The organism is Dactylosporangium sp. NPDC005572 (genome assembly GCF_040605515.1).
Classification (GTDB): Bacteria; Actinomycetota; Actinomycetes; order Mycobacteriales; family Micromonosporaceae; genus Dactylosporangium.
In genome coordinates this window covers 1-44,420 of record NZ_JBEXCY010000056.1, presented here as the reverse complement: position 1 = coordinate 44,420, position 44,420 = coordinate 1, and the positions used below count along the sequence as shown (strand labels likewise).

The following is a 44,420-nucleotide window of genomic DNA, read 5'->3' as shown; positions in this document are numbered from 1 at the left end:
GTTTGCCGTCGGGGCCGTCCGTCCGCTCACCGCCGGGTCCGTCGCGCCGTTTGCCGTCGGGGCCGTCCGTCCGCTCACCGCCGGGTCCGTCGCGCCGTTTGCCGCTGCGGCTGTCGCGACGCCTGCCGGGCATCGGCTCGTCCGTGTCGCCGCGGCCGTGCTGCTCGTCCTGTCCGCGCTCGCCGGGTGCGCGGGGGAGACCACCACCGTCGGCGACCCGCAGGCCGGGGGCGCCGGCGGGTGCGGGCCGGTCACCGCCACCCTCGCCACCAGCGACGTCACCCCGCTACCGGACCGGCCGCAGCCCGCGCTGCCCGTCACCGTCGACTCCGCCGACGGGCAGCGGGTCACGGTCGCGGACGCGAGCCGGATCCTGCCGGTCAACCTGTACGGGTCGATCGCCGAGATCGTGTTCAGCCTCGGCCTCGGCGACCGGGTCGTCGGGCGGGACACCTCGACCACGTTCCCGTCGGCGGCGCACCTGCCGCTGGTCACGCCGAGCGGGCACGACCTGTCGGCCGAGGGCATCCTGCGGCTCAACCCGACCGTCGTGATCACCGACCAGAGCATCGGGCCGGCCGAGGTCATCGCCCAGCTGCGCCGCTCCGGCATCCCGGTCGTGTTCGTCGACGACCAGCAGAGCCTGCCCGGCGTGTCCGCGCACGTCCGCCAGATCGCCGCCGCGCTCGGCGTGCCCGCCGCGGGGGAGCAGCTCGTCCGCCGGGTCGAGGCCGACATCGCGGCGGCCCGGGTCACGCCGTCCGGCAAGCCCCTGCGCGTCGCGTTCCTGTACGTGCGCGGCGCCGCGGGCGTGTACCTCATGGGCGGCAAGGGCGCAGGCTCCGACGCCATGATCGAGGCGATCGGCGCCGAGGACGCCGGCACCGCGATCGGGCTGTCCGGCTTCCGGCCGCTCACCAGCGAGGGTCTGATCAACGCCGCGCCCGACGTCATCCTGGTGATGACCGAGGGGCTGAAGTCGGTCGGCGGCGTCGACGGCCTGGTCCGGCTGCCCGGCGTCGCGCAGACCCCGGCCGGCGAGCGCCGCCGGATCGTGGACATGGCCGACGGCGTGCTGCTGAGCTTCGGCCCGCGCGCCGGCGAGGCCGTCCGCGCCCTCGCGCGCGCCGTCACGGCGACCTGCCGATGACGGCCGTCCGGGAGCGTCCGGCGGCACCGGCGGTACACCTGCCGCGAAAAACCGGCAGGAACACGCTCGTGGTCGCCGGACTGGCCGCCGCACTGCTGGTGCTGTGCCTGGTCGCGGCGGGAACCGGGCAGGTCCGGGTGCCGCCGGCAGAGGTGCTCGGGTCGCTGCTGCACCGCCTCGGCATCCCGGTCGGGCCGACACCGACCGCCGCGCAGGGGGACAACGCGCTGTGGTTCGTGCGGTTCCCGCGGGTCGCGCTGGGCGTGCTCGTCGGGATGGCGCTGGGCTGCGCCGGGGCGCTCATGCAGGGCCTGTCCGGCAACCCCCTGGCCGAGCCGGCGATCATCGGCGTCTCGTCCGGCGCCGCGGTCGGGGCGGGGGCGGCGATCGTCACCGGGCTGAGCCTGTTCGGCAACTGGACCGTCGCCGCGTGCGCGTTCGCGGGCGGGCTGCTGACGGCGCTGCTCGTGTACGGCCTGGCGCAGTCCGGCGGGCGCGCCGAGGTGGTGACGCTCGTGCTGACCGGCATCGCGGTCAACGCGGCCGCGGGCGCGGTGCTCGGCCTGCTGATGTTCCTCACCGACGACGACGGGGTGCGGGCGATCGCGTTCTGGAACCTCGGCAGCCTGGCCCAGGCCAGCTGGCCCGCGGTCGCGGTCGTCGCGCCGTGCGTGGCGGTGGGCCTGGCCGGCGCGTCGACCGCCGCGCGCCGCCTCGACCTGCTCGCCCTCGGCGAGGCCCCGGCCCGCCACCTCGGCGTCAACGTCGAACGGTTCCGCTTCGGCCTGATCGTCGTGACCGCACTGCTCACCGCGGGCGCGGTGGCGTTCACCGGCATCATCAGCTTCATCGGTCTGGTCGTGCCGCACCTGGTCCGGATGGTGACCGGCCCGGGCCACCGGGCGGTGCTGCCCGCGAGTGCGCTGGGCGGCGCGATCGTGCTGGTGGCGGGTGATCTGGCCGCCCGCACGGTGATCGACTACCAGGAGCTTCCGCTGGGCGTGCTCACGGCCCTGATCGGCGGCCCGTGCTTCTTCTGGCTCCTGCGCCGCACCCGGGCGCGGTCGGGCGGCTGGCAGTGACGGTCAGCCGGCGGCGAGGGCGTCGACCTCGACTCGGAACGCGGGATGGACGAGCCCGCTCACCTGGACCAGCGAGCTGGCCGGCGGTCTGGACGGGTCGACGAACTCGTCCCGCACGGCCCGGAAGACCGGCAGGTCCGCGAGGTCGGTGAGGTACACGGTGAGCTTGACGACCCGGTCGAGCCCGGAGCCGGCCGCGGTGAGCGCCGCGCCGAGGTTGACGAACACCTGCCGCACCTGCGCCTCGACGTCGCCGTCCCCGACGACCTGCCCGCTGCCGTCCAGCGGCACCTGCCCCGACACGGCGACGAGCGCACCGGAGAACCGCACCGCGTGGCTGTACCCGTTGACCGGCGGCAGCCCGTCCGGCCGCATGAAATGCTCCACGCGGCCCAATCGTAGAGCCCTACGCCGGATGGAGGTTGGTCCAGGAGCGGGTCTGCGGCTCCTCGGCCGTCCAGGCCTCCAGCAGGGCGCGGGCGTCTGCCTCCCCGGCGCCGAGGAACAGGCGCTGCTCGCCGTCGTACTCGGCGCGCTCCTGGCGGATCGAGGAGCGGCTGCAGCAGTCGCACAGGTCGACGCGGCTGGCGAGGATCTCGAAGCCCAGTTGGCGGCGGGCGAAGGACTCGGCCAGCGGATCCAGGTCGCCGGGGGCGGCCGTGACCAGGACCGACAGGGTGGCGATCGCGGACGGCTCGAACAGGGCCACCTCGTCGAAGACCGGCACCGTCATCTCACCTGCCGTGCGCTCGCCGCTCGGGGCGCCGTCGTGGACGACGACCTCGCCGAAGCGGCGGGACGGGTCGAACGGGACGTTGATGACGCGGGCCCGGGTCGGGCACAGGCGGATGGCCCACACGACCTCGCCGACGTCGGCGAGGCGGACGCAGGTCGGGCCCAGCTCGGCGTCGATCTGACCGGTGCCGGGGAACGGCGGCAGCCCGTACCCGGCCCAGCAGTCGCGGGCGGTGTCCCAGTCGCGCAGGACGGTCGCGGCGGTGCCGAGGTTCCAGAACGCGGGCTCCTCCCTGCCGCGCCGCACGTGGGTGACGGCGACCTTGCCGGTCTCGTAGGCGCGCGGCCAGTCGCGGGCGAACTTGTACGCGAGCGCGGCGTCGAACCAGGCCGCCTTCGCCTTCCTGCCGCTGAGCCGGGCCGCGGCGGCGGCGAGCCGGTCGCCGGCCCGTGGCCAGTCCTCCGCCTCGAACGCCTCGTAGCCCTCCGCGATGGCCCGCCCCGTCTCACGGTCCCCCGAAAACATGCGCGGACGATACCACCGGACGATCTTCACTGGCGGCGATGATTAGGGTAGCCTCACCTTACCTTTCGGAAGGGGTGCGGCACGTGGCGGAGGAACTGTTCTCGGCGGCAGTGCGTCGCAGTACCGAGGGGCGGCACCGCGACGCGGAGCAGGCCGTTTTCCTCGGGCAGCTGGTCACCGGCGCCCTGCCGCTGGCCGGCTACGCCGCCATGGTCGCGCAGCACCACCACATCTACAGCGTGCTCGAAGAGGCCGCCGCCGTGATGCGCGACGACCCGGTGGCCGGGCCGTTCGTCCACGACGGGCTGACGCGGCTGCCCGCCCTCGAAGCGGACCTGCGGGAGCTCGACGGCGCAGGGCTGCCGCCGAGCCCGGCGACCCAGCGGTACACCCAACGGCTGCGGGACGTCTGCTTCACCTGGCCCGGCGGGTTCGTCGCGCACCACTACACCCGCTACCTCGGCGACCTGTCCGGCGGGCAGTACATCGCCGCCGCCGTCCGCCGGCACTACACGACGAGCGCCACCAGCTTCTACGCCTTCGACGGCATCGGCAGCCCGGCCGCGTTCAAGGCGCGGTACCGCTCGGCCCTCGACGCCGCGCCGTGGGACCAGGAGGAGCGCCGCCGCATCGTCGACGAGGTCCTCGTCGCCTACCAGCTCAACATCGACGTGCTCACCGACCTCGGCCGCGAGCACGCCGCCGGGCAGGCCGCGTGAACCGTCGCCGGCCCAGGCCGCCCGTGCCCCGCACCCCGGGCACCGTGGCCGTCGCCGGCACGGGCCTGCACAAGACCCGCAGCGGCAGGACGGTCCTTGACGACGTCGGCGCATCGGTGCGGGCGGGCGAGGTGCTCGCCCTCGTCGGGCCGAACGGCGCCGGCAAGTCCACGCTGCTGTCGGTGCTGGCCGGCGACCTCACGCCCGACCGCGGCGAGGTGACGGTCGACGGCCGCCCGCTGGACGACTGGACGCCGGTCGAGCTCGCCATGCGCCGCGCGGTGCTGCCCCAGCACCACCTGCTGTCGTTCCCGTTCCCGGTCGCCGACGTGGTCCGGATGGGCCGCGCGCCGTGGCCCGACGCCGGCGACGACATCGTCGCCGACGCGATGGCGGCCACGGGCGTCGCGCACCTGGCCACCCGGTCGTTCCTGTCCCTGTCCGGCGGCGAGCGCGCCCGGGTGGCCCTGGCCCGCGTGCTGGCCCAGCGTGCGGGGGTACTGCTGCTCGACGAGCCGACCGCGGCGCTCGACCTGCACCATCAGGAGCTGGTCCTGCGCATCGCCAGGGAACGCGCCACTGCCGGCGATGCGATTCTGGTCGTACTGCATGATCTCGGTCTGGCGGCGGCGCACGCCGATCGCGTGATGGTCCTGTCCGGCGGCCGGGCGGTCGCCGACGGACCACCGGCCGAGGTGTTCACACCGGAGCTGCTGACCGAGGTGTACCGCCACGACATCGAGGTGCTCGCCCACCCGCGCACGGGCACGCCGTTGATCCTGCCGAGAAGGAGCTGAACATGGGCCAGCCGTTCACCGACGACGTCGTCGCGACCGTGCGCCGCCACATGAACGACGACCACGCCGACGACAGCCTGCTGATCTGCCGCTCTCTCGGCGGCCGCCCGGACGCGACGGCCGCGGCGATGACGGGGATGGACGGCGAGGGCATCGACTTCACCGCGTTCGTTGACGGCCACGACGTCACGGTGCGCGTCCCGTTCAGCCGCCCCCTCACCGAACGCGCCGAGGTCCGCCCCGAGGTGGTGCGCATGTACCGCGAGGCCTGCGCGGCGCTCGGCGTACCGGCCCGCTCCTGACGTTCTACGCTCCGTTCGCGAACGATCCGCTGTACCGGGACCCGATGACCACCGTGCCCCCGGCCCGGCCGGAGTACCCGACGCCCGTCGACAGGGATTCCACGACCGCGGAGTTGCCGTACCGGCAGTGCCAGGAGGCGGTGAGGCGCGGCTCCAGCGGCAACCGTGCGCCCGCTGCGTCCTACCGTTCGCCGCGCTCGGCCAGCCAGGCCGCGAACTCCTCGACGGTGCGCACGCCGTCGTCGAGCACGGCGGCGTAGATCTGGGTGCCGCCGACCTCGTCCGGGTAGGCCGGGAGGCGGTGCCACACGTCCTTGATCCGCAGGATCGCGGCGCGCTGCTCGGCGGTGATCGTCGCACGCAGCGACTCGTGCCACTCGGTGACGTTCGCGTGCAGGTCGTTGAGCCACAGCGTCAGGTCGACGCGCCACTCGCGGTCGCCGCGGGCCACGGCGACGACCACGTGGTAACGGTCGTCGCGGGCGGTGCCGGTCGGGGAGCGCTCGCCGCGCTCATCGCGGTAGTCGAACCCGACGACGCCGGGTCGGTCGACGAGCTGCTGGAGCAGCCCCAGCACGTCGGACGGGGTGAACCCGGCGCCGACGTGCACCATGACGTCCAGGTCGGGCCAGCTCATCAGCCCCGATACGTAGCTGCCGGTCGGCAGCACCGGCCCGGCGACCGCGGCGAGGTCGAGCTCGGCGAGCACCGCCTCCGCCTCGACCTGCAGCGCTACCTGCCGCTGCCACAACTCGTCGTCGGACGCCATGCGTGGAGGTTAGCGACTGCAGTCGAAGATGTCGTAGAGCGCAGGCGTGTGGAGAGGTCCGCTTTGCGGACGGCTGGTCGCCGGCGGCCGCCGGTTCAGCCGGCGCGCCAGGCGACGGCCGACGAAGTCCGGCGACGCGATCGAGGACATCGGCGACCACCATCGGCCACGGCGTGCGGCGGATGAGCAGTCCCGCCGCCGCATCACCAGGCGTCTACGTCAGGGACAGTTGGCGCAGGATCGTGCGGTCGGTGATCTTCTCGTCGGCGGCCAGGAGCATGGCCTTGGACAGGATGACCGAGAGGATGGCGTCGTCGTCGAACGGGAGGTGGACCGGGCCGGCCGGCACGCGGCCGGGGACGACGCACAGGTAGGCGTCGTTCGGCTCCATGAGGATGTTGCCCGAGCCCAGATGGATCTTGTACGTCCGCCGGGTGCCGTGCACCCGCAGGTACCGCTCCCGCAGTTCGCACCGCGCGCCGATGGTGAGCTTCGGCAGGATGCGGGCCAGCGCGTCGCGGCGGACCTCGGCGGAGGCGGTCAGGTCGCCGAAGCTCGCCGACGACCAGTACTCGTGGAAGCGGTCCTCGCCCCGGTCGGCCCACGTGGCGTCGGTGGCGATCGAGGTCACGCCGACGAACAGGTCGATGTCGCGCATCACCTCGCTGAGGACCCGCGGCGGGACCTCGGTCAGCGGCGCGACCTCCCAGAGCGCGCCGTCGCGGCGGGCGAACCGCACCTGGTCGGTGGCGCAGAACCGCGCCTCGTAGTGCGGGGCCTCCAGCTCGCCGGCGAGCTCGTGGAAGAACGACGCGCGCCAGGCGCCCCCGCCGAACAGCTTCGTCGCCTCGCTCGAACCGCCGCCGTCCCAGGAGCCGAGATACGTCGCGTGCCAGCCGCGGGCGCGCATCAGCGCGTTGGCCTGCCGGTAGCGCAGGATGTGCGCCGCGAAGCGGTTCGAATACGTCCGGGTCTGCTCCTCGGCCGGCGTCAGCCGGTACACCTCCCGGAACGCCTGCTTGAACGGCTGGCGCAGGCCGGACGCCGTCACGTGGTCGCGCCACGCGGTCACCTCGGCCGCGGCGGCGAGCGCCGGATGCCACAGCCGGATCCGGCTCGCGCTGCCGGCGCCGGGCAGGGTCCAGGCGCGGTCGCGCTGCTCGGGCAGCGCGGCGGTCCACGTCTCGCCGTCGGCCGACGCCTGCCAGATGAGCCGGCGGGCGAACAGGCCGGTGACCGGATGGTCCAGGTATCGTGTCACCCAGTCCGGTGCCGGCCAGACCCGGTCCTCGGACAGCAGCCCCTCGACGCGGGCCCGCTCCGCGGCGAGCGTCCTGCCGACCTGCTTGACGAGGTCGCGGGCCTGGGCCAGGCCCGGCGACTCCTTGACCGCCGCCGGCACGCCCTTGAGTGGCCGGCCGGCCCGCTCGAACCGCAGCCGGGCCTTGACCTCGCCGACCTCGACGATCGCCGTGTAGCCGTCGATCTCCCAGGTCCGCTGGCCATCGCCGTCGAGGCCGTGGTCGTCGACCGCCAGCTCCAGCACCTCGCCCGGCTGCCAGCCGCGCAGCGACCCGAGCCGATCGAGCGCCGCGTGGGTGCGGCTCAGCAGCGCCTTGTTCTTGACGCTGAGGGAGAGCCGGGTCAGCACCCGGACCGGCACGTCGCCGCCCCGGCGGGCCAGGACCTCCACCGCCGCGGCCGCCGTCTTCGGCGCGAACGGGAAGCCCGGGAACTCGGCGTCGGCCGCGCCCGCGGCCAGCGCGATGCTGCCGATCAGCTCGGTTGCCGGCTCGGACGGGTCGAGATCCAGCACGCAGGTGAGCCCGCGCAGCAGGTCGTCGGTGTCGGCCTTGACGTACTGGTCGAACGTCGTGTAGCGGGTGAGGATCGCGTGGGCGGCGTCGCCTGCCGCGGCGAGCAGCGGCCCGGCGGCGCGGCGCCATTTCGTGGTCGGCACCGGCCTGCGCAGCGACGCGCAGTGCAGGAGCAGTTTGGCGACACCCGGTCCCGCGAGGACACCGGCGAGCTCGAGGGTCGCCGCCGGTCCGAAGATCTCCCCGGCATGCAGCAGGTGCACCGGTATCTGGGCGGCGCCCGTCCGGGTGTGCGCGGCACTGACGAGCCCGACCAGCTCCTGGCGGATGGCCTCCGGAATCCGGCTGCTGCCCACGTCGTGCAGGAACTCCTGCAGCGCGGGCCCGAGACCCTCCAGCCATGCGCGGTCGAGGCGGGCGGCGGCGACCGCGGGCAGGCGCTGGCCCGAACCGTCGGCGGGCAGGACCCGGCCGGCGAGCATGTGCAGGCCCCACACGAGGTCGGTGCGCGTCCAGCGGACCCCGAGCTGGTCCAGGAGCGCGACCGCGTGGCCGGCGGTGCCGAACGCCGGATGGCCGGCCCGCACCGTGTCGGCGTGGATCCGCAGCGCGGCCAGGCGGCGCTGCTCGTCCGTCCAGCTCTTGATCTCGTCGTCGTCGCCGGACAGCGCCGCGGTGATCGCCGTGGCGGCCAGGTCGCCGGCTGTCGCGACCGCCTGCGCGTATGCCGAGCGCTCGGTGTCGGACAGTGGTGGCAGCAACGGTACGAACCTTGTCATGATCAGCCCCCGACCAGCGGAACGAGACGGATGAACGCGACGGTCGAGTCGCGCCGCAGGTCGACGACCTCGTCGAGGCGGTCGACCTGGCGGTCGCCGACGAGCATCACGAACCCGTTGCGCTCGAACGCGGCGCAGGCGGCGTCGGCCTGGGCCTCCCAGTCGAGGCGGCGGCCGCCGGGCACCACGAACCCGGCCTGCGTGGCGTCGGCGTCGACCGGCCGCACGAGCCCGTGGAACACCTCGCCGGCCCCCGCGTTGAACCTGGCGACCTCCTCCCGGACCCGCAGCCGCACCAGATCGCGGGCCGACAGCTCGTCCGGCAGGCCGAGAAGCACCCGCGACTCGATCGCCCGACCCGACATGGTCTCGTCACGCACGATCACCTCGGCCACCGCTGTTCTCCCTCCGCGAGCCGGCGAGAGCATGATGGCGGATGGGTACGACAATTTTGTCCGGCCGCCGGGCCGTATCGTCGCGGCATGAGGCTGGGGATCGTAGGTGCCGGGGAGGTGGCCTGGCGGCACGCCGCCGCGGCCGCCGACGTCGCCGGACTGACCCTCGTCGCGGTGACCGACCGTGACCCGCAGCGGGCGGCGAGCCTCGCGGACCGCTTCGGCGCGCAGTCCGTCGCGGGGTTCGACGAGCTGCTCGGCGCCGCCGACCTCATTGTGGTCTCGGTGCCTCATGTGTACCACGAGCAGCTCGCGCTGCGGGCGCTCGCCGCAGGCCGGCGGGTGCTGGTCGAGAAGCCGATGGCGACGACCGTCGAGGCGTGCGACCGGATGTTCGACGACCGCCTGCACGTCGGCCAGCAGGGCCGGTTCTTCGCCCAGGTCCGCGCGGCCCGCGAGGAGCTCGCCCGGCTCGGCGAGCCGCTGCTGTACACCGAGCGCCGCTCGACCGACTACTCCCGCCCGGACCGACCGGCGTGGTTCGCCGACCCGGAACTGGCCGGTGGTGGGATCGCGATGCTCGTCGGCGTGCACAGCATCGACCGGGCCTGCTGGCTGCTCGGCGCGCCGCCGCGGGCCGTCGCCGGCACGGTCGCGGTCCCGGCCGGCTGGTCCGTCGAGACGAGCGCGGCCGCCACCCTGTACCTCGCCAACGGTCGGCGGGCCCACCTGACGCTCGTCGACTCGCCCGCCTTCTTCCACGAGACGACGATCGTCTGCGAGCGGGGCACCCTTACGATCGACCCCGCCGGCCTCAGCGTCGACGGCCGGCGCGTGCTGACCGTCGACGGCGACCAGGAGTACACCGCCTCCTTCCGGCGGCAATATGCGGCGATCCTGCGCGGCGAGCCCGTCGCCACGCCCGAAGAGGGCCGCAGCGCCGTCGCCGCGGTGCACGCGCTGTACCGCTCCGCCGCGGCCGACGGCGAGCCGGTGCCGGTCGTCACCGCGGCGCGGGGCGGGTGAGCCACGCGTGGGGCAGCTGAGCCACGGCTGGGGCAGCTGAGCTGCGGGCAGGGCGGCTCAGCCACGCGGGCGGGGCGAGCCGGTGCCGGCCGAGCACCACGCCCAGTCCTCACCCCGCTCGAAGGACTGCACCAGCGAGTGCCATCCGAGTGGAAGTGGGCGGTGCCGGTCGTCACCACAGCGCGGGGCCGCCGGTGAGCTGCGGGCGGGGCGAGCCGGTGCCGGTCGTCACCGCGGCACAGGGCCGGTGAGCCGCGGGGCGGCCGCCGCGGCCCGGCCGGTGAGCAGCAGCAGGAGGGCGTCGATCGGCCCGTGCACCGCCTCGCCTTCTCCGGCGGTCCAGTCGGCGTCGGTGGCGACCAGCCGCAGGCCGCGCAGCCGGCGACGGGCCCAGAACGGCCAGCCCATCGTCCACGCGCGCATGGCGGCGGCGATCGCGGCCTCGCGCGGTACCGCGAAATCCAGGCCCAGCGGAATGGCGACGTCCTGCCCGTGCACCGCGACGTCCAGGACGATGTTGCGGTAGTTCGTCACGGCCGGCAGGCGGCGTGACGCCGCGTGTTCGCGCAGCTCCTCGACGAGGCGCGCGGGCGGCCGGGCGCCGGCGTGGCGCACGGCCAGGTCGTGGTTGAGCCGGTGGAAGCGGCCGCCGGCCCGGACGGCGTCGGCGAGCATGGTGCCGACGCCGGGCACCTGCGGCGCGAGCGCGACATGGGCCGCCACGTCCCGGACCCGCCAGCCCGCGCACAGCGACGCCGTCTCCCACTCCTGGTCGGTGAGCTGGTCGAGCAGGTCGGCCAGCCCGCGCCGCATGGTGGCGATCGCCTGCCAGCTGTCCTCGCGGTCCATCGCTTGTCCCGCCTTTGATATCGTCAGAGCCTCTTACCAAAGTAGTCAGAGACTCTGACGATCGTCAAGGAGGTCGGCGCGCGGTGAACCTGGGGCTGCTGCTGTTCATCCCGTACCGGTCGATGGAGGCGCGGGTCTTCGCCGGCCTGGCCGAGGCGGGGTACGACGACATCACCCCGGCCCAGGCGCGGGTCTTCCAGCGCATCGCCCCCGACGGGAGCCGCCTGACCGACCTCGCGGAGCAGGCGCAGATCACCAAGCAGTCGGCGGGGTTCCTGGTCGACCAGCTGGAGCGGGCCGGGTACGTCGAGCGCGTTCCGGACCCGACGGACGCCCGCGCCCGCCTGGTGCGCATCGCCCGGCGCGGCGCGGAGGCGATCCCGGTCGCGGCCGCGATCGTGGCCGAGGTGGAGGCCGAGTGGGCGGCGCACCTGGGCAAGCAGCGGATGGCGCAACTGCACCAGATCCTGGGCCGCCTGCGCGAGATCACCGACCCGTACCAGTAGGAGTCCCGGCTACGGGGTCGCGCAGATCGCGTAGGCCTCCAGGCCCCAGGTGCTCACGTCGCCGTCGTCGTCCTCGAAGGCGGTGATCGTGTACCGCCGATCGTCGTTGAAGAAGTCCTCGACGACCACCTGTCCGGACCCGTACTCGACGCCCCCGGCGCCGCCGATCAGGACCTTGCCGCGCGGGCACGACGCCGTCTGGGACTGGACGTAGCCGCTGTCGAGGGTGCTGCTGGTCGCGACGATCTCGAGCCCGGGCAGTGGCGGCGAGCAGATCGCGTACGCGGTCACCTCCCAGGAGCCGCTGTACTCGGTGTCGTCCTCCCACGCCAGCGCGTAGACCTGGTCGGTGTCGAAGATGCTGACCTTCTCGATGCCGACCTGTCCGTAGCCGCGGTCGATCCAGAAGCCGGTGCCGAGGACATGCTTGCCGGTCGGGCAGGTGGCCGACGCCGACCTCCACGGGGCGCCGGAGCTCGACACGGTCTCCGACTCGATCACCAGCCCGGGGTACGGGTTGGCGCAGACGGCGGAGACGTAGAGGTCCCACTCGGCGGAGGTGCCGTCCTCGTCCTCCATCGCGTACGCGAACACCTCGGTCAGCCGCGGGATGAGCTGGGTGATCCGGACCTCGCCGGCGGCGTTCACCATCCAGGCCGCCGTGCCGATGACGACCTTGCCGGTGCTGCATCGCGCGGTCGCCGGTTTGTCGTCGGACGTGCGCCCGGTGTTGTAGGTGATGACCTCACGCCCGACGACGGCCGCGGAGGCCGGGGTCGCCGCGACGGTGACGGCCACCGCCGCGACGGCGGTGACCACTGATCCTGTGCCGAGAAGACTGACGAACTTGCGTGCTGCACGCACGTGCGGCTCCCTCCGGTGGGTCGGTTGCCAACAGAGTCGGTGCGAACCGCGGCGGCGACCACGTCCTTGTACGTAGACGGCCGCGGGTCGACGGCGGAGACGGGAACACGACAGCACCAGTAGGGCTCCGCCTATGATTCGCGGCGTGGAGCAGCCGTGGGACGGGACGGCCACCCGGGTGACGCTGTGGAACCTGTAGACGGTGGCCGGTGCCCGGCGTGCGGAGGCCGGATCGAGCGGCTGGTGTCCGGCGGTGTCCACGACGGGCAGCTCGTGTGGTCGGTCGAGACCAGCTGCGGTGGCTGCGGCGCGCAGGCGGTCGCCTGTGGGTGGGGTGAAGTGCCGGGGGACGTTCGCGCCGCGATGATCGCGCAGTACGGGACGGCGCGGCTCCGGCTGGACCCGGCGGTGGCGCGTCCGCTCCGCGTCCGGCTGCTGGCCGCGCTGCGGCGCTCGGGTGGCGGCTCGCTCGCCGAGGTCGCCGGGCTGTTCGAGCGGCTGACCGGGGACGGTGTCACCGGGACGGAGGCCGAGATGCGCCTGCTCGCCAACCGCCTGGCCGCCGAAGGCGCGCGCGTCGACCTGCAGCCTCCGCCGCGTGCCGGCTGATGCGACGACCGTCCGACGACCGTCCGACGGGCGGACCTGCGCGGGCGGACCTGCGCGCGTGCTTCATCACCCAGTGCTGGGGACCGTCGCCTTCGACACCTCGCTGTGCTGGTGGCGGACGCGGTCGGCGGTGCCCCCTCGGTGACACCGACCAGGTGACGCTCAAGCCGGCGGGCTGGCCCGGGTCACGGCGTGTAGACGCTCGCCTCGCGGGACGTCTGCCGGATGCCGTTGGGGCCGTCGAAGACCCGCCGGCCCCACCAGGTCAGCGAACCGGCATTGAACCCGCGCACCATGTCGAGGTTGCTGACGTCGGCGCTGTTGCCGCTCCAGGACCAGGCGAGGTAGCCGATGCGCTGGGACTGCGCCTCGGACATGATCGCGTCCTCGTCGACGTCGCCGTCGTGGTGCGTGTACGCGAACTCGGTCACCGCGATCGGCAGCTTCGCCTGGATGTACCGGCCGAGGTAGTCGTGGACGTTCGTGGCGCGGAAGAAGGCGCCGTACATGTGGATCGAGAAGACGGTGTTGCGGTCCGGGTCGGCGGCGAAGACCTCCGCGGCGTGGTCCCGCATGGTGAAGGACACGTCCTGGCCCCAGTCGGGCGCGTCGACCATGAGCGTGTGCCGGATGCCGGCCGCGCGCAGGCGGCGGATCGAGTCCATCGTGTCGGTGGGCCAGGTGCGGACGTTGTCGAGGACGTACGGCTCGTTCGCCACGTGCACGATGACGTACTTCTCCTGGCCGATGAGCGCCTTGCGGATGCCGATCCAGTAGTCCACCGCCCGGGCCTGCGGGATCGCGCCCGGGCGGAAGCCCCAGCCGGTGGTGTCGTGCACCACCAGCACGCAGACGAGGCGGTTGCGGCGGCACAGCGAGATCACGTGCGCGACGTCGGCCGCGTCGCTCCGGTGCGCCACCGCGCCGGTCGACACCTCGACCCGGACCGTGTTCGCGCCCAACGCCTTGACGTCGCTGAGCATCCGGGCCGTCCGGTCCGGGAACGAGGCGTGGCTGTGACCCACGCCGCGCATGACGAACTCGCGGTTGCCGGCGTCGTACAGGCGCCCGTCGACCACGTGGAACCCGGGGTGCAGCGGTGCCCCCACCGAGTGCGGTGCCCCCACCGAGTGAGGACGTCCTCCCACGAGGATGACCGAGACGGCGGCGACGACGGCGATGAGCGACACACCCGCGATGGTGATGCGCATCCTCATGACGCACCTCGGACCGGATCGGATGGAGGTCAGCAGACTTCCCCGGCGCCGCCACACCAACCCTCAGTGCCGGCGGCGCACCATCTCGGTGATCCAGGTCGGCGCGAACGGCGACGTACAGTTCGGGGGCGTCGGATAGTCCTTGAGCACCTCCAGGCGCTCACCGATGTCGATCGCCCGGGCGCGGAGCGCGGCGTGCTCGATCCCGATCTGCGCCAGGCAGTGGTTCATCGCCCACTGCAGGCGATCCGGGGCGTCGCGCATCTCCGCCTCGATGACGTCGAGCAGCCCCGCGAGGTCGAGGCTCTCGGGCCTCTTCGCCACGCGCTCGGTGGTCAGCGCCCAGCCGGCGCTCGCGACCACCGGATCCGCGTCGGCGAGCCAGGCCACCCGCAGCGCCTCGGCCTGCGGGTGCTGCTTCACCACATAGCTCACCAGCCAGTCGTGCACCTTGGGGGTACGCGCCTCGCGCAGCATCACGTAGAGCTCGTCACGCTCGAACGCCTTCGGGCGGCAGATCAGGATCGCCAGCAGCTTCGCCGCGGTGTCGTCGGTCCGCCACAGCTCCCGCGCGAGCTCCTGCTGCGTCTTGAGCCGCTTCGCGACCGCACGCAGACTGCCGAGGTTCACACCGTGGTCGTCACCGTGCCGCTCGTTCACCGCGCGTGCCTTCGGGTCCTCCAGCGCGGCCAGCTCGGCCATGACCCCGGCCATAGTCGTCCCGGTCACCTCAGCCGCTCCCGTCCGTCGCGTGCCCCACCGAGCCTAGGCGGAGGACGCCATGGTGCGGCGACGCCTGGCCAGCGCCCAGCCGATCAGGACCGCCGACAGCACGCCCGGGCCGCAATGCACCAGTAGCACCCCCGCCAGGCTCGGGCCTCCCCAGTCCTTGCTATACGTCGCGGGGTCGTCGAAGTCGATGACGAACGGCTCGGCGATCGCCCGCACGATGAGATACAGACCGAACACCGTGCCGATCACGATCAGGGTCTTCTTCATGGCCACGACCCTAGGCACCCGCGGGCCGCGGCGCGTCCATCCCCGGTAGCATCCGCCTCTCGCTCCGCGGTATGACGTATTGACGTATCGAAAGGGTCAGCGCCGGGAAAGCCTGAGCTCGACCCACCGGCGCAGGTGCTCCTCGTCGCCCCGCCCGAGCCGTGCCATCAGCGAGAACGCGGCGAGCCACAGCGCGCCCACGGCGAGCCCGGCAGCGAGCCCAGCCGGGAACGCGCCGTGCACCGCGAACAGCACGACGAATCCGAGCACCCAGGCCGCCGCGAACGCCTGGAGCGGTGGCGGGACGGCGAACGAGCCGGTGAGCTCGCAGCCGTCCGCCCGCGGGGTGAACCGTGCCCGCAGCTGCGGGCGGAACAGGTTCTGGCGGCCCAGGCGGCGGGAGGTCAACGCCCCGCCGTCCTCGCTCACCCAGCCGGTGACGTGCCAGAGTCCAGCGCCGCGGCTCGACAGCCCGATCGCCGTGAGCGCCGTCGCCCGGTCGGCGTCGAGCGCGGTGACGGCGGCGTCCACGGTCAGCCGCGAGCGGACGGAGAACGGCCGCGCGCCCCAGAGCCATCGAACCACGCCACCATCATGCCGGGCCGGTGACACGAACCGGAAGACGGTCTGCAGGCCGGTCCCGCAGCCCCGCTGAGCGAACACCGCCGGCCGTCGCGGAAGACCGATCCGACCGAACCGAGCCCGATGTCGCGTGGACAAACCCCGCCGGCCGCCATATATTCATGCTCGCCTGGTTGTGGACCAATTGGTCCGCCTGGTGGACCGAAAGATCATGAACGTGCCGGGCGGTCGCAGCCCGCCGCGCGACCCGGCCCGAGCTCCAAGAGGGGAGCAAGGTTGAAGCATCAGCAAACCCGCCGGCAGGTGCTCAAGGGTGCGGCGGCGACCGCGATGGGTTCGGCGCTGGCCCAGGTGGCCACCACCACCGAGGCCGGGGCGAGCCACGTCCCGGCCGGCTGCACCTCGCCACCGGCCCGGGACTTTCCCAAGGTCGGCGGCAACTACGGCAACCAGAACTACTCCGCGCTCAACCGCATCCACCGCGGCAACCTGCGCCGGCTCGGCGCGGCGTGGGTCAACCGCATCGAGGGCGGCCTGACGACCGGCACCAACCAGAGCACCGCCGTCGCCGTCGACGGCGTGCTCTACATCGAGTCGGCCCTCGGCAACGTCCACGCCGTCGACGGCGCGACCGGCGTCACCAAGTGGGTCTACCGCCAGACCCGCGGCACGCTCACCCGCCGCGGCGTCGCCGTCGGGCAGGGCAAGGTCTTCACCCACGGCCGCGGCAACTGGCTCATCGCGCTCGACCAGCAGACCGGCGCGGTCGTCTGGGAGCGGCAGATCAGCGAGTACGGCAACATGGAGAAGGTCGCCGTCACCTACCACGACGGCCTGCTGCACGTCGGCACCCACGACGGCGACCGCGGTGCCGCCCTCGCGGTCAACGCCGCCGACGGCGAGCTCGTCTGGCACTTCTGGGGCGCCCCCGGCCCCGGCGAGCTCGGCAACGACACCTGGGAGGGCACCTCCTGGCAGACCGGCGGCGCCACCCCGTGGCTGCACCCGGCCCTCGACCCGGAGCTCGGCCTCGTCTACTGGACGTTCGGCAACGCGCGGGGCAGCCGCTCGTCGCAGGACGGCTCCCAGCGCGGCGGCACGAACCTGTTCTCCAGCTCGATCGTCGCGATGGAGCTCAAGACGGGGAAGTACCGCTGGCACTTCCAGTCCGTCCACCACGGCATCTGGGACATGGACAACTCCATGGCCCCGGTGCTGGCCGACGTGCGGATCCGCGGGCGGATGCGCAAGGTCGTCGTCTACGGCAGCAAGTCCGGCATGTACTTCATCCTCGACCGCACCGACGGCTCGGCGCCGCTCGGCATCGACGAGGTCCCGGTACCGCAGGACGAGCGGCAGAAGACGTGGCCGACCCAGCCGTTCCCGCGCCAGGGCCCGTGGACCGAGCACAAGGTCGTCGACCAGCCGCTCGGCACGTCGGTCCCGGGTGACCCGAACCGCGCCGTGCCGAACTACGTGCAGGGCAGCCTCTACGACCCGCACTGGGACGTCCCGGTGCTGTCGATCCCCGGCCACGGCGGCGGCGCCTGCTGGAACGCCCAGTCCTTCAGCCACAGCACCGGGCTGGTGTACACCGGGTTCGGCTATGTCGCGGCCGCGCACTCGCTCACCGAGTCGAGCAACGGCCTGCGCCCGCCGGGGGAGTACCAGACCGGCGGCGTGGTCGCGGTCGACGTGAGCACGAACAAGGTGCGGTGGAAGCGGCGCATGCCGTATTCCCTCGCGCACGGCAACGGCATCCTCACCACGGCCGCGAACCTGGCGTTCATCGGCCAGCCCGACGGCAACCTGCTGTGCCTCGACGCCGAGAACGGCCGCGAGCTGTGGCGGTTCCAGTGCGGTGCCGCGATCAGCAGCAGCCCGATCATGTACGAGGTCGACGGGGAGCAGTACCTCGCCGTGTACGCCGGCGGCACCGGCATCCCGTACGGCGACTCCGCGCCGCGCGGCGACTTCCTGTGGGCGTTCAAGCTCGGCGGCGACGTGCCGCCCGCGCCGGCGCCGGCCCCGCCGGTGGTGCGCCGCCCGGTGTCCGGCGGGCCGGTCGAGGGCAGCACGGTCGGCAACAAGGTCGTGCTCGCCCGCACGTACAACGCCACGACCGGCCAGGTCGGCGCCGTCGAGTCGACCGCGGTCAACGCCATGGCACCCACGCACCTGCGGGTCCCGGTCGGCACCACGGTGACGTTCGTGAACCCGGCGGACAACGTCAACGTGCACGGCGCCACCCAGTTCTTCGAGGGACTGTTCGACTTCCGCCTGGAGCCGGGCCAGTCCGCGACATACACGTTCCAGCATCGCGGCGAGTACTTCTTCAACGACTGCTTCAGCCCGCGGCCGACGGGGAAGATCGAGGTGTACTGACGGTGCGCTGAACGACGGCCGGCGCGCACGGGCGGCGAGGTATGCTGCCGCTCGTGCCGCCGCGCCATCAGCTGCTCCTGCTCAACGGGCCCAACCTGAACCTGCTCGGGGTCCGGGAGCCCGAGCGCTACGGCACCACCACGCTCGGCGAGATCGAGGACCTCGTCGCCAAGGCCGCCGCCGAGCACGGCATCGGCGTGCAGGCGGTGCAGAGCAACCACGAGGGCGTCCTCATCGACACCCTGCACGCGGCCCGCACCACGTGCGCCGGCGTGATCGTCAACCCCGGCGGGCTGGCCCACACGTCGGTGTCGCTGCGCGACGCGGTCGCCGCCGTCGCCCTGCCGACCGTCGAGGTCCACCTGACGAACATCCACCGCCGGGAGGAGTTCCGGCACCACTCGTACATCTCCGGCGTCGCCGACGCCGTGATCGCCGGCGCCGGCCCGATCGGCTACGTCCTCGCCGTGACCTACCTGGTCCAGCGGCTGGCCTGAGAAACGAGCCTTCCGCCGCCGCGCCGGTGCGGGTATAAGTAACTATCTAGTACGTTCAGAAGGGGCGCCCGCATGGGTTCCACCGACACCCCCGATCAACCCCGCTTCTGCATCGCCACCGTCTGCCTGTCCGGCACGCTCGAGGACAAGCTGGCGGCCGCCGCCGCGGCCCGGTTCCAGGGCGTGGAGCTGTTCGAGCACGACCTCGTCGCCTCGCCCTGGTCGCCGGCCCGGGTCCGCCAGGAGTGCGCGCGCCGCGGCCTGACCATCGACGTCTACCAGCCGTTCCGCGACGTCGAGGCGGTCCCGCCCGATGTGTTCGCGGCCAACCTGCGCCGGGCCGAGCGGGTCCTCGACGTGCTGGAGCAGCTCGGCGCCGCCACCCTGCTGGTCACCTCGACCGTCTCGCCCGACGCGGTCGACGACGACGACCTCGCCGCCGAGCAGCTCTCGGCGCTCGCCGACCGGGCCGAGCGGCGCGGCATCCGCGTCGCCTACGAGGCCCTCGCGTGGGGCCGGTTCGTCGACACCCACGCCCACGCCTGGCGGATCGTGCGCAAGGCCGGCCACTCCGCCCTCGGCCTGTGCGTGGACAGCTTCCACGTGCTGTCCCGCGGCGAGGACCCGGCCGCGCTGCGGGTGGTGCCCGGCGACCGGATCTTCCACCTCCAGCTGGCCGACGCGCCCCGGCTCACCATGGACGTCGTCGAGTGGAGCCGCCACCACCGGCTCTTCCCCGGCATGGGCTCGTTCGACCTGGCCGGACTGGCCGGGCACGTGCTGAGCACCGGCTACACCGGTCCGCTGTCGCTCGAGGTGTTCAACGACGTGTACCGCCAGGCCGAGCCCCGCTACGCCGCCATCGACGGCATGCGGTCGCTGCTGGCACTGCAGGAGGCGGTGGCGACCGGCGGCCCGCCGGCCGTGCGGGAGCGGCTGCGCCTGTCCGGCCTGCCGCAGGCGCCCCGGCTCGGCGGGCACGCGTTCACCGAGCTCGCCGTCGACGACGTCTCCGGGCCGGCGGTCGCCGCTACCCTGAACGCGCTCGGCTTCGTCCACGCCGCCCAGCACCGCTCCAAACCGGTCGAGCTGTGGCAGCACGGCACGGCCCGGGTCCTGCTGAACGCCGGCGCGCAGCGGACGGTCGCCCCCGGCACCGCCGCGATCTGCGCGCTGGGCATCGAGAGCGCCGACCCGGCCCGGGCGGCGCAGCGGGCCGAGACGCTGCTCGCGCCCGTGCTGCCCCGCCTGTACGCGCCGGGGGAGGCCGAGCTGACCTCGGTGGCCGCCCCCGACGGCACCGCCGTCTTCCTGGTGGAGCCGAACTGGCTCGACGACTTCGTGCCCACCGGGGTGTCCGTCCGCGACGACGGGCTCGTCACCGGCACCGACCACGTGTCGCTCACCGAGTCGCTCGACGACTACGACGAGGCCGCCGTCTTCTACCGCACCGTGCTCGGCCTGCACGCCGACGAGACGGCCGAGGTCGCCGCCCCCTTCGGCCTGATCCGCTCCCGCGTCGTCACCGACGCCGCCCGCCGGGTCCGCATCGCGCTGAACACCGCGCCGCTGCGCCGCGGCGACTGGGCGCCGGCCGTCCCCAGCCCGCAGCACATCGCGTTCGGCACCGGCGACATCATCGCCTGTGCGCGGGCCATGCGGGCGCTCGGCGCCGCGGTACTGCGGATCCCGGAGAACTACTACGCGGACCTCGGCGCCCGCCTCGACCTCGGCCCCGACCTGCTCGACACGCTGCGTGAGCACTCGATCCTCTACGACCGCGACGAGCGCGGCGAGTACCTGCACTTCTACACCGAGCTGCTCGGCTCCCGGGTCTTCTTCGCCGTCGTGCAGCGCACCGGCGCGTACACGGGCTACGGCGACCCCAACGGCGTGCCGGTGCGGATGGCCGCGCACCGCGAGCGGCGCCGGGTCACCCGGGTCAACCGCGGCGCCGAACGGCACGACTACTCCCTCGCCCACCTCACCGCGCTGAGCCTGTCACCGCCCGAGCTCGTCGAGGCCGCCGCCGACGCCGGCTACCGGTACGTCGGCGTGCGGCTGACCCGGGTCACGCCGCAGGAGCCGCACTACCCCCTGGCCACCGACCCGGCGCTGATGCGCAGCACCAAGGCCCGCCTCGCCGCCACCGGCGTCGAGGTCCTCGACATCGAGCTGGCCCGGATCAGCCCGGACCGGACACCCCGCGACTACCGGCAGTTCCTGGAGGCCGGCGCCGAGCTCGGCGCGCGGCACGTCATCACTCAGCTGCCCGACCCCGACCGGGCCCGCAAGATCGACCGGTACGCCGAGCTGTGCGAGCTGGCCCGCCCGTACGGGCTGACCGTCGACCTGGAGTTCCCGTCCTGGACAGAGACGCCCGACCTGCGCGAGGCGGTGCGGGTCCTGCGCGCCGCGGACCAGCCCAACGCGGGGATCCTGATCGACCTGCTGCACTTCGCCCGGTCCGGGTCGAGCATCGCCGACCTGCGCCAGCTGCCCGCGCACTGGTTCCACTTCGTGCACGTGTGCGACGCGCCGGCCGGCGTGCCGCCGACGAACGAGGGGCTCATCCACACCGCCCGGTTCGAGCGGCTGTTCCCCGGCGAGGGCGGCATCGACGTGCACGGCATCCTCGACGCGCTGCCGCCCGGGCTGCCCTACACGCTGGAGATCCCGCGGGCCACGCTGGTCGCCCAGGTGGGCGCCAAGGAGCACGCCCGCCGGGCGCTCAGCGCGAGCCGCGACTACCTCGACGCCCCGGCGGTCGCCGGGGCTCAGGGCCGGTAGGTGGGGCGGATGTCCGGCGGGATCGGACCCTTGATCCGCCGGCCGCCCTGCATCTCCTCCCAGGCGTGGGCCAGGATGCCGACGCTGCGGGCGACCACGAACAGGCCGCGGGCCAGCGGGGCCGGGAACCCGAGCTCGCCGTAGATGATGGCGGTGGCACCATCGATGTTCATCGGCACCGGGGCGATCGCCGCCTCGACGGCGAGCCCGGCGGCCAGGAAGTCGCCGGCGACGACACCGTCGGCGACCGCCCGCTCGACGAGCCCGACGAGCGGGTCGCGGCGCGGGTCACGCGGGTGGAAGCGGTGGCCGAACCCGGGCAGGTACTTGCTGCGGGCCCGCCACCGCCCGACCACCACGCGGGTCGCCTCGTCGAGGGCGGTGCCCGCCGCGGCCAGGTCGCGGATCTCGGTGTACAGCTCCACGCACTGCTGCCCGGCGCCGCCGTGCACGTCGCCCATCACGTTGACGCCGTTGGCGATCGCGTTGTTCAGCCCGATACCGCAGGTCGCCGACATCCGGGCGACGGCGATCGACGGGGCGTGCGGGCCGTGGTCGACCGAGCCGACGAGGGCCGCGTCGAGCAGCTCCGCCTGCCGCGGGGTGGGCAGGGTGCCGTGCAGCATCAGCCAGATCGCGTCGGTGAGCGAGGCGTTGCCGAGCAGTTCCTGGATCGGCCGCCCGCGCAGCTCGATGACCCCGGGCTCGATCCGTGAGACGGACGTGGCCCACCAGTCCGCGACCCGCTGGCGAGTGTCGTCGGTCATTCAGCCGCCCCTTCCGAGACGAGGCGAGCCGCGCGCCAGGACGCGAGCAGCTCGGGGACGGAGGTGTTGTGCTGACCGAGCAACGGCGGCGGGTCCCCGGGGGTGAGCGGCGCGCCGTCGAACAGCACCCCGCTGCTCACCACCCGCAGGGGCCGCCCGGATCCGTCGGGGAACGGCAGCTCCTGGATGAAGCCACGATGGTGCAGCTGCTCCAGCTCGACCGCCTGCGGCACGGTCAGGATCCGGGCCGCGGGCACGCCGGCCGCGGTGAGCAGCCGCTCCCACTCGGCGGCCGGGCGCGACCGCAGGGCCTGGTTCAGCTCGTCATTGAGCGCCTCGCGGTGCGCCTTGCGGCCCTCGCGCTCGGCGAACCGGACGTCGCTCATCAGGTCGGCGCGGCCGACGAGCCGGCACAGCGACTCGAACTGCTCCTGCCGGTTGGCCGCGATGTTCAGCGGACCGTCGGCGGCGTCGAACGTGCCGGAGGGGGCCGCGGTCGCGTTCTGGTCGCCGGTCGGCTCAGGCGGGACGCCGGCCACGAGGTAGTTGGACACGGTCCAGCCCATCGCGGAGATCGACGCCTCGAGCATCGACACGTCGAGGTGGCAGCCGGCGCCGGTGCGGTGCCGGGCGGCCACGGCGGCGGTGATCGCGAGGGCGGCGGCGAGCCCGCCGATCGAGTCGCAGACCGGGAAGCCGACCCGCAGCGGCGCGGTGTCCTGGGTACCGGTCACACTCATCATCCCGGACAGGCCCTGGATGATCTGGTCGTAGGCCGGCGCCTGGCTCATCGGCCCGGTCTGGCCGAAGCCGGTGATGGAGCACGCGATGAGCGCCGGGTTGAGCGCCTGCAGCCGCGGCCAGTCGTAGCCGAGCCGGGCCAGCACACCGGCCCGGAAGTTCTCCAGCAGCACGTCGGCCGCGCCGACCAGCTCCTCGAAGACCGCGCGGTCCGCCGCCTCCTTGAGGTCCAGCTCGACGGACTTCTTGCCGGCGTTCTGGGCCAGGAACGACGCGCCGATGCCGCGCCGGTTGAGGTCCGGGTCGGACCCCAGCTGGCGCGCCAGGTCACCGCGCCCCGGCACCTCGACCTTGACCACCTCGGCACCCAGCAGCATGAGCTGGTAGCTGCAGTACGGTCCGGCGAGGACGTTGGTCAGGTCGAGGACTCGGATACCGGCGAGCGGTCGCTCGTGCATGCGCGTGCTCCTTCGCGGGGAGGCCCTTCGCAGGGAGGGTCAGAGCGAGCTGCCCAGCGGGTGGTCGAAGCCGCGCTCCGACATGCGCTGGGCGACGTCCTTGAGGTCGGCGGCGAACTCGGTGATGCGTTCGTCGGTGAAGCGCAGCGTGGGCCCGCTGAGCGACAGCGCGGCCACGACCCCGCCGGAGCGGGAGAAGATCGGCACGGCGACCGCGGACAGGCCGTCCTCGCGCTCGCCGTGGCTGAAGGCGTACCCCTGGTGCGCCGCCTCGTCGATCCACTCCTGCAGCCGCTTGGTGTGCGGCTCCCCGTACGGCGAGCTCTTGGCGACGCGCAGCAGGCGGCCCGGCGTGGCGTTGCGCAGCAGCACCTTGGCCGACGCGCCCGCCCACAGCGGCAGCTCGTCGCCGATGTGCACGACGTGGCGCAGCGGCTGCGGGCTCTCCTGCTGGGCGACGCAGACCCGGTAGATGTCCCGGGCGACGTAGACGTTCACCGTCTCGCGGCGGCGGGCAGCCAGGTCGCGCATCATCCGCTGGGTCTCCGGCGGCAGCTCCCAGCTGCGGCGGGCCAGGTGGGCCCAGCGCCACAGCCCGGGGCCGGCCATGTAGCCCGCCGCGGTGCCCCACAGCAGGCCGCACTGCTCCAGCGTCTGGACCAGGCGGATGACGGTGGTCTTGGCCAGTCCGGTCTCCTCGACGATGTCGCGGATCGACACCAGCGGCCGGTCCTCCGTGAGCAGCGTGAGGATGTCCAGCGCCCGCTGCACACTGCGGACGCCCTGCGACTCCGCCTCGGCCTGCTCCGTCACTGCCTTCACCATGTGTCTCCATCACCCCTGTGCCTCGTGACTGCCTCTGGACGCCGATTGTCGCGCGCTCGTTCGGTTTCACGCGCTCGTAACTTTTGCGACTCGGACTCTTGCCAGCGGCGGTCAGCCGCCCGTACGTTACACCCAGTCCGCATAGCGGTCCAGATGTGCCGCCAAGCGGTATGGCTTCCAGGAGAGCGAACATGCTGAACGCGATCCTCGAATCGTCCGGGGACGAACCGGCGCCCGCCCCTGCATTGCTGGCAGGGCAGTGGCGCACGGACGGCCGGCAGGCCGATCGGATCGGTCCACACGTCCGGCGGGCGGTCAGCCGGGCCACCGTCGCCGACGACAAGATCGTCCACGGTGCGGTTCAATACGCCCACACCGGTGCCCGGACTGTGGCCGCGCTCGCCCCGGCCGCCCGCGCCGAGGTCCTCGAACGCGCCGCCGGGCTCGCGACACACCACCGCGACGCGATCGCCCGGCTCATCGCCCTGGAGCTCGGCAAGCCGGTCAAGGACGGCCGCGGCGAGCTCGACCGGGTCGCCGACACCTTCGCCGTCTGCGCCGCCGAGACCCGCCGCATCGGCGGCGACCTGCTGCCGGTCGCCGGGTGGGCCCGGGGCGTCGGCAACACCGCGCTGACCTACCGCGCACCGGCCGGCGTCGCGCTCGCCATCACGCCGTTCAACGCCCCGGCGAACCTCCTCGCGCACAAGCTCGGGGCCTCCTTCGCCGCGGGCAACACGACGATCGTGAAGGCGCCGCCGCAGGCGCCCGCCGTCTCCGCCGCCGTCGTCGCCCTCCTGCTGGAGGCCGGCGCCCCGGTCGAGGCGGTGCAGCTGCTGCACGGCGGCGGCGACGTCGGGGCCGCGCTGTGCGCCGCGCCCGAGATCAGCGTCATCAGCTTCACCGGCAGCGCCGAGACGGGCGCCGCCGTGGCCCGGGCCGCCGGCGCCAAGCGGCTCGTCCTGGAGCTCGGCGGCAACGCGGCGACGATCGTCTGCGAGGACGCGGACGTGGCGCAGGCGGCGACCGTCTGCGCGCGCACCGGCTACACCAACTCGGGGCAGAGCTGCATCTCGGTGCAGCGGGTGTACGTCCACCGCTCCCGTTTCGACGAGTTCGTCACGGCGTTCGGCAAGGAGGTCGCGGCGCTGCGGGTCGGCGACCCGCTCGACCCGGCCACCGACGTCGGCTCGATGGTCGACGACGAGGCCGCCGAACGGGTCGTCGCCTGGAGCGCCGAGGCCGCCGCCGGCGGCGCCCGGATCGCGCTCGGCGGCACCCGCGACGGCGCCACGGTCGCCCCGACGATCGTCGTCGACCCGCCCGCGGACGCGTCCGTGGTGACCCGCGAGGTGTTCGGCGCGCTCGTCGCAGTGCTGCCCTACGACGACTTCGACGCGGTGCTGGCCGCCTGCAACCGCAGCCGCTACGGCCTGCAGGCCGGGCTGTTCACCCACGACATCGGGCGGATCGTCACCGCCTGGCGGGAGCTGGAGGTCGGCGGGCTCGTCGTCAACGGCTCGTCGAACTTCCGGCTCGACCACGTGCCGTTCGGCGGCGTCAAGGACTCCGGCTTCGGCCGCGAGTCGCCCGCCTGCATGATCGAGGACTACACCGTCGTGAAGACCCTGCTGCTGCGCGGCCTGTCGATCTGGGGCACCCGCACGTGAGGGCCGCCGTCCTCACCGGGCCCGGCGCCGTCGAGGTCGCCGGCGACTGGCCCGAGCCCGAATGCGGCCCCGACGACGTCGTGGTCGCCGTCCGCGCCGTCGGCGTGTGCGGATCCGACCTCGCCGTCGTCGACGGCAAGCGCGCCGTGCCCGGCCTGCCCTGGGCGCTGGGCCACGAGGCGATCGGCGACATCGTGCGGGTCGGCGGCAACGTCGCGCCCGGCCGGCTCGGCGAGCGGGTCGCCGTCGAGCCCAACTTCCCGTGCCTGACCTGCCCCGCCTGCGCCGCCGGCCGGACCGCGGTCTGCCCCAATCGGCGCATCCTCGGCATCAACGAGCCCGGCGCGCTGCGCGAGCGGCTCACGGTACCGGCCCGGTTCGCCTGGACCGCCCCGCCCGGCCTCGCCGACGAGGACCTGGTCTGCGTCGAGCCGCTCGCCGTCGCCCTCGCCGCGGTGTCCCGCGCCGGCCTCACCGCCGGCGAGCGCTGCCTCGTCGTCGGCGCCGGGGCGCAGGGCCTGCTCGTCTGCCTGGCCGCCCGGGCGCTCGGCGCGGTCCCGTTCGTCGTCGACCCGCACGAGGGCCGGCTCGCCACCGCCGCCGAGCTCGGCGCCGCCGCCATGCCGCCCGGCGCGGACTTCCCGGTCGTGTTCGAGACGTCCGGCGTCCCGGTCGCGCTGGAGACGGCGGTCGAGCGGTGCGGGCCCGACGGCCGGATCGTGCTCATCGGACAGAGCGCCGTGCCGGCCCGGCTCTCGACGTTCGCCGTCGTGCAGCGGCGGCTGACCCTGCTCGGCTGCCTCATCTACGACCACCCGGCCGACTTCGCCGCCGCCGTGGCCCGGGCCGCCGAGCTGCGCCCCGGGCGCATCCTGCGGGGCCGGTTCCCGCTGGAGCGGGCCGGCGACGCGTTCGCGCAGGCCCGGAAGCTGCCGGGCAAGACCTGGATCACGTTGGAGGAACCGTCGCGATGAGTGACACCAAGACCGCGGCCGAGGCGCTCGTCGCGCAGCTGGAGGCGTACGGGGTCGAGTACGTCTTCGGCACCTGCGGGCACACGAACATCGCGCTGCTCGACGCGATCGGCCGCAGCGGCATCGAGTTCGTCATCGCCCGGCACGAGCAGGCCGCCGCGCACGCCGCCGACGGCTACGCCCGCGCCTCCGGCAAGGTCGGCGTGCTGCTGGTCCACGTCGGCCCCGGCATGATGAACGCCGTCACCGGCGTCGCCACCGCCGCGCTCGACTCGGTGCCGCTGGTCACCATCGCCGGCGACGTGCCGTCGTACATGTACGGCCGCCACCCCCACCAGGAGGTCAACCTCCACGCCGACGCCGACCAGACCGCGATCTACCGGCCGTTCGTGAAGCGGGCCTGGCACGTGCACCGCGTCGAGGACCTGCCCCGCTTCACCGAGCGGGCGTTCTGGACCGCGACCGCCGGCCGGCCCGGCACCGTGCTGCTCGACGTGCCGATGGACCTCTTCTCCCGCCCGCTGCCGGCCGACCGGGCCACCGCGTTCCCGCTGCCGGCGGCCACCACCACGCCGGCGCTGTCCGCCGCCGACGCCGAGCGGGCCGCCGAGCTGCTCATCCGGGCCGAGCGGCCGCTGGTGTACCTCGGCGGCGGCCTCGGCCCCGGCGACGGGCGCAAGGCGCTGCTGTCGCTCGTCGAGCACCTCGACATCCCGGTCGCGCACTCGCTGATGGCCAAGGGCGCGCTGCCCGACCAGCACCCCCTCGTCATGGGCATGACCGGGTTCTGGGGCCTCGAGGTCACCAACACCTACGCCCTCGAGGCCGACGTCGTCCTCGCGATCGGCACCCGGTTCGCCGAGACCGACGCCAGCTCCTGGAACCCCGCCTACACCTGGCGGGTGCCGCCGACCCGGCTGATCCAGATCGACATCGACCCGGCCGAGATCGGCCGCAACTACCCGGTCGAGCTCGGCATCGTCGCCGACGCCACGCACGCCGTGCGCGCCGTCGACGAGGCCGTGCGCCGGGCCGCCCCGCAGGCGGTCCGCCGCCCGGCGCTGCGCGACCAGATCCGCGCCGCCCGCACCGCGCTGTTCGAGGGCAGCACCGAACGCGGCCGCAGCGAGCAGTTCCCGCTGCGGCCCGAGCGGATCCTGCTCGACGTGCGCGAGACCCTGCCGCCCGACACGATCCTGGTCACCGACGTCGGCTGGAACAAGAACGGCGTCGCGCAGTGCTACCCGCTGCCGCCCGAGGGCCGGTTCATCACCCCCGGCGGCGCCTCCACCATGGGCTTCGGCCCGGCCGCCGCGCTCGGCGTCCAGCTGGCACTGCCCGAGCGGGTCGTCGTCGCCCTCGTCGGCGACGGCGGCATGAGCGCGCAGCTGCCGGCCGTGCCGATGGCCGTCGAACGCGGCCTGCCGGTGCTGTTCGTGGTCATGAACAACCGCGCCCACGGCACCATCGCCGACCTCCAGGCCGCCAACTACGGCCGCGAGTACGGCTGCACCTTCACCGACCCCGACGGCCGCCCCTACAGCCCCGACTTCGCCGCCTACGGCCGGGCCTGCGGCGCCGACGGGTACCTCATCGAGCGCGTCGAGGATCTTCGAGACGCGCTCCTGACCGCCCACCGTCGCCGCCGCCCGGCCGTGCTGGACGTCGCGATGGTCAACGAGCCTGTGCCGACCCCTGGGCACTGGAACATCAAGGACATCTACCACGGTGTCTTCGAGTGAACACCCCTTCCGGACGCTCCTTCCGAACCCCTCCGAGGTGATGCGCACATGTCCGCACTTCGCTTCAGACTCATGGCCGGCGCCGCCCTGCTGGCCCTTTCACTCACCGCCTGCAGCGCCCCCGGCGAAAACCAGACCGAGACCAAGAGCAGCGACGGCCCGATCAAGCTCGCCCTCGTCGACGCCCAGAGCGGCCAGCTCAGCTCGCTCGGCGCCTGGGAGCTCAAGGGCGCGAAGCTCGCCGTCGAGGAGTGGAACAAGGCCGGCGGCATCAGCGGCCGGCAGATCCAGCTCGACGTCTTCGACGACCAGGGCGACCCGACCGTCGGCACCAACCTGGCCCGCAAGATCGCCAGCGAGGGGTACATCGCGATGATCGGCACCGCCGAGAGCGCGGTCACCATCGCGATGGCGCCGATCCTCCAGCAGGCGCAGATCCCGAACATCACGTCGGGCCAGTCCACCGGCCTCGTCGGGGTCAAGAGCCCGTTCCTGTTCCTCAACGGCCCGACCAGCACCACCTACGACGAGACGCTCGCCAAGTACATCGTCGACACCAAGGGCATCAAGTCGATCGCGATGATCACGAACAACGGCTCGTACGGCAAGGGCGAGCACGACGCGTTCCTCAAGGCCCTGTCGAGCCGCGGCGTCACCCCCGTCGCTGACCAGGTCGTCACCACCGACCAGAAGGACTTCAGCGCCGCGCTCACCACGATCCGGCAGAAGTCGCCGCAGCTGATCTTCCTCGGCGCCGAGGAGGTCCAGTCGGGCCTCATCGTCAAGCAGGCCCGCGACCTCGGCATCACCGTGCCGTTCGCCGGCGCCGCGCCGCAGGGTACGCCGGTGTACCTCGACACCGCCGGCGCCGCCAAGGCCGAGGGCACGATCGTCAGCTCGCCGTACCTCAGCAACGAGGTCAGCGAGGCCGCGAAGAAGTTCGCCGCCGCCTACAAGGCCGCCTACAACGAGGAGGCCGAACTGCACGGCGCCAAGGCCTACGACGGCACCCAGATCGTGCTCACCGCGCTGAAGACCAGCAACGTCGCGACCGGCAAGGCGCTCGCCGACGCGATCCGGGCGACCAAGTACAAGGGCCTGCTCGGCGACTTCGCCTACGACGAGACCGGCGTCGGCATCTTCGCCACCTCCATCGGCGTCATCACCAACGGCAAGCTGCAGGCCGCCGGCTGAGCCTGTCCAAGCCTGCCCAACCCAACCGGGGCGTCGCCGTCGTTCGGCGGTGACGCCCCGCTCCGGCATCGGGAGAGCCATGCAAGTCACGTTGCAAACCTTGATCGGCGGACTGAGCCTCGGTGCCGTCTACGCCCTCGTCGCCATGGGATTCTCCCTCGTCTACCGCACGATGGGCCTGGTCAACTTCGCGCACGGCAACGTCGTGACGCTCGGCGCGTACGTCGCCTCCACCTTCTACATGTCCGTCAAGCTGCCGTTCGCGCTCGCCATGGTCGTGGCCATCGTGGTGACCGGACTCGTCGGCTTCGTCATCGAGTTCGTGCTGCGGCCGCTGGAGAACAAGGACTTCGACCTGATGCTGATCGGCACGATCGGCTTCGGCATCGTGCTCGACGCGCTCGCGATCATCATCTGGGGCGCCACCGGCCGGGCCGTCCCGTCGCCGGTGCCGGCCGCGCCGATCGACCTGTTCGGCCTGCGCATCCGCACCTACGACCTGGTCGTCCTCGCCATCGCGGCGGCGGCCATGGTACTGCTGATGCTGTTCCTGTCCCGCACCAAGCGCGGCACCGCGATGCAGGCCGTCGCGATGGACCACGAGGCCGCCACCGCGGTCGGCATCCACGTCGGGCGCAGCAACTCGATCGCGTTCGTCATCGGCGCCGGCCTCGCCGCCCTGGCCGGCGGGCTGGTCGGCCCGCTGCTCTACGTCAGCCCGACGATGGGCGGCGCGCTGGGCATCAAGGGCTTCGCCGGCGCGATCCTCGGCGGCTTCGGCAACATCCCCGGCGCGATCATCGGCGGCCTGGCCATCGGCGTGCTCGACGCGTTCGCCGCCGGGCACTTCCAGGGGTACAGCGAACTCGTCACCTTCCTGATCTTCACCGCCATCATCATGGTCCGCCCCACCGGCATCTTCGGCGAAAGGACGGTCAACCGGGCATGAAACGCCGTCTCGCCATCCTCGCAGTGGTCGCGGCCGCGCTGTGGATGCTGCCCTACGGCGTGGACTCCTACGCGATCCACGTCATCGACGTCACGCTCATCTTCGCCCTGCTCGCCATCGGCCTCGGCCTGGCGATGGGCATCGCCGGGCAGGTCAACCTGGCCCAGGTCGCGTTCTTCGGCGTCGGCGCCTACACGGTGGCGATCCTGACCACCAACGCCGGGTTCGGCTTCTGGAGCGCGGCGCTGCTCGCCCTGGTCGCCACGGCCGTCACCGGAGTGTTCGTCGGTACCCCGGCGCTGCGCGTCCAGTCGCACTACCTCGGCATCGTGACCCTGGGCCTGGCGCTCGCGTTCACCAACTGGGTCACCAACGCCGAGCTCAGCGGCGGCGCCGAGGGCATCAACGCCATCCCGGTGCCGGAACTGCCCGGCGTCGACCTCTCCAGCGAGTACCTCTTCTACTACGTCGAGCTCGTCGTGTTCGCGATCGCGCTCGCCTTCGGGCTGTTCGTGGTGCGCACGCCGCTCGGCCGGCGGATGCGGGCCATGCGCGACGACCCGCTCGCCGCCGGCTCGGTCGGCGTCGAGGTGCCGATGGTCCGGATGACCGCGTTCCTGCTCGCCAGCGTCTACGGCGGCACCGCGGGTGTGCTGTACGCGGGGCTCGTGCGGTATGTGGCGCCCGAGACGTTCAGCATCGCCAACATGTTCCTGCTGCTCGCCATGGTGATCATCGGCGGCCGGCAGAGCCTGCTCGGCTGCGTCGCCGGCGCGGTCATGCTGTCGCTGCTGCGGGAACTGCTCGTCGACTACCCCACCTACGCGCAGGTCGCCTACGGCAGCGTCGTCGTGCTGGTCGTCGTGTTCGCCCCGACCGGCCTGGCCGGGCTGCCGAAGCGGCTGCGGGAGCGCTTCGCCCGCGGCGGCGGCGGGGCCCGGCAGGAGCTGCGGCCGTTCGAGCCGTACCCGGCGGCCGACGCGGCGCAGCGCGACGGGCCGCTGCTGGAGATCGTCGCGGTCGGCAAGCAGTTCAAGGGCCTGCGGGCGCTCGACGACGTGTCGCTGTCGGTGCGGGCCGGGGAGATCCGCGGCATCGTCGGGCCCAACGGCTCCGGCAAGACGACGCTGTTCAACGTCGTCACCGGGCTGTACAAGGCCACGACGGGCCGGGTCGTGTTCGACGGGCGCACGGTGACCGGCGCCAGCCCGTACCGGCTGGCCCAGGCCGGGATGGCCCGCACGTTCCAGAACCTGCGGCTGTTCGGCGCGCTCAGCGTGCGGGAGAACGTCCTGGTCGCGCTCGACCAGACCCGCACCCGCTCGATCTGGCAGTACCTGCTGTGGCCGGTCGGCGTCTGGCGGCGCGACCGCGCGCTGCGCGGCGCCGGCGACGGGCTGCTGGCCCGCTTCGGCCTGGCCGACTTCGCCGACGCCCTGCCCGGGGCGCTGCCCTACGGCATCCAGCGGCGCGTCGAGATCGCCCGGGCCATGGCGCAGCGGCCGAAGCTGCTGCTGCTCGACGAGCCCGCCGCCGGGCTCAACGGCGAGGAGGTACGCCAGCTCAGCGAGATCGTGCGCTCCATCCGCGACAGCGGGGTCACCGTCGTGCTCATCGAGCACAACATGGGCCTGGTCATGTCGCTGTGCGAGCGGGTCACGGTCCTGGCCAGCGGGCGGATCATCGCCGACGGCACGCCGGCCGAGGTGGCCACCGCGCCGCAGGTCATCGAGGCGTACCTCGGCGACTCGATGTCCGACACCATCGCCGAGGTCCCGATCGAGGAGGCGAGCCGATGAGCGCACCGGCGCTGCAACCGGCCCTGCAACCGGCCCTGGAGGTCGAGGACCTCACCGTGCACTACGGCGGCGTCTGCGCCGTGCGCTCCGTCAGCTTCGCCGTGCCGGCCGGCGGGTGCCTCGGCATCATCGGCGCCAACGGCGCGGGCAAGACCTCGACGCTGAAGGCGGTGCTCGGGCTCGTCCCGCGCACCGTCGGCGCGCTGCGCCTCGACGGCAAGGACCTGTCCCGGGTGAAGGCCCGCGACATGGTCCGGCACGGCATCGGCTACGTGCCCGAGGGCCGGCACGTGTTCGCCGGGCTCTCGGTCGAGAAGAACCTGCTGCTGGGCGCCTACGCCCGGCCGTGGAACAGCGCGACCCGCCAGCAGCTCGACGAGGTCTTCACGCTGTTCCCGGTGCTGGGGGAGATGCGGGCCCGGCTCGCCGGCGCGCTGTCCGGCGGCCAGCAGCAGATGCTGGCGATCGGCCGCGCGCTCATGTCGCAGCCGAAGCTGCTGCTGCTCGACGAGCCGTCGATGGGCCTGTCGCCGAAGCTGGTCGAGGAGATCCTGGCCGCCCTGCAGCGGCTCAGCGCCGACGGGCTGAGCATGCTGCTGGTGGAGCAGAACGCGAAGCTGACGTTCGAGGCCACCGACCGCTGCCTGGTCGTGGAGAACGGGACGGTCGCGATGTCGGGCTCGTCGGAGGAACTGCGCCACGACGTGCGGGTGCGGCGCGTGTACCTCGGGCTGTGAGGTTCGCGGGGCTGTTCGCCTGCGGGGCGCTGTTCGGCCTGTCGTACGTCCTGGTGCGCGACGTCGTGCCGGCGACCGGGCCGGTCGGGGTCACCGTCGTGCGGACGCTCATCGGCGGCACCGCGCTGCTGCTCGCGGCGCGGGCCGCCGGTCAGCGCCCGCAGTGGCGGCGCTGGCGGGCCTACCTGGTGCTCGGCGCCCTGTCGGCGGCCCTGCCGTTCAGCCTGATCTCGCTGTCGATGCTCAGCCTCGACGCCGGCACGGCGGCGGTGCTCAACGCGTCGTCGCCGCTGTTCGCGCTGGCCTTCGCCGGTCGCCGCCCCACGGCGGGCCAGCTGGCGGGCCTGGCGCTGGCGATCGCCGGCGTGGCGGTGGCGATGGCCAGCCGCGGCCTGCACCTCGGCGACGGCGGCGCGCTCGGCGTGCCGGCCGGCCTGGCCGGTGCGGCGGTGTTCGCCTACGGCGGCTTCTACGCGGCCCGCCGATTCCCGGGCGAGGCACCCGTGGCGCTCGCCGCGGGCCAGCAGCTGGCCGCGTGCCTGCTGCTGGCCCCGGCGCTGCTGGTGCTGCCGGTCCGCGCCGAGCCGACCGGTGGCCTGGTGCTGCGCCTCGTGGTGCTCGGCCTGGCCGGCAGCGCCGTCGCGTACCTGCTGTTCTACCGCCTCGTGGCGACCGAGGGCCCGGCCCGCGCGGCCAACGTCAACCTGCTGGTGCCGCTCTTCGGCGTGCTGTGGGGCTGGCTGCTGCTGTCCGAGCCGGTCCCGCCGGTGAGCGTCGCCGGGATGGCGGCGACGGTGGCGGGGCTGTTCCTGGTGCTGCGGCAACGCCCGCCGGCCGGGTGAGGGTTCGGGCGCCGGCCGGGCCGCGGTGGGCGTTGTCGGGCGTGCCGGCGGCCACGTCGTCGAGCGTGACGCCCGCCGGCAGCCCCGACAGCCGCGCGACCGCGGTGTAGTAGGCGCCGCTGATGAACTGGCCGAACAGTGCCTGCTCGACCCCGTCGAGGTCGAAGCCGGCGAGGTTGCGCAGCAGTCGCGGGACTTGTGTGAATGTTTCGATGTCTGCGGGCCGCTGCGCCCTGATCGGCACGGCGAAGCGCCCCGCGGCCGGGTGGCGGCCGCGGGGCTTGTGCGGGACCGGGTCAGCGGCAGAACGGGGCGGCGCCCGCCGCGGACCTGATGCCGCCCACCAGCATCTGCTGGAACTGCAGGGCGCCCGGGAACGTCGTGCCGTCGCCGAAGATCTGGCCGTCGTGGCCCAGCGTGGTCAGCCAGGCCCGGCCGCCGTCGTAGTACTGGCACCAGGTGACCGGGTGGTCGTCGCCGTGGCCCGGGTGGCCCATCGAACCCTCGACGCCCTCGGCCAGGGTGTCCTCGTCGACCGTCGCCAGGACCCGGACCTTCGTGGGGGCCGGGACCAGGTTGTACCACTCGTCGCGCAGCTGCCACGTCGCCGGCAGGCCGGCGGTGGAGACGTCGCGGCGGTCCACGACGCGGACCGTGCCGGGCTGGGCCGGGCCGTGGTCGTAGTAGTTCGCGCCGCCGAGCAGACCCTCATACCACGGCCAGTTGTACTCGGTGCCGAAGGCGTTGTGCACGCCGACGAACCCGCCGCCGCCGCGGATGTACTGCCGCAGCGCGGTCTGCGCCGCGTCGTCGAGCGTGTCGCGGGAGGTGCTGAAGAAGATCACCGCGTTGTACCGGAACAGCTGGTTGGGGCTGCTCACCTGGGCGAGGTCCTCGGTCCAGTCGACGGCGAAGCCGTTCTTCTGCCCGAGCGCGACCACGCCGTTCTGCACCACGTTGTTCGCGGCGAGGGCCGGGTTCAGCCCGGTGCCGAGCGCCGGGCCCAGGTTGGCGTGCCGCGGGCCGGCGGTACGGGTGAACAGCAGCACCCGGTAGCCCTTCGCCGGGTCGAAGTTGCCCCAGTCGTGGTAGCAGCGCTCGTCGACGCCGCGGCACACCCCGTAGTCGGGGCTGCCCAGCTCGCGGGCGCCGGTGCGGTGCTCCTTGGGGTTCTGCGCCGCACTGGGCAGGACGGCGACGAGCCCGATCGCGGCCGTCGCGGCGGCGACGAGACCAGCGAGCAGGGCGGGACGTTTCCAATGCATGCCGGGGTTCTCCATTCACGGGGTGTCGGCGATCCGCGTGGTCCACCAGGCGGACCGATAGTACCGGCAGGAAGCTGGCTCAATATAGGCCCGCGCCGGATCGACGCACAAGGATCGGGCTTGTGGCGGGCATGCGCGGCGGACTATGGTTCGACCATTCAGCGGCTCTGATAAACCGTCTAGCGGACCGAGGAGCAACCATGTCCAGCACCGACCAGAGCACCGCCACCCCCGCCACCGCCACCCGCCGTCCATGGACCGCGCCCCGGGTCGAGTGCCTCGAGACGCGGCCCGAGGTCTCGGCCTACTCCGGCGCGGGTGACCCGTGGTTCCGGCAGTCCCGCTGACCGTGCTGACCCGGGACGCGTTCGCCGAGGCCCTGCGGGGCCTCGGCGCGCACTACTGGGACCGGCACCCGTTCCACCTGCGGCTGCACGCCGGGCGGTGCACCCCGGACGAGATCCGCTCCTGGGTGGCGAACCGCTGGTACTACCAGCGCTGCCTGGCCCAGAAGAACGCCGCCGTCGTCGCGAACTGCCCGCTGCCGGAGGTCCGCCGCGCGTGGCTGCCGCGGGTGACCTTCCACGACGGTACAAATGAAGGCACCGGAGGACTGGCCGACTGGCTCGCCCTCGCCGAGGCGGTCGGGCTGTCCCGCGACGAGGTCGTCGACGAGCGGCACGTGCTGCGCGGCGTGCGGTTCGCCGTCGACGGCTACCTGCACTTCTGCCTGACCCGGCCGTGGACGGAGAGCGTGGCCGCGGCCCTCACCGAGCTGTTCTCGCCCGACCTCATGACCGACCGCCTGCGGGCCTGGGAGCGGCACTACGACTGGATCAAGCCCGACGGCCTCGCCTACTTCGAGACCCGCATCCCGGTGGCCCGCAGCGACAGCGCCGACACCCTCGACCTGGTGCTCACCCACTGCACGACCGCACAGCAGCAGCGGTCCGCCCTCGCGGCGCTGCGCTTCAAGTGCGACGTGCTCGGCGCGATGCTCGACGCCGTCGACTACGCGGCGGCGGCCGCGTGACCCCGCCGGTGACCCCGCCCGCGCTGCGCCGCGGCGTCCGGCTCGCCTTCGACCCCGTCCGGAGCCAGGACGCCCTGCTGTACCCCGAGGGCGTCCTGCTGCTCGACCCGGTCGCCGCCGACGTGGTGCGGGCCTGCGACGGCCGGCGCGACCTCGCCGGCATCGTGGCCAGACTGGCCCGCGACTACGACGGCGTCCAGCCGGCCGACGTCGAGCGCCTCCTCGCCGACCTGCGGGAGCGCCGGCTGCTGGCCGCGGCGCCGCGGGTGGGCTCCGAACGTCCCGGCGGCGCCCTGGCGGGCGGCGCCGCCGGGGCAACCACCTGGACGGGCGGCCATCCCCGGCCCACCGGCCTGCTCGCCGAGGTCACGTACCGCTGCCCGCTGCGCTGCGCGTACTGCTCGAACCCGGTCGAACTGGCGGCGTACCGCGCCGAGCTCACCACCGCCGAGTGGACCGGCGTCCTCGACCAGGCCCGCGCCGCCGGGGTGCTGCAGGTGCACCTGTCCGGCGGCGAACCGCTGCTGCGCCCCGACCTGGCGGACCTCATCGGCCACGCGAGCGGCCTCGGGATGTACACCAACCTCGTCACCAGCGGCATCCCGCTCACCGCCGCCCGCCTCGCCGCGCTGCTCGCCGCCGGCCTCGACCACCTCCAACTGTCCATCCAGGACGCCGGGCCCGCCGCCGCCGACGCCATGGCCGGCGGCCGGTTCCACGTACGCAAGCTCGCCGCCGCCGCGCTCGTGCGCACGGCGGGCATCCCGCTCACCGTCAACGTGGTGCTGCACGCCGGCAACACCGGCCGCCTCACCGAGATCGCCGAGCTGGCCGTGTCGCTGGGCGCCGACCGGCTGGAGCTCGCCCACACCCAGTACTACGGCTGGGGCCTGCGCAACCGCGCCGCCCTCATGCCGACCCGCGAGCAGGTCGACGCGGCCGCGCTGGCCGCGGCCGAGGTGCACCGCCGCCACGGCGACCGGGTCGAGATCGTGTACGTCGAGCCCGACTACCACACCGGGCGCCCCAAGCCCTGCATGAACGGCTGGGGCAGCCGCCAGCTCGTCGTCGCGCCGAACGGCGACCTGCTGCCCTGCCTGGCCGCCGGAAGGTTGGGCCTGCCGGTCCCGTCGGCCCGGACCACCGACCTGGCGGGTGCCTGGCAGCACTCGGAGCTGTTCAACGCGTTCCGTGGTACCGCGTGGATGGCCGACCCGTGCCGCACCTGCGCGCTGCGTGAGGAGGACCTCGGCGGCTGCCGCTGCCAGGCGTTCCAGCTCACCGGCGACCCCGCGGCCACCGACCCGGCCTGCCGCCTGTCGCCCCACCACGACCGCGTCCGGGTGGCGGCCGCCCCGGCCGTCCGCCTGCCGGCGATCCCGCGGCGGTCGCGGTGAGGGTGCGCGTCCTCGGCTCCGCGGCCGGGGGCGGCATCCCCCAGTGGAACTGCGCCTGCACCGGCTGTGCCGCCGCCCGGCGCAGCGGGGCGCACCGCACCCAGGACGGCGTGGCGGTCACCGGGGACGGCACGGCGTGGTACCTGGTGAACGCCTCGCCCGACCTGCGCCTGCAGCTGCTGTCGGCCGGCGACCTCGACCCCGGCCCGGGCCGGCGGGACACCCCGATCCGCGGCGTGCTGCTCACCACCGCCGAAATCGACCACACGGCCGGCCTGCTCGGCCTCCGCGAGGCGGCCCGCCTCGACCTGTACGCCACCGGCACCGTGCTCGCCGCGCTCCCGTTCATCCCGATGCTGCGCCACTACACCGACGTGCGGGCGCACGAGCTGCGGGTGGGCGAACCGCTCGCGCTCGACGGCGGCCTCACGGTGCGGGCGTCGGTCGTCGGGTCCAAGGTGCCGCGCTACGCGCCGCGCGACGAGCCCGGCGCCTGGGTCACCGCGCTGCGGATCGCCGACGAACGGACCGGCCGGTCGTTCGTGTACGCCACCTGCCTGCCGGCGTGGACGGACACCTTCGACGCGTTCCTCGCCGGAGCCGACGCGGCGCTGCTCGACGGCACGTTCAGCACCGACGACGAGCCGGCCCTGGCGGCCGGGCTGACCCGCACCCCGCGCGAGATGGGCCACCTGCCGATCGCGGGCGCACTGCCGGCGCTGCGCCGCCACCCCGGCGTCCGCTTCCTGTTCGGCCACCTCAACAACACCAACCCGTACGCGGGCGGGCCGGCGCCGGTCGAGGTGGCCCGCGACGGGCAGGAGCTACTGCTCTGAGCCCCCGACGAGCAGGTGCGAGACGATCATGTCGCCGAGCAGCCGCCGGTAGTGGCCGCGCCGCGCCGGGTCGACCGGGTCACGCTCGAAGATGGCGGTCAGGGTGTACCGGTTGGCGATGCGGAAGAAGCAGTACGCGCTGATCGCCAGGTGCACGTCGAACGCGTCGACGTCGTCGCGGAACATGCCCTCGGCCCGGCCCCGCTTGAGGATCTGCTCGATCAGCTTGATCGCCGGGCTGTTGAGCGCGGCCAGGCTGTCCAGCTGCGCGATGTGCTCGCCGCGGTGGATGTTCTCGATGCAGACCAGCCGGATGAAGTCCGGGTTGGCCTCGTGGTGGTCGAACGTGATCTCGGCGAGCCGGCGGATCGCCTCGGCCGGCGGCAGGTGGTCGAGGTTCAGTTGGTGCTCGGCCGCGCGGATCCGGGCGTAGGCGCGCTCCAGCACCTCGACGTACAGCTGCCGCTTGCCGCCGAAGTAGTAGTAGATCATCCGCTTGGTCGTGCGGGTCCGCTCGGCGATCTCGTCCACCCGAGCACCGTCATACCCGCGGTCGGCGAACTCCCGCGTCGCGACGTCGAGGATCTCCCGGCGGGTCCGTTCGGCGTCGCGCCGGCGTTCGTCTCCCTGACCCATCGCGTCCCTTCGCGTACTCCTGCACCCAGTCTCCCACGGCGGCGGGTGACTACGGCCGCGGCGGGCCGTCGGCGAGGGCCGCGAGGACAAGCGCGACGCTGCCCTGGGCGTCGGTGACGCCGAGCACCGCGCCGGAGGCGGCCCGCACCTCGTACCGGCCGTGGCCGACCGGCGTCACGGACGGCAGTCGCCAGGCGCCGCCGCCGGGCTCGCGTGGGGCCGCGGCGCTGGGCTCGGGCGTGGCGGTGGGCTCGGCCGTGGCGGTGGGTTCGGCCATGGCGATCGGCTCGGCCGTGGCGCTGGGTTCGGGCGTCGCGGTGGGTTCGGCCGTGGCGATCGGCTCGGCCGTGGCGGTGGGCTCGGGCGTGGCGATCGGCTCGGGTTGGCGCTCGGCCGCGGCGGCGGGCCTCGGCGCGGGCCTGGTGAAGCCGAACACCCGCAGGTGGCTGGCGAAGGGGCGCAGCGCGCGCAGGCGCGGCTCGTGGAATGCGGCCGCGACGAACGGCCGCAGGCGCGGGTCGAGGCGGCGCAGGTGGTCCTCGTGGTACGACCGCCAGGCGTGCTCGGTCGTGTCGCCGCGCTCGCGGGCCGCCGCGAGGGCCACCGATCCGAGGAACGGGAACCGTGCGGCCAGCTCGGTCAGCCGCGGCCCCGCCTGCCAGGCGACGGCGACCGCCACGGCGGCGGCCAGGTCCGGGGGCGCGCCCGCCGCCATGACCTGCCCGCCGTGCCGGCACAGCACGATGAACTGCCCCTCGACCGGCGGCCACGGCCGGCCGGCCGGAACCACCCGGGTGTACCGCTCGCCGTCCCCGACGACGGCGGTGCGCTGCGGTTGCACCGCGCCGATCCAGGGGTACACCGGAAGCGTCGAACCACACCGCTCCAGCTCATGTCGCACCGCGGACGTGAGCGTCTGCGGCCCGTGCAGCGGACCGGGCCCGGCAGCAGCCATCGTTCCATGATGCCGCGCGGAATAGGGCGGCGGCGTCGGGTTGCGCGGCGCGCTGGTCGCCGCGGCGATCGTCCCGCTGGTCCTGCGCGTCCGTGCGAAGGCTCTGCTGATCGCGGCCTGTGGCCGGCTCGGCCCGTGGGTCGAGCCGGCCGCCCGGCTACTTGTTCGACTTCGGCAGGCCCGGCGGGTTGACCTCGGAGGTCTGCACGGCCTCGGTGTCGAGGTTGTACGCCGCCAGCCACTGCTTGTAGACGCCGCTCTGGATGAGGTAGTTGATCGCCTCGGCCAGCGCCTTCACCAGGCCGTTGTCCTTCTTCGTGGTGGCCGCGATGAGGCCCTGCAGGGTCTCGCCGGCGCCGGAGTAGACGCCCGCGTTGCGGACCGCGTCCGGGGTGCCCTGGGTCTTGCTGATCTGGAACGCGATGCCCGGGTTCGGCCCGAAGTACGCGTCGATCTGCCCCGAGACGATGGCCTTGAAGGTGCTGGGCGTGTCGGCGAAGTACTTGATGTCGAGCGTCTTGCCCTCGCTCTTGAGCTTCTCCTGCCAGGCGACCAGGATCTTCTCCTGGTTGGTGCCGGCGCCGACGGCGACCTTGAGGCCGGCGAGCTTCGTGTAGTCCTTGTCGAAGTTCCAGCTGTTGCCGGCCTTCACCGCGAAGCCCAGGTTGTCCTGGCGGTACGAGGCGAAGTCGTACTTCTCCTTGCGCTGCTCGGTGTCGGTGATGTTCGAGAAGCCGACCTCGTTCTTGCCGGAGTCGATGCCGACGAACAGGTTGTCCCAGGTGTCGTTGTTGAACTCGGGCGTGAGGCCGAACACCGCGGCGACGAGCCGGCCGAGGTCGGGCTCCGCGCCGGTGACGGTCTTGTCGTCGTCGCCGACGAAGGCGAGCGGCGGGAAGCCGGTCGGCAGCGCGCCGAGGCCGATGGTGAGCTTGCCGTCCTTCTTGACTGCTTCGGGCAGCAGGTCGGCGATGCGCTGCTGCTGCTCGACCTTGAGCTCGGTCGGCTTGGCGATGCCGTCGGCCTGGGCGCCGATGGTCACCGTGCCGTTGCTGGCCTCGGCTTGTGCCTCGTCGCCGTTGCCGCAGGCGGCGAGTCCCGCTACGAGCACGACGGCGGCCGCGAACGTCCTGACGGTACGCATGGATCTCCTTGGTTGTTCAGAGCACTTTCGAGAGGAATTCCCGGGTGCGGGCCTGTTGCGGGTGGTCGAGCACCTGGGACGGCGGGCCGTGTTCGACGATCACGCCGTCGTCGATGAAGACCACGGTGTCGGCGACCTCACGGGCGAAGCCGATCTCGTGGGTGACGATGACGAGGGTGGTGCCGCTGTCGGCGAGCCGGCGGATCACCGACAGCACCTCGCCGACGAGCTCCGGGTCGAGGGCGGAGGTCGGCTCGTCGAACAGCAGCAGGGTCGGCTCGAGCGCCAGCGCGCGAGCGATCGCGACGCGCTGCTGCTGGCCGCCGGAGAGCTGGCGCGGGTAGGCGTCGCCGCGGTCGCCGAGGCCGACCCGGGCCAGCAGCTCCACCGCCCGCTCGCGGGCCCTGTCCCGGCTCAGGCGCCTGTGGGCGACGAGCGGCTCGGCGACGTTGTCCTGCGCGGTGAGGTTGGGGAACAGGTTGAAGCTCTGGGCGACGAAGCCGATCCGGGTCCGCTGCCGGCGCACCGCCCGTTCGGGCAGCTCGTGCAGGTGCTGGCCGCGGACCTCGACGCCGATCAGCTCGCCGTGCACGGCGACGTAGCCGAGGTCGGGCCGCTCGAGGTGGTTGACGGTGCGCAGCAGGGTCGACTTGCCCGACCCCGACGGCCCGAGGACGGCCACGACGTCGCCGGGGCGGACGGTCAGGTCGACGCCCTTGAGCACCTCGCGCAGGCCGAAGGACTTGTGGACGTTGCGGATCTCCAGCGCGGCCGTCATCAGAAGCCCCTCCGGGTCAGCCGGCCCCACGACTCGACCGTGAGGCGTCGCAGCCGCTGGACCGGCGTCGGGGGCAGCGCGCGGACCGAGCCGCGGGCGAAGTACCGCTCGACGTAGAACTGCACGGTCGACAGCGCCGCAGTGATGATGAGGTACCAGGTCGCGCCCACGATGAGGATCGGCACGAGCGACTCGGGGTGGCGCGACTCCAGCACGAACACCGCGCCGAACAGGTCGAGCAGCGACACGTAGTAGACCAGCGAGCTGGCCTTTACGAGGCCGACGAGCTGGTTGCCGTACGCCGGGACGATCGAGCGCAGCGCCTGCGGCAGCACGATGCGGCGCAGCTGCCGGGCCTTGCTCAGGCCGAGCGCGTTGGCGGCCTCGATCTGCCCGTGCTCGACGGACAGGATGCCGCCGCGGATGACCTCGGCCGCGTACGCCGCCTCGTTGAGGCTCAGCGCGATGACGCCGATCGCCAGCGGCGTGAGGCTGCTCGTCTGGACCTCGGCGAACACCGGGCCCCAGGGGATGCCGACGCCGAGGCTCGGGTAGAAGTACGAGAAGTTGAACGTGATGATCAGCAGCAGCGGCAGCGGCAGCGCCCGGAAGAACCACACGTAGGCCCACGCGATGGCGCCGACCAGCGGGTTGCTCGACAGCCGCCCGAGCGCGACGACCACGCCGAGCAGCAGCCCGAAGAGCGCGCTCAGGCCGACGACCTGGAGCGTGACGACGACGCCGTCGAGGATCGACTCGCGCGTGAAGAACGCACCGAACTTGTGCCACTCGTAGTGCTCGTTGGTGAAGATCCCGGTGACGAACTGGGCGAGCACCACGAGCGTGGCCGCGCTGACGAACCAGCGCCAGGGGCGCAGCCGCGGCGTCACGCGCCGATGGGCGAGCTGTGAATCCGGTGGGCTCAGGACTGCTTGATCGATCATGCGAGGGCTCCATGCCTCTGGGGGCTTGTTGGGAAAGTAGGGAGCCCTGCGGTAAGTTGTCAATCCCTATCGGAAAACTAGCATTTGAGGCTGCCGTGCTCGACAACCCCGCCTGGTACTCGCTGACCGGCCCGCACGCGCACTTCGCGCAGGCCAACGGCTCGGCCCGCCGCTATGACCCCGACATATCGGTCTTCGTCGGTCTCCCCGACGACCGCGACGAGCAGGTCTGGGCCGACCTCGCCGACCTCGCCGGCCCCGGCGTCGAGCTCCCGATCACCGGGGCCGAGGTCGCGCCGCCGCCCGACTGGGAGCCGGTGGCCAAGGGCACGGGCGTGCAGATGGTCGACGACGGCATCGACGCCCGTCCCGACCCGGAGGCGGTCGTGCTCGGCGCCGCGGACGCCGACGAGATGGCCGCGCTGGTGGCGCGGACCAACCCCGGACCGTGGCGCCCGCGGACGTTCGAGCTCGGCACGTACCTCGGGATCCGCCGCAACGGCCGGCTCGTGGCGATGGCGGGCGAGCGGCTGCACCCGCCCGGCTGGACCGAGATCAGCGCGGTCTGCACCGACGCCGAGCACCGCGGCCAAGGGCTGGCCGGCCGGCTGGTGCGCGCCGTCGCCCACAACATCCGCTCCCGCGGCGACCAGGTGCTGCTGCACGCGGCGGCCAGCAACACCAACGCGATCCGCCTCTACCGCCAGCTCGGCTTCCGGCTGCGGCGCGAGACCACGTTCGCCGTCTACCGCACGCCGGCCTGATGCTCAGTCGTCGTGGGCGCGGTGGAACCACCACTTGCCGGTGATGTGCGTCCACCGCTCCTCGGGGAAGCGCATCTGCGGCGGCGTGTCGGTGGCGTAGAAGTACGCGTACTCGTAGTTGTACTGCCACGACGAGTCGGGCACCTGGACGTAGATGACGCCGGCGCTGGTGCGGATGCGCTCGATCGGGATCCGGGAGCGCTTGACGGCGTCCTCCACCCGGTCGAAGTCGGCCCGGGCCTGGGCGTCGAACGGTATGACGCCGGGCCCGCACTCCGGGGGTCCGTCGTAGAAGGTCCCGTGGGCGTACTCCAGGACCCGGCACTCCCCGTCCCGGAGCCAGTACCAGACCCGCAGCTCCTCGACCACCGGCCGGACCGTCCGGTCGAGCCGGTCCACGTCCCGCGGCCACTCGCTCGGCTGGGGCGGCGCGCCCGGGACGAGCCCGGCGACCACGGCCCGCAGCGTGCCGCCGCCGGGCAGGCTCACCGTGCCGCCGCCGGGCACCGGGATCGGGCCGGCGACCGCCAGCATGAGGTACGCGACCGAGGCGCCCGCCGCGGCGAACGCGGTGG

45 protein-coding genes are annotated in these 44,420 nt (G+C 73.3%); 24 read left to right on the top strand and 21 right to left on the bottom strand.

The features are described from left to right. Positions 1-157: 157 nt before the first annotated feature. Positions 158-1,150, top strand: coding sequence for an ABC transporter substrate-binding protein (locus ABZS66_RS25835; RefSeq protein WP_354761867.1), 993 nt, complete (start codon positions 158-160; stop codon positions 1,148-1,150). Next, on the top strand, positions 1,147-2,232 hold the full coding sequence (locus tag ABZS66_RS25830) for an iron ABC transporter permease (protein ID WP_354761830.1): 1,086 nt from the start codon (positions 1,147-1,149) through the stop codon (positions 2,230-2,232). Before ABZS66_RS25835 ends, ABZS66_RS25830 begins: the two co-directional genes overlap by 4 nt. Positions 2,233-2,235: 3 nt before the next feature. Here ABZS66_RS25830 and ABZS66_RS25825 read toward each other — a convergent pair whose 3' ends face one another. Then, on the bottom strand, positions 2,236-2,619 hold the full coding sequence (locus tag ABZS66_RS25825; RefSeq protein ID WP_354761828.1) for a RidA family protein: 384 nt from the start codon (positions 2,617-2,619) through the stop codon (positions 2,236-2,238). A gap of 19 nt (positions 2,620-2,638) precedes the next feature. Beyond that, the gene (locus ABZS66_RS25820) at positions 2,639-3,493 is read right to left on the bottom strand and encodes a hypothetical protein (protein WP_354761826.1); all 855 of its coding nucleotides are present in this window, start codon (positions 3,491-3,493) and stop codon (positions 2,639-2,641) included. 83 nt (positions 3,494-3,576) lie between these two features. On the opposite strand from ABZS66_RS25820, the gene ABZS66_RS25815 reads away from it, so the two are divergent. From ABZS66_RS25815 to ABZS66_RS25805, 3 genes are read left to right on the top strand one after another with little or no spacing between them, the layout of a single operon-like run. Beyond that, positions 3,577-4,212 (top strand): biliverdin-producing heme oxygenase, encoded by a 636-nt coding sequence (locus tag ABZS66_RS25815; protein ID WP_354761824.1) that lies wholly within the window; start codon positions 3,577-3,579, stop codon positions 4,210-4,212. Then, positions 4,209-5,009, top strand: a complete 801-nt coding sequence (locus ABZS66_RS25810) for a heme ABC transporter ATP-binding protein (protein WP_354761822.1) — start codon at positions 4,209-4,211, stop codon at positions 5,007-5,009. The genes ABZS66_RS25815 and ABZS66_RS25810 overlap by 4 nt, the downstream gene beginning before the upstream one ends. A gap of 2 nt (positions 5,010-5,011) precedes the next feature. Beyond that, the gene (locus ABZS66_RS25805) at positions 5,012-5,311 is read left to right on the top strand and encodes a DUF2470 domain-containing protein (RefSeq protein WP_354761820.1); all 300 of its coding nucleotides are present in this window, start codon (positions 5,012-5,014) and stop codon (positions 5,309-5,311) included. A 181-nt stretch (positions 5,312-5,492) separates the two neighbouring features. On the opposite strand, the gene ABZS66_RS25800 is transcribed toward ABZS66_RS25805, so the two are convergent. From ABZS66_RS25800 to ABZS66_RS25790, 3 genes are all read right to left on the bottom strand, one after another. Continuing rightward, positions 5,493-6,080, bottom strand: coding sequence for a hypothetical protein (locus tag ABZS66_RS25800; RefSeq protein WP_354761818.1), 588 nt, complete (start codon positions 6,078-6,080; stop codon positions 5,493-5,495). Positions 6,081-6,294: 214 nt separating this feature from the next. Then, positions 6,295-8,676, bottom strand: coding sequence for a DUF4132 domain-containing protein (locus tag ABZS66_RS25795; protein ID WP_354761817.1), 2,382 nt, complete (start codon positions 8,674-8,676; stop codon positions 6,295-6,297). A gap of 2 nt (positions 8,677-8,678) precedes the next feature. Beyond that, positions 8,679-9,071, bottom strand: coding sequence for a hypothetical protein (locus ABZS66_RS25790; RefSeq protein ID WP_354761815.1), 393 nt, complete (start codon positions 9,069-9,071; stop codon positions 8,679-8,681). Here ABZS66_RS25790 and ABZS66_RS25785 point away from each other — a divergent pair. Continuing rightward, positions 8,976-10,097, top strand: coding sequence for a Gfo/Idh/MocA family oxidoreductase (locus ABZS66_RS25785; RefSeq protein WP_354761865.1), 1,122 nt, complete (start codon positions 8,976-8,978; stop codon positions 10,095-10,097). The genes ABZS66_RS25790 and ABZS66_RS25785 overlap by 96 nt on opposite strands. Before the next feature lie 228 nt (positions 10,098-10,325). On the opposite strand, the gene ABZS66_RS25780 is transcribed toward ABZS66_RS25785, so the two are convergent. Further along, on the bottom strand, positions 10,326-10,946 hold the full coding sequence (locus ABZS66_RS25780) for a maleylpyruvate isomerase family mycothiol-dependent enzyme (RefSeq protein ID WP_354761813.1): 621 nt from the start codon (positions 10,944-10,946) through the stop codon (positions 10,326-10,328). A gap of 83 nt (positions 10,947-11,029) precedes the next feature. Here ABZS66_RS25780 and ABZS66_RS25775 point away from each other — a divergent pair, with 83 nt between their 5' ends. Next, positions 11,030-11,452, top strand: coding sequence for a MarR family transcriptional regulator (locus tag ABZS66_RS25775; RefSeq protein ID WP_354761811.1), 423 nt, complete (start codon positions 11,030-11,032; stop codon positions 11,450-11,452). Between the two features lie 9 nt (positions 11,453-11,461). Here ABZS66_RS25775 and ABZS66_RS25770 read toward each other — a convergent pair whose 3' ends face one another. Further along, positions 11,462-12,316, bottom strand: coding sequence for a hypothetical protein (locus ABZS66_RS25770; RefSeq protein ID WP_354761809.1), 855 nt, complete (start codon positions 12,314-12,316; stop codon positions 11,462-11,464). Between the two features lie 243 nt (positions 12,317-12,559). On the opposite strand from ABZS66_RS25770, the gene ABZS66_RS25765 reads away from it, so the two are divergent. Further along, positions 12,560-12,925, top strand: a complete 366-nt coding sequence (locus ABZS66_RS25765) for a hypothetical protein (RefSeq protein WP_354761807.1) — start codon at positions 12,560-12,562, stop codon at positions 12,923-12,925. A gap of 185 nt (positions 12,926-13,110) precedes the next feature. Here ABZS66_RS25765 and ABZS66_RS25760 read toward each other — a convergent pair whose 3' ends face one another. From ABZS66_RS25760 to ABZS66_RS25745, 4 genes are all read right to left on the bottom strand, one after another. After that, on the bottom strand, positions 13,111-14,142 hold the full coding sequence (locus ABZS66_RS25760) for a cellulase family glycosylhydrolase (RefSeq protein WP_354761805.1): 1,032 nt from the start codon (positions 14,140-14,142) through the stop codon (positions 13,111-13,113). A 63-nt stretch (positions 14,143-14,205) separates the two neighbouring features. Further along, positions 14,206-14,856, bottom strand: a complete 651-nt coding sequence (locus ABZS66_RS25755) for a DNA alkylation repair protein (protein WP_354761863.1) — start codon at positions 14,854-14,856, stop codon at positions 14,206-14,208. A gap of 51 nt (positions 14,857-14,907) precedes the next feature. Next, the gene (locus tag ABZS66_RS25750) at positions 14,908-15,141 is read right to left on the bottom strand and encodes a hypothetical protein (protein WP_354761803.1); all 234 of its coding nucleotides are present in this window, start codon (positions 15,139-15,141) and stop codon (positions 14,908-14,910) included. 96 nt (positions 15,142-15,237) lie between these two features. Continuing rightward, positions 15,238-15,726 (bottom strand): hypothetical protein, encoded by a 489-nt coding sequence (locus ABZS66_RS25745; RefSeq protein WP_354761801.1) that lies wholly within the window; start codon positions 15,724-15,726, stop codon positions 15,238-15,240. A 273-nt stretch (positions 15,727-15,999) separates the two neighbouring features. Between ABZS66_RS25745 and ABZS66_RS25740 the strand changes: the two genes are divergently transcribed. From ABZS66_RS25740 to ABZS66_RS25730, 3 genes are all read left to right on the top strand, one after another. Further along, on the top strand, positions 16,000-18,108 hold the full coding sequence (locus tag ABZS66_RS25740) for a PQQ-binding-like beta-propeller repeat protein (RefSeq protein WP_354761799.1): 2,109 nt from the start codon (positions 16,000-16,002) through the stop codon (positions 18,106-18,108). A gap of 53 nt (positions 18,109-18,161) precedes the next feature. Continuing rightward, positions 18,162-18,605: a type II 3-dehydroquinate dehydratase gene (gene aroQ / locus ABZS66_RS25735; protein ID WP_238009965.1), complete on the top strand. Its 444-nt coding sequence runs from the start codon at positions 18,162-18,164 to the stop codon at positions 18,603-18,605. A gap of 72 nt (positions 18,606-18,677) precedes the next feature. After that, the gene (locus tag ABZS66_RS25730; RefSeq protein WP_354761797.1) at positions 18,678-21,395 is read left to right on the top strand and encodes a TIM barrel protein; all 2,718 of its coding nucleotides are present in this window, start codon (positions 18,678-18,680) and stop codon (positions 21,393-21,395) included. Here ABZS66_RS25730 and ABZS66_RS25725 read toward each other — a convergent pair. From ABZS66_RS25725 to ABZS66_RS25715, 3 genes are read right to left on the bottom strand one after another with little or no spacing between them, the layout of a single operon-like run. After that, entirely contained in the window at positions 21,383-22,162 is a 780-nt protein-coding gene (locus tag ABZS66_RS25725) for a citryl-CoA lyase (RefSeq protein WP_354761795.1), read from the bottom strand. The genes ABZS66_RS25730 and ABZS66_RS25725 overlap by 13 nt on opposite strands. Then, positions 22,159-23,361 carry a CoA transferase gene (locus tag ABZS66_RS25720; protein WP_354761793.1) on the bottom strand — a complete coding sequence of 401 codons (1,203 nt, stop codon included), beginning with the start codon at positions 23,359-23,361 and terminating at the stop codon, positions 22,159-22,161. Before ABZS66_RS25720 ends, ABZS66_RS25725 begins: the two co-directional genes overlap by 4 nt. A 39-nt stretch (positions 23,362-23,400) precedes the next feature. Next, the gene (locus tag ABZS66_RS25715) at positions 23,401-24,186 is read right to left on the bottom strand and encodes an IclR family transcriptional regulator (RefSeq protein ID WP_354761791.1); all 786 of its coding nucleotides are present in this window, start codon (positions 24,184-24,186) and stop codon (positions 23,401-23,403) included. A gap of 191 nt (positions 24,187-24,377) precedes the next feature. Between ABZS66_RS25715 and ABZS66_RS25710 the strand changes: the two genes are divergently transcribed. From ABZS66_RS25710 to ABZS66_RS25675, 8 genes are all read left to right on the top strand, one after another. Next, positions 24,378-25,856, top strand: coding sequence for an aldehyde dehydrogenase family protein (locus tag ABZS66_RS25710; protein ID WP_354761789.1), 1,479 nt, complete (start codon positions 24,378-24,380; stop codon positions 25,854-25,856). Then, entirely contained in the window at positions 25,853-26,830 is a 978-nt protein-coding gene (locus ABZS66_RS25705; RefSeq protein ID WP_354761787.1) for an alcohol dehydrogenase catalytic domain-containing protein, read from the top strand. The genes ABZS66_RS25710 and ABZS66_RS25705 overlap by 4 nt, the downstream gene beginning before the upstream one ends. Beyond that, the gene (locus ABZS66_RS25700; RefSeq protein WP_354761785.1) at positions 26,827-28,572 is read left to right on the top strand and encodes a thiamine pyrophosphate-binding protein; all 1,746 of its coding nucleotides are present in this window, start codon (positions 26,827-26,829) and stop codon (positions 28,570-28,572) included. Before ABZS66_RS25705 ends, ABZS66_RS25700 begins: the two co-directional genes overlap by 4 nt. Before the next feature lie 48 nt (positions 28,573-28,620). Further along, a complete protein-coding gene (locus ABZS66_RS25695) occupies positions 28,621-29,766 on the top strand; it encodes an ABC transporter substrate-binding protein (protein ID WP_354761783.1) in 1,146 nt (381 codons plus the stop codon). A 100-nt stretch (positions 29,767-29,866) separates the two neighbouring features. Beyond that, positions 29,867-30,715, top strand: coding sequence for a branched-chain amino acid ABC transporter permease (locus ABZS66_RS25690; protein ID WP_354761781.1), 849 nt, complete (start codon positions 29,867-29,869; stop codon positions 30,713-30,715). Continuing rightward, positions 30,712-32,514, top strand: coding sequence for a branched-chain amino acid ABC transporter ATP-binding protein/permease (locus ABZS66_RS25685; RefSeq protein ID WP_354761779.1), 1,803 nt, complete (start codon positions 30,712-30,714; stop codon positions 32,512-32,514). Before ABZS66_RS25690 ends, ABZS66_RS25685 begins: the two co-directional genes overlap by 4 nt. Beyond that, a complete protein-coding gene (locus tag ABZS66_RS25680; protein ID WP_354761777.1) occupies positions 32,511-33,251 on the top strand; it encodes an ABC transporter ATP-binding protein in 741 nt (246 codons plus the stop codon). Before ABZS66_RS25685 ends, ABZS66_RS25680 begins: the two co-directional genes overlap by 4 nt. Further along, entirely contained in the window at positions 33,248-34,093 is an 846-nt protein-coding gene (locus ABZS66_RS25675; protein WP_354761776.1) for a DMT family transporter, read from the top strand. Before ABZS66_RS25680 ends, ABZS66_RS25675 begins: the two co-directional genes overlap by 4 nt. 296 nt (positions 34,094-34,389) lie before the next feature. Here ABZS66_RS25675 and ABZS66_RS25670 read toward each other — a convergent pair whose 3' ends face one another. Then, entirely contained in the window at positions 34,390-35,358 is a 969-nt protein-coding gene (locus ABZS66_RS25670) for a ThuA domain-containing protein (RefSeq protein WP_354761774.1), read from the bottom strand. A 200-nt stretch (positions 35,359-35,558) separates the two neighbouring features. Here ABZS66_RS25670 and ABZS66_RS25665 point away from each other — a divergent pair, with 200 nt between their 5' ends. Genes ABZS66_RS25665 through ABZS66_RS25650 form a run of 4 tightly spaced genes read left to right on the top strand, consistent with a single transcriptional unit; the run spans position 35,559 to position 38,624 of the window. Next, positions 35,559-35,705 carry a hypothetical protein gene (locus ABZS66_RS25665; protein ID WP_354761772.1) on the top strand — a complete coding sequence of 49 codons (147 nt, stop codon included), beginning with the start codon at positions 35,559-35,561 and terminating at the stop codon, positions 35,703-35,705. Further along, on the top strand, positions 35,684-36,391 hold the full coding sequence (gene pqqC, locus ABZS66_RS25660) for a pyrroloquinoline-quinone synthase PqqC (protein ID WP_354761770.1): 708 nt from the start codon (positions 35,684-35,686) through the stop codon (positions 36,389-36,391). The genes ABZS66_RS25665 and pqqC overlap by 22 nt, the downstream gene beginning before the upstream one ends. Then, positions 36,388-37,788 carry a pyrroloquinoline quinone biosynthesis protein PqqE gene (gene pqqE / locus ABZS66_RS25655; protein ID WP_354761768.1) on the top strand — a complete coding sequence of 467 codons (1,401 nt, stop codon included), beginning with the start codon at positions 36,388-36,390 and terminating at the stop codon, positions 37,786-37,788. The genes pqqC and pqqE overlap by 4 nt, the downstream gene beginning before the upstream one ends. Continuing rightward, on the top strand, positions 37,785-38,624 hold the full coding sequence (locus ABZS66_RS25650) for an MBL fold metallo-hydrolase (protein WP_354761766.1): 840 nt from the start codon (positions 37,785-37,787) through the stop codon (positions 38,622-38,624). Before pqqE ends, ABZS66_RS25650 begins: the two co-directional genes overlap by 4 nt. On the opposite strand, the gene ABZS66_RS25645 is transcribed toward ABZS66_RS25650, so the two are convergent. From ABZS66_RS25645 to ABZS66_RS25625, 5 genes are all read right to left on the bottom strand, one after another. Beyond that, complete coding sequence (locus ABZS66_RS25645; RefSeq protein WP_354761764.1) at positions 38,613-39,260, bottom strand: TetR/AcrR family transcriptional regulator; 648 nt, start codon at positions 39,258-39,260, stop codon at positions 38,613-38,615. The genes ABZS66_RS25650 and ABZS66_RS25645 overlap by 12 nt on opposite strands. 49 nt (positions 39,261-39,309) lie before the next feature. Further along, entirely contained in the window at positions 39,310-40,215 is a 906-nt protein-coding gene (locus ABZS66_RS25640) for a DUF6193 family natural product biosynthesis protein (protein ID WP_354761762.1), read from the bottom strand. 157 nt (positions 40,216-40,372) lie between these two features. After that, entirely contained in the window at positions 40,373-41,359 is a 987-nt protein-coding gene (locus ABZS66_RS25635) for a transporter substrate-binding domain-containing protein (RefSeq protein WP_354761760.1), read from the bottom strand. A 16-nt stretch (positions 41,360-41,375) separates the two neighbouring features. Next, the gene (locus tag ABZS66_RS25630; RefSeq protein ID WP_354761758.1) at positions 41,376-42,137 is read right to left on the bottom strand and encodes an amino acid ABC transporter ATP-binding protein; all 762 of its coding nucleotides are present in this window, start codon (positions 42,135-42,137) and stop codon (positions 41,376-41,378) included. After that, positions 42,137-43,081 (bottom strand): amino acid ABC transporter permease, encoded by a 945-nt coding sequence (locus ABZS66_RS25625; protein ID WP_354761756.1) that lies wholly within the window; start codon positions 43,079-43,081, stop codon positions 42,137-42,139. The genes ABZS66_RS25630 and ABZS66_RS25625 overlap by 1 nt, the downstream gene beginning before the upstream one ends. Positions 43,082-43,176: 95 nt before the next feature. Between ABZS66_RS25625 and ABZS66_RS25620 the strand changes: the two genes are divergently transcribed. Further along, positions 43,177-43,845: a GNAT family N-acetyltransferase gene (locus tag ABZS66_RS25620; protein WP_354761754.1), complete on the top strand. Its 669-nt coding sequence runs from the start codon at positions 43,177-43,179 to the stop codon at positions 43,843-43,845. Between the two features lie 3 nt (positions 43,846-43,848). Here the strand turns inward: ABZS66_RS25620 and ABZS66_RS25615 are convergent. Then, on the bottom strand, positions 43,849-44,420 hold a 572-nt coding region (locus ABZS66_RS25615; protein ID WP_354761752.1), incomplete at its 5' end, for a hypothetical protein.

Excerpts from the sequence above, each read along its gene's own strand:
- ABZS66_RS25830 (WP_354761830.1), top strand. The coding sequence starts at position 1,147 with ATGACGGCCGTCCGGGAGCGTCCGGCGGCACCGGCGGTACACCTGCCG.
- ABZS66_RS25820 (WP_354761826.1), bottom strand. The coding sequence starts at position 3,493 with ATGTTTTCGGGGGACCGTGAGACGGGGCGGGCCATCGCGGAGGGCTAC.
- ABZS66_RS25805 (WP_354761820.1), top strand. The coding sequence starts at position 5,012 with ATGGGCCAGCCGTTCACCGACGACGTCGTCGCGACCGTGCGCCGCCAC.
- ABZS66_RS25800 (WP_354761818.1), bottom strand. The coding sequence starts at position 6,080 with ATGGCGTCCGACGACGAGTTGTGGCAGCGGCAGGTAGCGCTGCAGGTC.
- ABZS66_RS25795 (WP_354761817.1), bottom strand. The coding sequence starts at position 8,676 with ATGACAAGGTTCGTACCGTTGCTGCCACCACTGTCCGACACCGAGCGC.
- ABZS66_RS25780 (WP_354761813.1), bottom strand. The coding sequence starts at position 10,946 with ATGGACCGCGAGGACAGCTGGCAGGCGATCGCCACCATGCGGCGCGGG.
- ABZS66_RS25760 (WP_354761805.1), bottom strand. The coding sequence starts at position 14,142 with ATGAGGATGCGCATCACCATCGCGGGTGTGTCGCTCATCGCCGTCGTC.
- ABZS66_RS25755 (WP_354761863.1), bottom strand. The coding sequence starts at position 14,856 with ATGGCCGGGGTCATGGCCGAGCTGGCCGCGCTGGAGGACCCGAAGGCA.
- ABZS66_RS25750 (WP_354761803.1), bottom strand. The coding sequence starts at position 15,141 with ATGAAGAAGACCCTGATCGTGATCGGCACGGTGTTCGGTCTGTATCTC.
- ABZS66_RS25730 (WP_354761797.1), top strand. The coding sequence starts at position 18,678 with ATGGGTTCCACCGACACCCCCGATCAACCCCGCTTCTGCATCGCCACC.
- ABZS66_RS25725 (WP_354761795.1), bottom strand. The coding sequence starts at position 22,162 with ATGACCGACGACACTCGCCAGCGGGTCGCGGACTGGTGGGCCACGTCC.
- ABZS66_RS25720 (WP_354761793.1), bottom strand. The coding sequence starts at position 23,361 with ATGCACGAGCGACCGCTCGCCGGTATCCGAGTCCTCGACCTGACCAAC.
- ABZS66_RS25715 (WP_354761791.1), bottom strand. The coding sequence starts at position 24,186 with ATGGTGAAGGCAGTGACGGAGCAGGCCGAGGCGGAGTCGCAGGGCGTC.
- ABZS66_RS25710 (WP_354761789.1), top strand. The coding sequence starts at position 24,378 with ATGCTGAACGCGATCCTCGAATCGTCCGGGGACGAACCGGCGCCCGCC.
- ABZS66_RS25700 (WP_354761785.1), top strand. The coding sequence starts at position 26,827 with ATGAGTGACACCAAGACCGCGGCCGAGGCGCTCGTCGCGCAGCTGGAG.
- ABZS66_RS25695 (WP_354761783.1), top strand. The coding sequence starts at position 28,621 with ATGTCCGCACTTCGCTTCAGACTCATGGCCGGCGCCGCCCTGCTGGCC.
- ABZS66_RS25685 (WP_354761779.1), top strand. The coding sequence starts at position 30,712 with ATGAAACGCCGTCTCGCCATCCTCGCAGTGGTCGCGGCCGCGCTGTGG.
- ABZS66_RS25680 (WP_354761777.1), top strand. The coding sequence starts at position 32,511 with ATGAGCGCACCGGCGCTGCAACCGGCCCTGCAACCGGCCCTGGAGGTC.
- ABZS66_RS25670 (WP_354761774.1), bottom strand. The coding sequence starts at position 35,358 with ATGCATTGGAAACGTCCCGCCCTGCTCGCTGGTCTCGTCGCCGCCGCG.
- ABZS66_RS25665 (WP_354761772.1), top strand. The coding sequence starts at position 35,559 with ATGTCCAGCACCGACCAGAGCACCGCCACCCCCGCCACCGCCACCCGC.
- ABZS66_RS25645 (WP_354761764.1), bottom strand. The coding sequence starts at position 39,260 with ATGGGTCAGGGAGACGAACGCCGGCGCGACGCCGAACGGACCCGCCGG.
- ABZS66_RS25640 (WP_354761762.1), bottom strand. The coding sequence starts at position 40,215 with ATGGCTGCTGCCGGGCCCGGTCCGCTGCACGGGCCGCAGACGCTCACG.
- ABZS66_RS25635 (WP_354761760.1), bottom strand. The coding sequence starts at position 41,359 with ATGCGTACCGTCAGGACGTTCGCGGCCGCCGTCGTGCTCGTAGCGGGA.
- ABZS66_RS25630 (WP_354761758.1), bottom strand. The coding sequence starts at position 42,137 with ATGACGGCCGCGCTGGAGATCCGCAACGTCCACAAGTCCTTCGGCCTG.
- ABZS66_RS25625 (WP_354761756.1), bottom strand. The coding sequence starts at position 43,081 with ATGATCGATCAAGCAGTCCTGAGCCCACCGGATTCACAGCTCGCCCAT.